This window comes from Caldinitratiruptor microaerophilus (assembly GCF_025999835.1).
GTDB classification, from domain to species: domain Bacteria; phylum Bacillota; class Sulfobacillia; order Symbiobacteriales; family ZC4RG38; genus Caldinitratiruptor; species Caldinitratiruptor microaerophilus.
On sequence record NZ_AP025628.1, the window covers coordinates 2,460,775 to 2,517,661 of the forward strand.

57 protein-coding genes and 1 tRNA gene (2 of these 58 running past the window's edge) are annotated in these 56,887 nt (G+C 70.1%); 12 read left to right on the top strand and 46 right to left on the bottom strand.

The window, feature by feature from the left end; genetic code table 11:
* The 7 genes from groL to caldi_RS11985 form a co-directional block, all read right to left on the bottom strand.
* Positions 1-1,347 carry the 5' portion of a chaperonin GroEL gene (groL, locus tag caldi_RS11955; protein WP_264841983.1) on the bottom strand. Its footprint begins 276 nt before the window's first position, so only the first 1,347 of its 1,623 coding nucleotides appear in the window; it begins with the start codon at positions 1,345-1,347; its stop codon lies beyond the left edge, outside the window.
* 24 nt (positions 1,348-1,371) lie between these two features.
* Complete coding sequence (gene groES, locus caldi_RS11960) at positions 1,372-1,662, bottom strand: co-chaperone GroES (protein ID WP_264841984.1); 291 nt, start codon at positions 1,660-1,662, stop codon at positions 1,372-1,374.
* A 208-nt stretch (positions 1,663-1,870) separates the two neighbouring features.
* Positions 1,871-2,347, bottom strand: a complete 477-nt coding sequence (gene moaC, locus caldi_RS11965; RefSeq protein WP_264841985.1) for a cyclic pyranopterin monophosphate synthase MoaC — start codon at positions 2,345-2,347, stop codon at positions 1,871-1,873.
* Between the two features lie 76 nt (positions 2,348-2,423).
* Entirely contained in the window at positions 2,424-2,756 is a 333-nt protein-coding gene (locus caldi_RS11970; RefSeq protein ID WP_264841986.1) for an alpha/beta-type small acid-soluble spore protein, read from the bottom strand.
* 71 nt (positions 2,757-2,827) lie between these two features.
* Positions 2,828-3,817 carry a GTP 3',8-cyclase MoaA gene (gene moaA / locus caldi_RS11975; protein ID WP_264841987.1) on the bottom strand — a complete coding sequence of 330 codons (990 nt, stop codon included), beginning with the start codon at positions 3,815-3,817 and terminating at the stop codon, positions 2,828-2,830.
* Positions 3,818-4,115: 298 nt separating this feature from the next.
* Positions 4,116-6,023, bottom strand: a complete 1,908-nt coding sequence (locus caldi_RS11980; RefSeq protein WP_264841988.1) for a molybdopterin biosynthesis protein — start codon at positions 6,021-6,023, stop codon at positions 4,116-4,118.
* Positions 6,024-6,100: 77 nt separating this feature from the next.
* Positions 6,101-7,363 carry a molybdopterin molybdotransferase MoeA gene (locus caldi_RS11985; protein ID WP_264841989.1) on the bottom strand — a complete coding sequence of 421 codons (1,263 nt, stop codon included), beginning with the start codon at positions 7,361-7,363 and terminating at the stop codon, positions 6,101-6,103.
* Positions 7,364-7,482: 119 nt separating this feature from the next.
* Between caldi_RS11985 and caldi_RS11990 the strand changes: the two genes are divergently transcribed.
* Complete coding sequence (locus caldi_RS11990) at positions 7,483-8,631, top strand: YkvI family membrane protein (RefSeq protein WP_264841990.1); 1,149 nt, start codon at positions 7,483-7,485, stop codon at positions 8,629-8,631.
* A 10-nt stretch (positions 8,632-8,641) separates the two neighbouring features.
* On the opposite strand, the gene caldi_RS11995 is transcribed toward caldi_RS11990, so the two are convergent.
* The 12 genes from caldi_RS11995 to caldi_RS12050 form a co-directional block, all read right to left on the bottom strand.
* Entirely contained in the window at positions 8,642-9,532 is an 891-nt protein-coding gene (locus caldi_RS11995; RefSeq protein ID WP_264841991.1) for a 3-hydroxybutyryl-CoA dehydrogenase, read from the bottom strand.
* A 58-nt stretch (positions 9,533-9,590) separates the two neighbouring features.
* A complete protein-coding gene (locus caldi_RS12000) occupies positions 9,591-9,911 on the bottom strand; it encodes a cupin domain-containing protein (RefSeq protein WP_264841992.1) in 321 nt (106 codons plus the stop codon).
* A gap of 18 nt (positions 9,912-9,929) precedes the next feature.
* Positions 9,930-11,123, bottom strand: a complete 1,194-nt coding sequence (locus caldi_RS12005) for an acetyl-CoA C-acetyltransferase (RefSeq protein WP_264841993.1) — start codon at positions 11,121-11,123, stop codon at positions 9,930-9,932.
* A gap of 128 nt (positions 11,124-11,251) precedes the next feature.
* Positions 11,252-11,818, bottom strand: coding sequence for a GerMN domain-containing protein (locus caldi_RS12010; RefSeq protein WP_264841994.1), 567 nt, complete (start codon positions 11,816-11,818; stop codon positions 11,252-11,254).
* Positions 11,819-11,829: 11 nt separating this feature from the next.
* On the bottom strand, positions 11,830-13,089 hold the full coding sequence (gene murA / locus caldi_RS12015; RefSeq protein WP_264841995.1) for a UDP-N-acetylglucosamine 1-carboxyvinyltransferase: 1,260 nt from the start codon (positions 13,087-13,089) through the stop codon (positions 11,830-11,832).
* A gap of 165 nt (positions 13,090-13,254) precedes the next feature.
* The gene (guaB, locus tag caldi_RS12020; protein WP_319951754.1) at positions 13,255-14,733 is read right to left on the bottom strand and encodes an IMP dehydrogenase; all 1,479 of its coding nucleotides are present in this window, start codon (positions 14,731-14,733) and stop codon (positions 13,255-13,257) included.
* A 33-nt stretch (positions 14,734-14,766) separates the two neighbouring features.
* Positions 14,767-16,170, bottom strand: coding sequence for a UDP-N-acetylmuramate--L-alanine ligase (gene murC, locus caldi_RS12025; protein WP_264841996.1), 1,404 nt, complete (start codon positions 16,168-16,170; stop codon positions 14,767-14,769).
* Between the two features lie 64 nt (positions 16,171-16,234).
* A complete protein-coding gene (locus tag caldi_RS12030) occupies positions 16,235-16,750 on the bottom strand; it encodes a gamma carbonic anhydrase family protein (RefSeq protein ID WP_264841997.1) in 516 nt (171 codons plus the stop codon).
* A gap of 25 nt (positions 16,751-16,775) precedes the next feature.
* A complete protein-coding gene (locus caldi_RS12035) occupies positions 16,776-17,309 on the bottom strand; it encodes an acyltransferase (RefSeq protein ID WP_264841998.1) in 534 nt (177 codons plus the stop codon).
* A gap of 6 nt (positions 17,310-17,315) precedes the next feature.
* Positions 17,316-18,320, bottom strand: a complete 1,005-nt coding sequence (tsaD, locus tag caldi_RS12040; RefSeq protein ID WP_264841999.1) for a tRNA (adenosine(37)-N6)-threonylcarbamoyltransferase complex transferase subunit TsaD — start codon at positions 18,318-18,320, stop codon at positions 17,316-17,318.
* Positions 18,286-18,774 (bottom strand): ribonuclease HI, encoded by a 489-nt coding sequence (gene rnhA, locus caldi_RS12045; RefSeq protein WP_264842000.1) that lies wholly within the window; start codon positions 18,772-18,774, stop codon positions 18,286-18,288. The genes tsaD and rnhA overlap by 35 nt, the downstream gene beginning before the upstream one ends.
* Positions 18,775-18,784: 10 nt before the next feature.
* On the bottom strand, positions 18,785-19,102 hold the full coding sequence (locus tag caldi_RS12050; protein ID WP_264842001.1) for a hypothetical protein: 318 nt from the start codon (positions 19,100-19,102) through the stop codon (positions 18,785-18,787).
* Positions 19,103-19,222: 120 nt separating this feature from the next.
* Here caldi_RS12050 and caldi_RS12055 point away from each other — a divergent pair, with 120 nt between their 5' ends.
* Positions 19,223-20,413 carry an aminotransferase class I/II-fold pyridoxal phosphate-dependent enzyme gene (locus caldi_RS12055; protein WP_264842002.1) on the top strand — a complete coding sequence of 397 codons (1,191 nt, stop codon included), beginning with the start codon at positions 19,223-19,225 and terminating at the stop codon, positions 20,411-20,413.
* Positions 20,414-20,425: 12 nt separating this feature from the next.
* Here caldi_RS12055 and caldi_RS12060 read toward each other — a convergent pair whose 3' ends face one another.
* Complete coding sequence (locus caldi_RS12060; RefSeq protein WP_264842003.1) at positions 20,426-20,998, bottom strand: TetR/AcrR family transcriptional regulator; 573 nt, start codon at positions 20,996-20,998, stop codon at positions 20,426-20,428.
* A 197-nt stretch (positions 20,999-21,195) separates the two neighbouring features.
* On the opposite strand from caldi_RS12060, the gene caldi_RS12065 reads away from it, so the two are divergent.
* Complete coding sequence (locus caldi_RS12065) at positions 21,196-21,471, top strand: acyl carrier protein (protein WP_264842005.1); 276 nt, start codon at positions 21,196-21,198, stop codon at positions 21,469-21,471.
* 76 nt (positions 21,472-21,547) lie between these two features.
* Here the strand turns inward: caldi_RS12065 and gabT are convergent, their stop codons facing one another.
* Complete coding sequence (gabT, locus tag caldi_RS12070) at positions 21,548-22,888, bottom strand: 4-aminobutyrate--2-oxoglutarate transaminase (RefSeq protein WP_264842006.1); 1,341 nt, start codon at positions 22,886-22,888, stop codon at positions 21,548-21,550.
* Between the two features lie 143 nt (positions 22,889-23,031).
* Complete coding sequence (locus caldi_RS12075) at positions 23,032-23,637, bottom strand: HD domain-containing protein (RefSeq protein ID WP_264842007.1); 606 nt, start codon at positions 23,635-23,637, stop codon at positions 23,032-23,034.
* Positions 23,638-23,824: 187 nt separating this feature from the next.
* Here caldi_RS12075 and caldi_RS12080 point away from each other — a divergent pair, with 187 nt between their 5' ends.
* Positions 23,825-24,454 carry a cob(I)yrinic acid a,c-diamide adenosyltransferase gene (locus tag caldi_RS12080; RefSeq protein WP_264842008.1) on the top strand — a complete coding sequence of 210 codons (630 nt, stop codon included), beginning with the start codon at positions 23,825-23,827 and terminating at the stop codon, positions 24,452-24,454.
* Here the strand turns inward: caldi_RS12080 and caldi_RS12085 are convergent.
* Positions 24,451-24,951 carry an NUDIX hydrolase gene (locus caldi_RS12085; RefSeq protein ID WP_264842009.1) on the bottom strand — a complete coding sequence of 167 codons (501 nt, stop codon included), beginning with the start codon at positions 24,949-24,951 and terminating at the stop codon, positions 24,451-24,453. The two genes, caldi_RS12080 and caldi_RS12085, sit on opposite strands and share 4 nt — an antisense overlap.
* Positions 24,948-25,655, bottom strand: a complete 708-nt coding sequence (locus caldi_RS12090) for a tRNA (adenine(22)-N(1))-methyltransferase (protein ID WP_264844795.1) — start codon at positions 25,653-25,655, stop codon at positions 24,948-24,950. The genes caldi_RS12085 and caldi_RS12090 overlap by 4 nt, the downstream gene beginning before the upstream one ends.
* Positions 25,656-25,788: 133 nt before the next feature.
* Between caldi_RS12090 and caldi_RS12095 the strand changes: the two genes are divergently transcribed.
* The 4 genes from caldi_RS12095 to caldi_RS12110 all read left to right on the top strand — a co-directional run bounded on the left by caldi_RS12095 (position 25,789) and on the right by caldi_RS12110 (position 29,407).
* Entirely contained in the window at positions 25,789-26,037 is a 249-nt protein-coding gene (locus tag caldi_RS12095) for a glutaredoxin family protein (RefSeq protein ID WP_264842010.1), read from the top strand.
* 18 nt (positions 26,038-26,055) lie between these two features.
* Entirely contained in the window at positions 26,056-26,334 is a 279-nt protein-coding gene (locus caldi_RS12100; RefSeq protein ID WP_264842011.1) for a co-chaperone GroES, read from the top strand.
* 381 nt (positions 26,335-26,715) lie between these two features.
* Positions 26,716-27,090, top strand: coding sequence for a response regulator (locus tag caldi_RS12105; RefSeq protein ID WP_264842012.1), 375 nt, complete (start codon positions 26,716-26,718; stop codon positions 27,088-27,090).
* Positions 27,091-27,097: 7 nt separating this feature from the next.
* Positions 27,098-29,407 carry a response regulator gene (locus tag caldi_RS12110; protein WP_264842013.1) on the top strand — a complete coding sequence of 770 codons (2,310 nt, stop codon included), beginning with the start codon at positions 27,098-27,100 and terminating at the stop codon, positions 29,405-29,407.
* On the opposite strand, the gene caldi_RS12115 is transcribed toward caldi_RS12110, so the two are convergent.
* Positions 29,310-29,747, bottom strand: coding sequence for an Hpt domain-containing protein (locus tag caldi_RS12115; protein WP_264842014.1), 438 nt, complete (start codon positions 29,745-29,747; stop codon positions 29,310-29,312). The genes caldi_RS12110 and caldi_RS12115 overlap by 98 nt on opposite strands.
* A 211-nt stretch (positions 29,748-29,958) precedes the next feature.
* Here caldi_RS12115 and caldi_RS12120 point away from each other — a divergent pair, with 211 nt between their 5' ends.
* Positions 29,959-31,866 carry a methyl-accepting chemotaxis protein gene (locus caldi_RS12120; RefSeq protein WP_264842015.1) on the top strand — a complete coding sequence of 636 codons (1,908 nt, stop codon included), beginning with the start codon at positions 29,959-29,961 and terminating at the stop codon, positions 31,864-31,866.
* A gap of 18 nt (positions 31,867-31,884) precedes the next feature.
* Here the strand turns inward: caldi_RS12120 and caldi_RS12125 are convergent, their stop codons facing one another.
* From caldi_RS12125 to caldi_RS12135, 3 genes are all read right to left on the bottom strand, one after another.
* A complete protein-coding gene (locus caldi_RS12125) occupies positions 31,885-32,556 on the bottom strand; it encodes an urease accessory protein UreH domain-containing protein (protein WP_264842016.1) in 672 nt (223 codons plus the stop codon).
* 145 nt (positions 32,557-32,701) lie between these two features.
* Positions 32,702-33,319 (bottom strand): peroxiredoxin, encoded by a 618-nt coding sequence (locus caldi_RS12130; protein WP_264842017.1) that lies wholly within the window; start codon positions 33,317-33,319, stop codon positions 32,702-32,704.
* Positions 33,320-33,613: 294 nt separating this feature from the next.
* Complete coding sequence (locus caldi_RS12135) at positions 33,614-34,669, bottom strand: HD domain-containing phosphohydrolase (protein WP_264842018.1); 1,056 nt, start codon at positions 34,667-34,669, stop codon at positions 33,614-33,616.
* Positions 34,670-34,882: 213 nt separating this feature from the next.
* On the opposite strand from caldi_RS12135, the gene caldi_RS12140 reads away from it, so the two are divergent.
* The 3 genes from caldi_RS12140 to caldi_RS12150 all read left to right on the top strand — a co-directional run bounded on the left by caldi_RS12140 (position 34,883) and on the right by caldi_RS12150 (position 38,248).
* On the top strand, positions 34,883-35,929 hold the full coding sequence (locus tag caldi_RS12140; RefSeq protein WP_264842019.1) for an HD domain-containing phosphohydrolase: 1,047 nt from the start codon (positions 34,883-34,885) through the stop codon (positions 35,927-35,929).
* Between the two features lie 442 nt (positions 35,930-36,371).
* Positions 36,372-37,286 (top strand): GGDEF domain-containing protein, encoded by a 915-nt coding sequence (locus caldi_RS12145; protein ID WP_264842020.1) that lies wholly within the window; start codon positions 36,372-36,374, stop codon positions 37,284-37,286.
* A gap of 380 nt (positions 37,287-37,666) precedes the next feature.
* On the top strand, positions 37,667-38,248 hold the full coding sequence (locus caldi_RS12150) for an NAD(P)/FAD-dependent oxidoreductase (RefSeq protein WP_264844796.1): 582 nt from the start codon (positions 37,667-37,669) through the stop codon (positions 38,246-38,248).
* A 524-nt stretch (positions 38,249-38,772) separates the two neighbouring features.
* On the opposite strand, the gene caldi_RS12155 is transcribed toward caldi_RS12150, so the two are convergent.
* From caldi_RS12155 to caldi_RS12240, 18 genes are all read right to left on the bottom strand, one after another.
* Positions 38,773-38,847: transfer RNA gene (locus caldi_RS12155), tRNA-Ile, on the bottom strand.
* A 438-nt stretch (positions 38,848-39,285) separates the two neighbouring features.
* Positions 39,286-40,416, bottom strand: a complete 1,131-nt coding sequence (gene rpoD / locus caldi_RS12160) for an RNA polymerase sigma factor RpoD (protein WP_264842021.1) — start codon at positions 40,414-40,416, stop codon at positions 39,286-39,288.
* A complete protein-coding gene (gene dnaG, locus caldi_RS12165) occupies positions 40,379-42,250 on the bottom strand; it encodes a DNA primase (protein WP_264842022.1) in 1,872 nt (623 codons plus the stop codon). Before dnaG ends, rpoD begins: the two co-directional genes overlap by 38 nt.
* Positions 42,251-42,497: 247 nt before the next feature.
* Positions 42,498-45,155 (bottom strand): pyruvate, phosphate dikinase, encoded by a 2,658-nt coding sequence (ppdK, locus tag caldi_RS12170; protein ID WP_264842023.1) that lies wholly within the window; start codon positions 45,153-45,155, stop codon positions 42,498-42,500.
* Entirely contained in the window at positions 45,148-45,969 is an 822-nt protein-coding gene (locus caldi_RS12175) for a pyruvate, water dikinase regulatory protein (protein ID WP_264842024.1), read from the bottom strand. The genes ppdK and caldi_RS12175 overlap by 8 nt, the downstream gene beginning before the upstream one ends.
* Positions 45,970-46,143: 174 nt before the next feature.
* The gene (locus caldi_RS12180) at positions 46,144-46,401 is read right to left on the bottom strand and encodes a hypothetical protein (RefSeq protein WP_264842025.1); all 258 of its coding nucleotides are present in this window, start codon (positions 46,399-46,401) and stop codon (positions 46,144-46,146) included.
* A gap of 49 nt (positions 46,402-46,450) precedes the next feature.
* Positions 46,451-46,993: a helix-turn-helix domain-containing protein gene (locus caldi_RS12185; protein ID WP_406568085.1), complete on the bottom strand. Its 543-nt coding sequence runs from the start codon at positions 46,991-46,993 to the stop codon at positions 46,451-46,453.
* A gap of 619 nt (positions 46,994-47,612) precedes the next feature.
* Positions 47,613-48,632, bottom strand: coding sequence for a flagellar motor switch protein FliG (fliG, locus tag caldi_RS12190; protein ID WP_264842027.1), 1,020 nt, complete (start codon positions 48,630-48,632; stop codon positions 47,613-47,615).
* 7 nt (positions 48,633-48,639) lie between these two features.
* Positions 48,640-48,873 carry a hypothetical protein gene (locus caldi_RS12195; protein ID WP_264842028.1) on the bottom strand — a complete coding sequence of 78 codons (234 nt, stop codon included), beginning with the start codon at positions 48,871-48,873 and terminating at the stop codon, positions 48,640-48,642.
* A gap of 104 nt (positions 48,874-48,977) precedes the next feature.
* A complete protein-coding gene (locus tag caldi_RS12200; protein WP_264842029.1) occupies positions 48,978-49,448 on the bottom strand; it encodes a chemotaxis protein CheX in 471 nt (156 codons plus the stop codon).
* A 182-nt stretch (positions 49,449-49,630) separates the two neighbouring features.
* On the bottom strand, positions 49,631-50,071 hold the full coding sequence (locus caldi_RS12205; RefSeq protein WP_264842030.1) for a response regulator: 441 nt from the start codon (positions 50,069-50,071) through the stop codon (positions 49,631-49,633).
* Positions 50,072-50,434: 363 nt separating this feature from the next.
* Positions 50,435-51,496: a methyl-accepting chemotaxis protein gene (locus caldi_RS12210; protein WP_264842031.1), complete on the bottom strand. Its 1,062-nt coding sequence runs from the start codon at positions 51,494-51,496 to the stop codon at positions 50,435-50,437.
* Between the two features lie 160 nt (positions 51,497-51,656).
* Positions 51,657-52,478, bottom strand: a complete 822-nt coding sequence (locus caldi_RS12215; protein ID WP_264842032.1) for a chemotaxis protein CheW — start codon at positions 52,476-52,478, stop codon at positions 51,657-51,659.
* 3 nt (positions 52,479-52,481) lie between these two features.
* The gene (locus caldi_RS12220; RefSeq protein WP_264842033.1) at positions 52,482-52,850 is read right to left on the bottom strand and encodes a response regulator; all 369 of its coding nucleotides are present in this window, start codon (positions 52,848-52,850) and stop codon (positions 52,482-52,484) included.
* 12 nt (positions 52,851-52,862) lie between these two features.
* Complete coding sequence (locus tag caldi_RS12225; RefSeq protein ID WP_264842034.1) at positions 52,863-53,711, bottom strand: CheR family methyltransferase; 849 nt, start codon at positions 53,709-53,711, stop codon at positions 52,863-52,865.
* Positions 53,708-54,379: a HEAT repeat domain-containing protein gene (locus caldi_RS12230; RefSeq protein ID WP_264842035.1), complete on the bottom strand. Its 672-nt coding sequence runs from the start codon at positions 54,377-54,379 to the stop codon at positions 53,708-53,710. Before caldi_RS12230 ends, caldi_RS12225 begins: the two co-directional genes overlap by 4 nt.
* On the bottom strand, positions 54,357-55,925 hold the full coding sequence (locus tag caldi_RS12235; RefSeq protein WP_264842036.1) for a chemotaxis protein CheA: 1,569 nt from the start codon (positions 55,923-55,925) through the stop codon (positions 54,357-54,359). Before caldi_RS12235 ends, caldi_RS12230 begins: the two co-directional genes overlap by 23 nt.
* 179 nt (positions 55,926-56,104) lie before the next feature.
* A protein-coding gene (locus caldi_RS12240) for a protein-glutamate methylesterase/protein-glutamine glutaminase (protein WP_264842037.1) crosses the window boundary here: on the bottom strand, positions 56,105-56,887 show its 3' portion. Its footprint extends 294 nt past the window's final position; only the last 783 of its 1,077 coding nucleotides appear in the window; its start codon lies beyond the right edge, outside the window; it ends in the stop codon at positions 56,105-56,107.

Genomic DNA, 56,887 nt, shown 5'->3' on the forward strand with positions numbered 1-56,887 from the left:
CTCCTCCAGGGCCCGGCGGACGATCTGGGCGCCCACCTTCTCGTCGCCGTCGAGGGTCTTGATGAGGTCGTCGATGGCCGGCTGGATGTTGATGTAGGCGGTGCCGCCACCGGCCACGATGCCCTCCTCGACCGCCGCCCGGGTGGCGTTCAGGGCGTCCTCGATGCGGAGCTTCTTCTCCTTCATCTCCACCTCGGTCGCCGCGCCGACCTTGATGACGGCCACGCCGCCGGCCAGCTTGGCGAGCCGCTCCTGCAGCTTCTCCTTGTCGAAGTCCGAGGTGGTCTCCTCGATCTGCTTCTTGATGGCGGCGATGCGGGCCTTGATGTCCGCCTCGTTGCCGCGCCCGTCGACGATGGTGGTCTCTTCCTTGGCGACCCGCACCAGCCGGGCCTGGCCGAGGTCCTCGATGCCGGTGGAGTCGAGCTTGCGGCCCAGCTCCTCGGAGATCACGCGGCCGCCGGTGAGGATGGCGATGTCCTCGAGCATGGCCTTGCGCCGGTCACCGAAGCCCGGGGCCTTGACGGCCGCCACCTGCAGGGTGCCGCGCAGCTTGTTCACCACGAGCGTCGCCAGGGCCTCGCCCTCGACGTCCTCGGCGATCACCAGGAGCGGCTTGCCGCGCTGCACGATCTTCTCCAGGACCGGCAGCAGATCCTGGACGGAGGAGATCTTCTTGTCCGTGATCAGGATGTAGGGCTCGTTCAGGACGGCCTCCATCTTCTCCGCGTCGGTCACGAAGTACGGAGAGATGTAGCCGCGGTCGAACTGCATGCCCTCGACGGTCTCGAGCTCGGTCTGGAGGGTCTTGGCCTCCTCCACGGTGATGACGCCGTCCTTGCCAACCTTCTCCATCGCCTCGGCGACCAGCTCGCCGATCTCCCGGTCGTGCGCGGAGATGGAGGCGACCTCGGCGATGTCCTTGCGGCCCTCGACCGGACGGGCCAGCTTGCGCAGCTCCTCCACCGCCCGGTTCACGGCCTTCTCGATGCCGCGCTTCAGGATCATCGGGTTGGCGCCCGCGGTGACGTTCTTCAGGCCCTCCTTCACGATGGCCTGGGCCAGCACGGTGGCCGTGGTGGTGCCGTCACCGGCGACGTCGTTCGTCTTCGTGGCGACTTCCTTGACGAGCTGCGCCCCCATGTTCTCGAAGGGGTCCTCGAGCTCGATCTCCCGGGCGATCGAGACACCGTCGTTGGAGACCGCCGGCGCGCCGAACTTCTTGTCCAGGACCACGTTGCGGCCCCGGGGCCCGAGGGTCACCTTCACCGTGTTGGCAAGCTTGTCGACGCCCCGCTCCAGGGCCCGACGGGCCTCCTCGTCAAACAGCACGATCTTGGCAGGCATGATCCCGTCTCCCTCCCGTGCCGACTACTGTACGATCGCGAGGATGTCCCGCTCGGCATCCAGGATGAGGTAGTCCTCACCGTCGATCTTGATCTCGGTGCCGGCGTACTTGGAGAAGATCACGGTGTCACCCTCGCTCACCTCGACCGGCACCTTCTGGCCGTTCTCCAGGGTGCGGCCGCTTCCGACCGCGATGACCTTGCCCTGCTGCGGCTTCTCCTTGGCGGTGTCCGGCAGGACGATCCCGCTCTTCGTACGCTCCTCCCGCTCGAGGGGCTTCACCAGGACCCGGCCGCCAAGCGGCTTGACGTTCATGGAGCAGCGTCCCTCCTTGCCCTGCAGGTCACGTGTTGTTAGCACTCGGCCAGACCGAGTGCTAAGGCCACCTAAAATAATAAGTGGCTGCCCTGGGACCGTCAACCCCCTGGAGGTCCGGAATTTGGGGGCCCTGGTCCTCCCCCGCCTTCCGGCCGCTCCCAGTTTTCCCGCGCGGCTGAGCCGCCATGCGTGGCGGACCGGCCCCTCACTCGCGTTCCCAGGTGCCGCTCTTGCCGCCCGTCTTGCGGACCAGGCGCACGTTCTCGATGGTCATCCCCTTCTCCAGCGCCTTGGCCATGTCGTAGATGGTGAGCGCCGCCACGCTGACGGCCGTGAGCGCCTCCATCTCGACCCCGGTCCGGGCCACCGTCGCCACCCGGGCCTCGATCTCGATCGCGCTGCGCTCCCGGTCGAGCCGGAAGTCCACCTCGGCCCGGGTGATGGGAAGGGGATGGCACAGGGGGATGAGCTCCCCCGTCCGCTTGGCGGCCAGGATACCGGCGATGCGGGCGGCGGCCAGCACGTCGCCCTTGGGCACGTCGCCGGCCGCGATCCGCTCCAGGGTCTGCGAGGACATCCGCACCTCGCCCCGCGCCACCGCCTCGCGGGCGGTCTCGGGCTTGTGCCCGACGTCCACCATCCGGGCCCGGCCCTGTTCGTCGATGTGGGTGAGCTCGCCCAAATGCGCCGCCTCCCGTCACCTGCGGCCGATCGCGACAGGACCCCGGCGGGGCCGGGGTCCAGTGCTCGACGAGGGGTCACACCAGCCGGCCAGGCGTCACGCCGCGGCGGAGGTCCTCCTCCGCCAGGGCGATCATCCGGCGGACCATCTGGCCGCCCAGCCGCCCGCCCAGCCGGCCCCCGATGGCCCCGGCGTACCGGCTGGGCAGGTCTCCGTTGTACCCGGCCCGAAGCGGGATGCCGAGCTCGCGGGCCACGTCCCAGCGGGCCTCGGCGATCCTGTTCCGGAGGTCCGTGAGGTCGGCCGGGTTCCAGCCGATCTCGCGGGCCACCTCGAGCTTGAGGGCGTCAAGCGCCGGCGCGGCGCCGGGCACGAGGAGGTCGAACTCGCTGCGGCGGCTTCGGGGCATGTGCCATCCCCCCTGTCGGCGGAAGGATGCGCGCCCCGCCGCGCCGCCATGCCCGGCAACAACCGGTACGGCTAGCCGCCGATGCCGTGCATGATCCGCAGCCGGTACTCGCCCTCGACCTGGTCGAAGTTGTGCTCCAGCGGCTTCTTGTGGATGGCCGCCGCCATCGCCGCGATGAGGTCGTCCTCCGTATGGGTCGGGTCGCGCAGGACCGGCTTCAGGTCGTGCTCGGTGACGTGACCCAGGCAGGGGTTGATCTTGCCGTCGGCCGAGAGGCGGACCCGGTTGCAGCCGCCGCAGAAGCACTCCGTCATCGCCGAGATGAAGCCGACGGTGCCCAGCGCCCCGGGGATCCGCCAGTAGCGGGCCGGCCCGTTGCCTGGGACCCCCTCCCGCACCGGCTCGAGGTCGCCGAAGGCGTCCATCAGGCGCTCCCGGATCTCCGCCGACGGCACCAGGACGTCCGGGGCGAACTCGTACGCCTCCGAGAAGGGCATGACCTCGATGTAGCGGACGTGCAGGGGCCGCTCCAGCGTGAGGCGCGCCATGTCGACGACCTCGTCGTCGTTCCAGCCCCGCATGACGACCATGTTGATCTTCACGGGGTGCATCTCCAGTTCCAGCGCGGCGTCGATAGCATCGAGGATCGGCTGGGGGTCCGTGACGATGCGGGCGATCTGCTTCAGGCGCTCGGGGCGGAACGTGTCCAGGCTGATGTTCACGCGGTCGAGGCCCGCTCGCTTCAGGTCGGGGGCCATCTTCGCGAACATGAGGCCGTTGGTGGAGAGGGACAGGTCCGTGACCCCTGCCGCCTTGATGTCCCGGCACAGGTCGACGATCCCGGCCCGGACCAGCGGCTCGCCGCCGGTCAGGCGGATCCGGTCGATCCCGAGCTTCACGCCCGCGCGCACGACCTCCACGATCTCGTCATGCGTCAGGTATTCCTCCCGGGGCCGGAGCTGCACGCCCTCCAGGGGCATGCAGTAGACGCACCGGAAGTTGCAGCGGTCCGTGACCGAGATCCGCATGTAGGTGATCTTCCGCCCGTACTGGTCGATCATGCGGGATCGCCCCCGTGAGACGGAAAGTGGCGCTCCGGAAAGGAAGCGCCACGTCAGCCCGCCGGCATCCCGGCACGGCCGCGTGACCCCTTTCCGATGCCCCGCGCGGGCGGGGCGGGAGGCGCAGCCGTTTCCGGCCACACCCTCGGCAGGGCCACGCCGGCCCTGCCTCGGCCTGACGCCCCACCGGGGCGGCGCCGCCACGGCGCCACCGGGAGGAAGCGGCAGGCTCGGAGTCGCGCAGACGATCTGCTCTTGGCAGGGTTCTTCGTCACCGGCCCGGGAAATTCCTCCCGGCTCAGACCTCGCGCACCCGGCCGGCATCCCGGAGGTCGTACCCGCCGAGCGCTTCGGCCTCGGCCCGGAAGGCCGGGTCGGTCAGGAGCTCCCGGATCGCCTGCACCCCGGGGTGGTCCCAGTGCTCCAGCGGGATGCAGAGCTCGTACTCCTCCTGGGTCACCGGCACGAAGTCAAGGCCCAGGGCGCGGGCCGCCGCCCGGATCCCGAGCCCGCAGTCGGCGGTCCCCGACGCCACCGCCGCGGCGACGGCGAGGTGGGTGAACTCCTCTCGCCGGTAGCCATCGACCTGGGCCGGGTCGACCCCTTCCTGCTTCAGGTGGTAGTCCAGCAGGATCCGGGTTCCCGCCCCCCGCTGGCGGTTGACGAAGCGCACGTCCGGCCGGGCCAGGTCCCCGAACCCCCGGATGCCCTTGGGGTTGCCCGGCTGCACCATGAACCCCTGGTCCCGGCGGCCGAGGAGCACCAGCCGGGCCGGCCGGCCCAGGTACCGTCGCACGTAGGCGACGTTGTACTCGCCGCTCGCCTCGTCAAGCATGTGGACGCCGGCCACGTGGGCCTCGCCCCGCCGCAGGGCCACCAGGCCCCCCAGGCTACCGGCGTGAGCGGACGAGAGGCCCAGACCTCGCCGCCGGAGGTGGCTTTCCACCAGGTCCAGGATGATGTCGTGGCTGCCCACGGCCACCAGGCTGCGGAGGACCTCCTCCCGGGGGCGCAGGAGCTCCACCTCCACGGGAGCGCCCTCCTCCAGCCCCTCCCGGTCGGGAGGGATGAAGAAGACCCCGTCGGCCCGCACCAGGGACGAGATCACTCCGGCCCCCCGCCCCATGGGGGTCGCCACCACCCGGTCGCCCACCTGGCCCACCTTCACCCGCACGAACTCCAGCACGCCCATGGGCGAGGTGAGCCGGCGGGTGAGCTGCGCCTGGAGGCGGGGCCGGGAGGGCACCGGCAGGCCGAGGAAGCGGTACACGAGGGGCTTCAGGAACAGGTCGGCCGTGAGCCAGGTGGAGACGGGGTACCCGGGCAGACCCAGGACCGGCTTCCCGCCGACGACCGCCGCCATGAAGGGCTTGCCGGGGCGGATCGCCACGCCGTGGACGAGCACCTGCCCCAGCTCGCCCAGGACGTGCACCGAGTAGTCCTGGCTGCCCGCGCTGGAGCCGGCGTTCACCACGACGATGTCGCTCGTCTCCACCGCGGCGGCGACCGCCGCCTTCAGCGCCTCGTAGTCGTCCCGGACGATCTCGTGCCGGCGTGGCTCGCCGCCCCATTCCTGCACGAGGCTCAGCACCACGCGGGAGTTGAACTCGATGATCTCGCCGGGACCCGGGTCGGGCCGGGGCTGGACGAGCTCGTCGCCGGTCGGGATGAAGGTGACCACGGGGCGGCGGCGCACCGGCACCGCCACGTTCCCGGTCGCCAGGAGCGCCCCGATCTCCTGGGGCCGCAGGACGGTCCCCGCCGGCACCACGAGCTCGGTGGCGACCACGTCCTCCCCGATCGGCCGCACGTTCTGCCACGGCGCGGCGGCAGCGTAGATCTCGACCTGCCCGTCCGGCAGGCGGTTCAGGTCCTCCACCATGATGCAGGCGTCCCGGCCCGGCGGCAGCGGGTCGCCGGTGTCGACCCAGACGTACTGACCAGGCCCCAGGCGCACGGGGCTCGTCTCGCTGGCGCCGTACGTGTCGGCGGCCCGCACGGCGATGCCGTCCACCGCCGCCGCCGGGTAGTGGGGCGACGAGATGCGGGCCGTCACGCCCTCGGCCGTCACCCGCCCGAGGGCCTCGGCGACCGGGATCACCTCGGCGGCAGTGCCCCAGCCAGCCGCCTCCAGCGCCGCGGTCAGGCGGGCCACCGCCTCTTCGGCCGTGATCGTCTCCAGGTAGATCTTCCGCCGCTCCGCCACCGCATCCCACGCTCCCGGGCTCGGACTGGCCGCCGGCGCCGCCGGCAGCCCGGACGCGCCAACGGTCATCGTACCGCTCAGATCGGGTGGACGTCCACCCACTCGCCCGCCAGGAGGCCTTCCTTCTCCTCCCGGATGATGACCGCCCCGTCCGCCCGCGTGAGCGTGGTGATGAGGCCGCTCTTGCCCTGGACGGGCTCCGCCCACAGCTCGCCGTCCCTGGCCTCGAGCGCCACGCGCAGCACGTCCACCCGCCCGGCGGCCGAGGCCACGTTCTTCGCCATCCGGGCCCGGACGGCCGGGCGGTGCCCCGGGAAGGGCGGAAGGCCGAGCAGGCGGCGCAGCAGAGGGGAGACGAACAGGGCGAACACCACCTGGGCGCTGACGGGATGGCCGGGCAGGCCCACGACCGGGCGGCCGTCCACCACGGCCAGGATGGTGGGCTTGCCGGGCTTCAGGTTCACCCCGTGCACGAGGATGCCCAGCCGGCCCAGGCCGCCGATGATCTCCGCCGTCATGTCCCGCGCGCCGACCGATGACCCCCCGGACACCAGCACGACGTCGTACTTCAGCGCCTCGCGCAGCTTCGCCTCAACGGCGTCCCGCACGTCCGGAGCCCGGCCCAGGAACACGGGCTGGCCTCCCTCCTCCGCCACCAGGGCCCGCAGGGCGAAGCTGTTCGACTCCCGGATCTGGCCGGGCCCCGGCTCCTCGCCGGGGTCCACCAGCTCGTCGCCGGTGGCCACGATGGCCACGCGGGGCCGCCGGGCGACCCGCACCCGCAGGACGCCGGCATGAGCCAGGAGGGACAGCTCCTGGGCGCGCAGCGGGCGGCCCGCCGGGACGAGCACCCCTCCGGCAGGGCAGTCCTCACCGCGCCGCATCACGTTCTCGCCCGGGGACACCGCCCGCAGGACCCCCACCTCGTCTGCCGCCAGGTGCTCCGTGTGTTCGATCATGACCACGGCGTCCGCCCCGTCCGGCAGCATCCCGCCGGTGGCGATGCGGGCGCATTCGCCGGGGCCGAGCCGCCGGGCGGGCGCCCGTCCCATCGGGATCTCTTCTACCACCCTCAGGTAGGCCGGCAGCCCCTCCGACGCGCCGAACGTGTCCCCGGCCCGCACGGCGTAACCGTCCACCGAGGAGCGGTCGAAGGCCGGAAGGTCGCCGGCGCTCCGCACGTCCTCGGCCAGGCACCGGCCATGCGCCTCGAGGAGGTCCAGCTCCTCGACCCCGAGCGGCCCCTTCGGACAGGCCTCCAGGAAGAGGCTCTGGGCTTCGTCCACTCGCCGGAGCTGGAAGAACTCCACTCCGCCAACCCCCTTCCGCTCCGGTGTCAAGGAGCCGTTTCCTCCTATTCTAGCGTTGTTTTCCGCCGGCGGCACGCTGTGCCGCGGCATGTCCGGGGCTGCGCCACGGCTATACTAACCGCGCAAGGGAACGGCCAGGGGGGCCGGGCATGGGGCGGACGGCCCGGGTTCTGCAGGTGGCGGCCACCTACATGGGCACGGTGGTGGGCGCCGGCTTCGCGAGCGGCCAGGAGGCGCTGCGCTTCTTCGCGTCCTTCGGGCGGGCGGGCCTGTGGGGCATCGCCGTCACCACCGTGCTCCTGTGCGCCTTCGGCGCCCTCGTGATGGACCTCGGGCGCCGGCTCGGCGCGCGCTCGCACCGCGAGCTGCTCCACCACGTCCTCGGCCCCCGCCTGGGCGCGGCCGCCGACACCGTGGTGTCCGCCTTCCTGTTCGCCGCCCTCGCCGTGATGCTGGCGGCCAGCGGGGCGATCGCCGCCGAGCAGCTGCGGCTCCCCGCCTGGGTGGGGGCGGGCCTGGGGGCGGCCCTGACCCTGGCCACCATCTGGAGCGGGCTGACCGGCCTCCTGACCGCCAACGGGGTCGTCGTGCCCCTCCTCGTGGCCTCCGTCCTGGGGCTCACCGGGGCCACGATCTACCGGGCGAGCCTCGGGGGCCCCCTCGCGCCCGGCGCCGGCGCGCCCGCCCTGGCCGCGGCGCCGGACTGGTTCACGTCGGCGTGGGTCTACGCCGGTTACAACATCGTCCTCGCCCTCGCGGTGCTGGCCCCCCTCGGAGCGGAGATCCCGGACCGGGCGGTCCTCGTCGCCGGCGGGGTCCTGGGCGGACTGGGCCTCGGGGTGCTCGGGGTCGGGCTCCACCTCGCCATCAGCGCGCACCTCCCCGAGGCCGCGAACTGGGAGGTGCCGATGCTCTACCTGGCCCGGCTCTACCGGCCTCCCGTCCCGTCCCTGTACACGGCCGTCCTGTGGGCCGAGGTGTACACGACGGCCGTCTCGAGCGCCTTCGGCCTGGCCCGGCGCCTGGCGCCCCACGTCCCCGTACACGTGCCGGCCCCGGCGCGCCGCGGGGGCCTCCCCGGAGGCGGGGCCCGGTCGCCCGGCGCGGCCGGGGGGCCGGAGCCGGACGCCCCCCGCTTCGCGGACCCCGCCTACCGGACGGCGGCGCTCGCCACCGTGGCGCTGGCCCTGGCCCTCAGCCCCTTCGGGTTCGCCCGCCTGGTGGCGACGCTCTACCCGCTCTTCGGATACGCCAGCGTGGCCATTCTCCTCGTCTTGCTGCTCCGGACGTGGTCCTGACCCCCGACCCCTAGGCCCGGAGCCGGACGGCCGGCACCCGGGAGCCGTCCGCCTCGTAACGGTAGAACCCCTGCCCCGTCTTGCGTCCGTGGTGGCCCGCCTGCACGAGCTGCACCAGGAGCGGGCACGGCCGGTACTTGGGGTCCTTGAACCCCTCGTACAGGACGTTCAGGATGTACAGGCACGTGTCCAGGCCGATGAAGTCCGCCAGCTCCAGCGGCCCCATCGGGTGGTTCATCCCGAGCTTCATCACGGTGTCGACGTCCTCGACCGAGGCGATCCCCTCGTACACCGCGAACATCGCCTCGTTGAGCATGGGGAGGAGCACGCGGTTGGAGACGAAGCCCGGGAAGTCGTGCACCTCCACCGGCGTCTTGCCCATCCGCCCGGCCAGGTCCCGGATCGCCGCGTAGGTCTCCTCCGACGTGTCCAGCCCGCGGATGATCTCCACGAGCTTCATCACCGGCACGGGGTTCATGAAGTGCATCCCGATGAACCGGTCGGGCCGGCGGGTGGCCGTCGCCAGGTCGGTGATCGGCAGGGACGAGGTGTTGGAGGCGAAGATGGCCCCCGGCGGCGCCAGCCGGTCGAGTTCGGCGAAGAGGGACCGCTTGGCCTCCCGGTTCTCCACGATCGCCTCGATCACGAGGTCGACCCCGGCGGCCGGCCCGAGATCGAGGGTCGGGTGGATCCGGCCGAGGATCGCCTCCCGCTCCTCCGCCGTCTTGCGCCCCTTCTCCACGTCGCGGTCGAGGTGCTTGCGGATCGTGGCAAGCCCTCGCTCGACGAAGCGTTCCTCCACGTCCCGGAGCCAGACCTCGAGCCCCGCCTGCGCCGCCACCTGGGCGATGCCGGAACCCATCTGCCCCGCGCCCGCGACCATGACCTTCCGGAACTCCACGGTTTCCCACCCCACGCCATGACAGGACTGCTTGCCGCTGCCTGTGCCCCCGCTCCGCCTACCGGTAGTCCTCCCGCTGCGGGTGGAACACCTCGACCAGGACCGTGTCGGCCTCGGCCCAGGCCTCGTGTTCGACCCCGCCCGGGATGCCGTACGCGTCGCCCGGATCAAGGCGCCGCTCCTCGCTGCCGATCCGCAGGCGCAGCGATCCGGAGACCACGTACCCGATCTGCTCGTGCGGATGACTGTGGGCAGGCACGTGTGTCCCCGACCGCAAGGTCATCTCGCACAGCATCATGCCGGCGGTCGTGCTCATGGTCTTGCGGAAGATTCCCGGGATCATCTCCACCGGCGTGGGTTCGCCCTTGCCGACGAACACCTTCCCACCCCCCTCGCCTCAGTCGACACGGACGACCGTGGCCTCGCCCTGTCCGCCGCCGGAGCAGATCGCGGCCAGCCCGTACCCGCCGCCGCGGCGGCGGAGCTCGTAGACGAGGGTCATGAGGATGCGACCGCCGCTGGCGCCGATCGGGTGGCCGATGGCCACGGCGCCGCCGTTCACGTTCACCCGCTCCGGGTCGAAGCCGCCGATCTTGATCGAGGTGAGGGTGACCGCCGCGAACGCCTCGTTGATCTCGACCAGCGCCAGGTCCCGCGGGCTCAGGCCGGCCTTCTGCAGCGCCTTCAGGCCGGCCCGCGCCGGGACGGTGTGGAGGTAGCGCGGCTCCTCGGACACCTGCCCCTGGCTGACGATGGTGGCGAGCACCTCGAGCCCGAGCTCGCGCGCCTTCTCCCGCGACATGATCACCAGGGCCGAGGCGCCGTCGTTCACCGGCGGCGCGTTGCCGGCCGTGACCGTGCCGTCCGGGGTGAAGACCGGCTTCAGGGCGGCGAGCTTCTCCAGGGAGGTGTCAGGGCGGATGGACTCGTCCCGCTCCACGCGCCGCACCTCGCCCTTGCGACCGGGCACCTCGACGGGCACGACCTCCTCCTGCATGCGGCCCTCCTCCCAGGCCGCCAGGGCGCGCTGGTGGCTCCGGAGCGCCCACTCGTCCTGGGCGCGGCGGTCGATGCCGAACTCGGCCGCCACCTCGGACCCGTACACGCCCATGTGGACGTTGCCCCAGGCGCACCAGAGGCCGTCGTGGATCATGGCGTCGACCAGCTCGCCGTGCCCCATGCGCATCCCCCAGCGGGCGCCGCGCACGAGGTACGGGGCGTTCGACATGCTCTCCATGCCGCCCGCCACGGCGATGTCGATGTCGCCGGCCCGGATGAGGGCGTCGGCGATGTTCACCGCCCTCAGGCTGGAGGCGCACACCTTGTTGATCGTGTCGGAGGGCACCGAGAAGGGGATCCCGGCCCGGTGGGCGGCCTGGCGCGACGGGATCTGGCCGGCCCCGGCCTGCAGCACCATGCCCATCGCCACGTAGTCGACCCGGTGCTCCTGACCGGTGAGCCGGGCGCGGCGGAGCGCCTCCCGGATCGCGATGCCCCCCAGCTCGACCGCCGGGAGGTCCCGGAGACCCCCGCCGAAGCTCCCGAAGGGCGTGCGCACCGCGCTGACGATCACGGCCTCCCGCTGTGCCATGGCGCCACTCACTCCTCCTGCGTGCGGGTATCCGACTGGACGCAAACGAACGGTTGGTAGGGGGACGGGCCACGAGGGCTCCTGCGTGGGTGGCCGCTTGGGGGCCGGGCCGGCTGCTCCCGGGGGGCTTACCGCCGCACCAGGTCGGGCCGCGGGGCCACGGGCTCGGTCAGGTCCATGTGGCCCAGGGTCTCGAGGGGCCTGCCCTCCACGGTCAGGCGCACCGCGGTGATGCCCGGAAGCTCCGCCAGCGAGTTGGCCAGCGAGTACACCAGCATGAGCTCGCCGGCCGAGCCACCGCCGAAGTTCTTCTGCAGGTCCGCCGAGAAGTCGACCGTGGCCACCCCGCCCGCGAGGGTGACGCCCCGGAGCTGCGTGCCGGGCGGGAAGGTCGGGCGCAGGTCCTTCTCCTCCGCCGTGGGCCCGGCGAGGAGCGCCAGCACGATGCCGGCCGCCGGCCGGTCCGCCGGCACCTCCCGCCGGGCGGGGCGAAGGTACATCGCCTGGGCGTCCGCGAAGTACACGGTGACCGTTCGGTTCTTCTGCGCCGGCGCCTGCGGTTCCTCCCGGACCTCTCCGGCCCCGGGAGCGGGCGGGGCCGTGGGGCCGGGCGCGCGGGAGCCGCCGGCCCGGCAGCCGGCCGCCAGGGCCAGCCCGACAAGCAGGAGCGCCGCCACGGCGAAGCGGAGACGCATGACGGCTCACCTCACGCCCGCACGCGCTCGATGTCGGCCCCCAGGGAGCGCAGCTTCTCCTCGATGCGGTGGTAGCCCCGGTCGATGAAGCGCACCCCGTGCACCTCCGTGGTCCCCTCGGCGACCAGCCCGGCCAGGCAGAGGGCGACCCCCCCGCGCAGCTCCCGGGCCTCCACCGGCGCGCCGGTCAGCCGGCCGACGCCGCGGATGATCGCCGAGTTGCGGTCGACCTTGATCTGGGCCCCGAGCCGGATCAGCTCGTTGGTGAAGCCGAACCGGTTCTCGAAGATCGTCTCCGTGACCACGGACACCCCGTCGGCCACGGACATCAGGGTAACCCAGGGGGACTGCAGGTCGGTCGGGAAGCCGGGGTAGACCTGGGTTTCGACGTCGGCCGGCTGGATCGGCCGCCGGCCGCGGCAGCGCAGGGTGTCGAGCCCCACCTCCACGTCCATCCCGGCCTCCCGCAGCTTCGCGATCACGGTGCCCAGGTGCTCCGGGATGCAGCCCTCCACCGTGACGTCCCCTCCGGTCAGCGCGCCGGCGATGAGGAACGTGCCGGTCTCCAGCCGGTCGGGGATGATCTCGTGGCGGGCCCCCCGGAGGCGCTTCACGCCCTCGATCCGGATCGTCTCGGTGCCGGCGCCCCGGACCCGGGCGCCCATCGAGTTGAGGAAGTTGGCCAGGTCGACCACCTCCGGCTCCCGGGCGGCGTTCTCCAGCACCGTGGTGCCGGGGGCCAGGGAGGCGGTGATCATCATGTTGATCGTCGTGCCGAAGCTGGCGCGGTCGACGTAGAAGCGGTTGCCGCGCAGCTGCACCTTGCGGGCGATCATCGAGCCACGCTCGATCTCCACCTCGGCCCCGAGGGCCTTGAAGCCTTTCAGGTGGAAGTCGACGGGCCGGGCGCCGATGTCGCACCCGCCAGGGCATGCCACCTCGCCGCGGCCGAGCCGGGCCAGGAGCAGGCCCATCACGTACGTCGAACCCCGCAGCTTGCGGGCGAGCTCGTAGGGCGCGACGTGGCCGCTGAGCTCGGCCGCCCGCACCCGGAGCGTGCCCGGCTCGACCTCCTCGATCTCCGCCCCGAGGGCGCGGAGGATGTCGCACAGGTCCCGGATGTCCGTGTAGTCCGGAACGTTCTCGAGGATGCTCTCGCCCTGGCTGGCGAGCGCCGCGGCGGTGATGATGGGAAGCGCGCTGTTCTTGGCCCCGTTGGCGTGCGTACGTCCGCTCAGACGGCGGCCTCCGCGGATCACGAACTTCTCCACGGGGGGATCTCCCTGTCCCGACTGGGCCGCGCCGGCAGTCCTGGTAGAGGCTGTGGGCTTTACAGGGAACGGCAGGACGGACATCTTCCGCTGTTCTCCTCCATCCCTGGCGCGACGGGGCCCGCCGTGCGGGAGCGCAGGGAACCGGCGGGCCCGGGTGCCCGTCTACTGGGCGCTGTAGTTCGGCGCCTCTTTCGTAATCTGCACATCGTGCGGGTGGCTCTCGCGGATGCCGGCGCTGGTGATCCGGATGAACCGCCCCCGCTCCTGCAGCTCCGGAATCGTCCGGCAGCCGCAGTAGCCCATGCCCGAGCGCACGCCGCCCACGAGCTGGAAGACCGTTTCGGCGAGGGGCCCGCGGTAGGGGACCCGGCCCTCGATGCCCTCCGGCACCAGCTTGGCCCCCTGCTCCTGGAAATAGCGGTCGGGGCTGCCCTCCTTCATGGCCCCGATCGAGCCCATGCCGCGGTACACCTTGAAGGAGCGTCCCTGGAAGATCTCCATCTCGCCCGGCGACTCGTCGGTGCCGGCGAAGAGCGAGCCGATCATGACCGTGTCGGCGCCTGCCGCCAGCGCCTTGACGATGTCGCCGCTGTACCGGATGCCCCCGTCGGCGATGACGGGCACCCCCCGGGGGCGCGCCGCCCGGGCGCACTCCATGATGGCGGTCAGCTGCGGGACGCCGATGCCGGCCACGACCCGGGTGGTGCAGATCGACCCCGGGCCGATGCCGACCCGGATGGCGTCGGCCCCGGCCTCGATGAGGTCCAGGGTGCCCTCGTAGGTGGCCACGTTCCCGCCGATGATGGCCAGGTTCGGGTGGCGCCGCCGGATGGCCGCCACCGTCTCCAGCACGCCCACCGAGTGGCCGTGCGAGCTGTCCACCACGACGACGTCGACCCCGGCCTCCACGAGGGCGTCGACCCGCTCGATCGTCTGGGGGGTCACGCCCACGGCCGCCCCCACGAGGAGCCGGCCCCTCGCGTCCTTGGCAGAGTTGGGGTACTGCTTCGCCTTCTGGATGTCCTTGATCGTGATGAGGCCCCGGAGGCGGCCGTCCCGGTCGACCAGGGGAAGCTTCTCCACCTTGTGGCGGCGGAGGATCTCCTTGGCCTGGTCGAGCGTGGTGCCCACCGGGGCCGTGATGAGGTTCTCGCGGGTCATGACCTCGTGGACGGGCCGGTCCCAGTTCTCCTCGAACCGGAGGTCGCGGTTGGTGAGGATCCCCACGAGCCGGTGGCCGTGGTCCACCACCGGCACGCCGGAGATGTGGTAGCGGGCCATGATCTCCTCGGCCCGCCGGATGGTGTCCTCCGGGTGCACGAAGACGGGGTCGGTGATGATGCCGTGCTCGGAGCGCTTGACCCGGTCGACCTCCGCGGCCTGCTCCTGGATGGGCATCGACTTGTGGATGATGCCGATGCCGCCCTCCCGGGCCATCGCGATGGCCATGCGGGACTCGGTCACCGTGTCCATCGGCGCGGAGACCAGCGGGACGTTGAGGCGGATCTGCCGCGTGAGCCGGGTGGAGACGTCCACGTCGCGCGGCAGGACCTCGGAACGGGCGGGAAGGAGCAACACGTCGTCGAAGGTCAGCGCCTCCGGCCCGATCTTGTCCCGAAAGTCCACGGGAACGTGGTCCACGTGTACATTCCTCCGGTTCCGGGTTTCAGCGTATTATACCACACTCCGGAGCCGCTGGCCGTAGTCGCGCGCGACCCGCCAGATGTCGCCGGCGCCGAGGGTGATCACCAGGTCGCCGGGGCGCGCCTCGCGGAGAAGGAAGCGCACGATCTCCTCCGGGTCGCTCAGGAGGTGCACCGCCGCGCCCCGGGCCTGGCGCACCCGTTCTGCCAGCACCTGCCCGGAGACGCCGGGGATCGGACGCTCGCCCGGAGGCGAGTAGATCTCGGTCAGCACGACCACGTCGGCGTCGCCGAAGGCGTGGCCGAACTCGTCGAGGAGACTGGCCGTGCGGGTGTAGCGATGGGGCTGGAACACGGCGATCACCCGCCCCGGCGGCCCGACCACCTCCCGGGCAGCCCGCAGGGTCGCGCGGATCTCCGTGGGGTGGTGGGCGTAGTCGTCCACCACCCGGATGCCCCCTGCCTCGGCCAGGACCTGGAACCGGCGCCTTGCCCCGCGGTACCGCGCCAGGGCCGCCGCCATGCGGGGGAAGGGTACGCCGAGCAGGTGGCCGACGGCCAGCGCCGCCAGGGCGTTCTGCACGTTGTGCCGGCCGGGGACGCCGAGCCTCACCTCCCCGGCGGGCCGGCCCTGGTGCACGGCCGTGAAGACCGGGCCGGCCGGCTCGACCCGCACCCCGGACGCGGTCCAGTCGGGGGCGGGCTCAGGCCCCGCGCCCAGCCCGTAGAGGACGACCCGGACCCGCCCCGCCTCGGCGCGGGCGAGCTCCAGGGCCCGGGGGTCGTCGGCGCACGCCACGATGGCGCCGCCGGGGCGGACCTGGCCCAGGAAGCGGCGGTAAGCGTCGACCACGTTGGCGAAGTCGCCGCCGTAGTGCTCCAGGTGCTCCGGCTCGATGTTCGTGACCACCGCGATCCGGGGCGTGTAGCGGAGGAAGCTGCCGTCGCTCTCGTCCGCCTCCGCCACCACGTAGGGCCCGCGGCCCACCTTCGCGGTACCCCCGAAGTGGTCCACCTCGCCCCCCACCAGCACGGTGGGGTCGAGGCCGCCCTCTTCCAGGATCGTCGCGGTCATCGCCGTGGTGGTCGTCTTTCCGTGGGTCCCCGTGACGGCGATGCCCTCGCGGTCGTTGACGAACCGAGCCAGCAGCTCCGACCGGTGAAGCAGGGGGATCCCCGCCTCCCGGGCGGCGACCCGCTCGGGGTTGTCCGCGGGGACGTCGGTCGAGTACACCACGACGTCGGCGCCCTGCACGTGCGCCGGGTCGTGCCCGATGTACACGGTCGCCCCCAGGCGCTCGAGCGCCTCGGTGCGGTCGCTCCGGCGGGCGTCGCTGCCGGTGACCACGTGCCCCGTCTCCAGGAGCACGCGCGCCAGCCCGCTCATCCCGTACCCGCCGATGCCGATGAAGTGCACCCGCTGCCCCACGCTCACCACTGCCCAGCACCTCTAAGGAAGGAGTCTTGCCCGGCGTCCGGATCGCAAACCGGCGGCCGCCTCAGCGCTCCTCCCGGTACGCCCTCGCCAGTTCTTCATATGCCCGGGCGCCCTCGTGGACCAGGCGGCGCACCTCCTCCTCCGACAGGACCCGCACGGCCCGGGCCGGCACGCCGACGACGAGCGATCGGGCCGGGAATTCCTTCCCTTCCGGGACGACCGCCCCGGCGGCGACGACGCAGCCCTCGCCCAGTCGCACCCCGTTCATCACCACGGCGCCCATGCCGATCAGGCAGTGGTCGCCCACCGTGCAGCCGTGCACGATCGCCCGGTGGCCGACCACGCACCCCTCGCCGATCGTGCACGGAAAACCCGGGTCCGCGTGCAGCACCGCCCCGTCCTGGATGTTGGTGCGGGCCCCGATGCGGATGCGGTCCTCGTCCCCCCGCACCACGGCGCCGAACCAGATGCTCGCCTCCGGCCCCACCTCGACCTTTCCAATGACGTATGCCCCGTCCGCGACGAAGGCCGAGGGGTGGATCACCGGAGCCTCTCCCCGAAACGCCCTGACCGGCATGTGCCGCCTCCTCCGTTTCCTGACGTCAAATGTGTTCGACGCCGCCCCGGACGCTCGGGGGGTCGTCCGCCCCGTCCGCTCGCCGGATGGGCCGCGCGGGGACGCCGCCCACCACCGCCCCCGGGGGGACGTCGCGGTTCACCAGGCTCATGGCCGAGACCGTCGCCCCCTTGCCGATGACCACCCCGGGCAACACCGTGCAGTTCGCGCCGATCATCGCCCCTTCGCCGATGACCACCGGCCCGGTGCGCCAGCCGTCGACCAGGAACTCGTGGCAGAGGACGACCGTGTTGTAGCCGATCACCGCGTTGTCCTCGATCGTGATGAGCTGCGGGAAGAAGATGTCGAAGACCGCCGCCAGGCCGACGGACACGTGCCGCCCCACCCTCATCCCCGTCAGCCGGTAGAGGAAGTTCTTGAGCGTCAGGGAAGGGCTGTAGCGGGCGGCGTAGATGCAGAGGAAGTTCCAGACGACCCGCAGCGGATGCACCATCCGGGGCCAGGACTGGAGCGAGTTGTAGGGGCCCCGGTTCTGGTGGTAGGTGAGGCGCCGGGCCACGTCCCCTCATCCCTCCAGGATGCCAAGGTTCGGGTCCACCGCCAGGTCGAGCCCGTCCACCCGGCCGCCGTGGCGCCAGACGTGATAACCCGCCGCGGCGATCATGGCGGCGTTGTCCGTGCACAGGGCCGGCGGCGGGTACAGGACCCGGATGCCGAGCGGCGCCGCCCGCTCCTCCACGGCCTGCCGGAGCGCCTGGTTCGCCGCCACCCCGCCCGCGAGGAGGAGGGTCCGCACCCCGCGTTCCCGGGCCGCCCGGACCGCCTTGGTGGCCAGCACCTCCACGACGGCCGCCTGAAAGGCGGCGGCGATGTCCTCCCGCCGGTGGCGCTCCGGCTCGTCGCGCACCATGTACAGGACGGCCGTCTTGAGCCCGCTGAAGCTGAAGTCGTACGAGCCCTCCAGCCACGGCCGGGGCATGGGCACTGCGCCGGGGTCGCCGTCGCGGGCCAGGCGCTCGAGGTGGGGGCCGCCCGGGTAGGGCAGGCCGAGGAGGCGCGCCACCTTGTCGAACGCCTCGCCGGCGGCGTCGTCCCGGGTGCGGCCCAGAAGTTCCATCTCGCCGTGTCCTGCCATGTAGACCAGGTCCGTGTGGCCACCGGAGACCACGAGGCAGACGAGGGGGAACTCCGGCGGATCGGGGCGGAGGAAGTTCGCGTAGATGTGACCCTGCAGGTGGTTGACCCCGACCAGGGGCACGCCGAGGGCGAAGGCGATGGCCTTGGCGGCCGAGACCCCGACCAGCAGGGTTCCGACCAGTCCGGGCCCCGCGGTCGCCGCCACCAGGTCAATCCCCCCCAGGTCGACGCCGGCCTGTGCCAGGGCTTCGCGCAGGGTGGGGACGATGTTTTCCAGGTGCTGGCGCGACGCGACCTCGGGCACCACCCCCCCGTACTTTCGGTGCAGGTCGGCCTGGGTGGCGATCACACTGGCGAGCACCCGCCGGCCGTCCTCCACGACGGCCGCGGCGGTCTCGTCACAGGAGGTCTCGATCCCGAGGACCCGGGTCACGCTGCCCCCGCACCTCCTCCTCGGCGCGCCGGGCCGCCGCACGGGCCAGCGCGTCGCATCGCTCGTTGTACGCGTGCCCCGCGTGGCCCCGGACCTTTCGCCACTCGACCTGGTGGACCGTCACCAGCTCCAGAAGCCGCTCCCACAGGTCGCGGTTCTCCACCGGCTGCCTGTCCGCGGTCCGCCAGCCCGTGCGCCGCCAGCGCTCCAGCCAGCCCTGGCGGAAGGCGTTGACCACGTAGGCGCTGTCCGAGTACAGCTTGACCCGGCAGGGCTCCTTCAGCGCCTGCAGCCCCTCGATGGCCGCGCGGAGCTCCATGCGGTTGTTGGTCGTGCTCGTCTCGTACCCGCTCAGCTCCTTCTCGTGCGGGCCGTAAACGAGGATCGCTGCCCAGCCCCCGGGGCCGGGGTTTCCGGAGCAGGCGCCGTCCGTGTAGATCTCAACCTCGCGCATTACTCAGATTCTACCACAGCTCCACGCGGACCGTGCCCCCGGCCCCGTACCCGCCCTCCGCGCCGTCGAGCCACGGCAGGCGCGCCATGCGCGCCACCTCCAGGACCGGCGCGGGCTCCCCCTCCACCTGCCCGCGCAGGTCCCCGGCGGCGCGCGCCAGCCTGCCCGCGTACACGTCGAGAGTGACCCGGCGGCTGCGGAGGAGCACGACCGCCTCTCCCTTCCCGTTCACGAGGGCGTGCGTGGCGCCGGAGACGGGCTGCCCGGCGAGGGGCACCACCCGCCCGGTCGCGGCGAACGTTGACCCCAGGCGGTGCGACTTCACCACCCCCCGTCACGTGTCCCCTGCTTCCACCTATGCGCCGCCCGGACCCGGGGTGCCCCCGTCCCCGCGGGGCAGGGGACGCCGGCGACGATGTCCAATTCCAACGGCAGGGAGGTGGGCCCCTTGGAGCGGCCGTCACGTCTGCGGCAGCTCGCCAGCAGCGTCTTCGCCCAGATGGACGAGGCCCGGCGGCGCGCCGTCCGGGCCGGAATGGACGTCATCAACCTCAGCGTCGGATCGCCGGACCTCCCGCCTGCCCCCCACGTGGTGGAAGCGCTCCGGGAGGCGGCCCTCGATCCCCACGCGTACGGGTACCCGCTGCGGGACCTGCCCGAGTTCCGGGAGGCGGTGGCCGCCTGGTACCGGAGCCGGTTCGGGGTCGACCTCGACCCGGACACCGAGGTCCTCGGCCTCATCGGCTCCCAGGAGGGGCTCGGCCACCTCGCCCTGGCGCTGACGGACCCCGGGGACCTGGTCCTCGTGCCCGACCCCGGCTACCCGATCTACACGGCGGGCCCGGTGCTCGCCGGCGCCCGGCTGTACCCGTATCCGCTGCGGCCGGAAAACGGCTTCGTGCTCGACCCGGAGGACATCCCGCCGGACGTCTGGCGGCAGGCGAAGCTCCTCCTCGTGAACTACCCGTCCAACCCGCTCGCCGCCGTGGCGGACCGCGACTTCTTCGCCCGGATCGTCGAGTACGCCCGTCGCTACCGCGTGGTCGTGTGCCACGACAACGCCTACTCCGAGCTCGCCTTCGACGGATACCGCCCGCCCAGCTTCCTCGAGGTGCCGGGAGCCCGGGAGGTCGGGATCGAGATCAACTCCCTGTCGAAGACCTTCAGCATGGCGGGGTGTCGCGTCGCCTACGCGGTGGGCAACCGCGAGGTGATCGCCGCTCTGGCCGAGGTGAAGGGCCACCTCGACTACGGCATCTTCCGCCCGATCCAGCGGGCCGCCATCGCTGCCCTGACCGGTCCGCAGGACAGCGTGCGGCAGGTGGCGGCCACGTACCAGGAGCGGCGGGACGTGCTCGTCCGCGAGCTGCGGGCCGCCGGCTGGGACGTGCCCTCGCCGCGCGCCACGATGTTCCTCTGGGCGCCGCTTCCGCCGGGGCACCGCGACTCGGCGGCCTTCGCCGCCGCCCTGCTGGAGCGCACGGGGGTCGCGGTCACGCCGGGCGCCGGGTTCGGCCCCCGGGGTGAGGGATACGTGCGCATCGCCCTCGTGCAGCCGGCCGAGCGGCTGCGGGAGGCGGCGCGCCGCATCCGGGAATCGGGGGTGCTGGCCGGGGCGGGGGCCGCGGCGGCGGGCTGACCCCGGGCCGCGCTAGCGGACCACGATGCCGTTGAACAGCACGTCCACGAAGAAGTCGGCCATCTCCTCGAGGCTCATCCGGCCGCCGGGACGGTACCACCGGTAGAACCAGTTGCAGGCGCCCAGCACCGTGCGGATCACCAGCGGGGGGTCGAGCGGGCGGAAGACGCCCTGTTCGACCCCTTCCTGGTAGATTCTCTCCACCAGGCGGTTGTACCGCTCCGTCTCCCGCTTCACGATGGCCTGCTGCTCTGGCGTGAGGGCGTAGGCCTCCCGCAGGAAGATCGTCAGGTGGCCCAGGTTCGTGGCGATCCCCATGAGGTGGTGGCGCACGGCCTGGGCGAACTTCTCCCGCGGGGGCAGGTCGCTCGCGGCGATCTCCGCCAGACGGCCGATGTACTGGTCCAGCGCCTCCTGGATGATCATGACCAGGAGGTCTTCCTTGCTGGAGATGTAGTGGTACAGGCTGCCCTTCTGCAGCCCCACCGCGTCGGCGATATCCTGCATCGACGTGGCGTGGTAGCCCTTCTTCATGAACAGCTCGACCGACGCGTTCACGATGTCTGTGAGCTTGTTCGTCGACATCGGTGCCCCCTCCGCGGGCACGGTACGGGACCGGCGTGTCCGGCCGGCCGTTACCGACCGTTTGGTAGGAACCGTTTCGGGAATTCGAGCCCGGCCGCCGATTCCCTGCGCCGGGCGATCGCCGGGCTGCCGTGGGCTGGCGCCGGGATAGCATGGGCGGCGGGCCGGGAAAGATTCGAGCCGGAGGTGAGGAGCGCGTGCACCCCAAGCAGGAAGCGCTCCGCTTCATCCGTGAGCTGGCGGGACGCCGCGTCACCTACGACACGGGCCTGATGGAGGTGGCGGAAGAGATCCCGGGAGGTCTGGAGGTCCTGGTCGAGCGGATCCAGGACGAGTTCGGCGTGGAACTGCCCGAGGAGCTGGTCCTCGAGGCGGACACCGTCGGCGACCTCTGCCGGCTCGTCGCCCACGCCCTGACCACGGCTGCCGAGACGGGCCCCGATGGGCCCGTGTGGGAAGCCCGGGAGCTGTAGCGCCAGAACACGCCCGGGGCACCCCGCGGCTCGGGCCGCAGCGGGGTGCCCCGGCAGTGCGTGTCCGACCTGCGTCTCACACCCGGGCCGTGACCGCCGCGAAGGCCTCCTCCAGGACGCCGAGCGCCTCGTCCAGCTGCTCCTCCGTGATCACCAGGGGCATCAGGAACCGGATCACGTTGCCGTAGATCCCGGCCCGCAGGACGATGACCCCGCGCCGGATCGCCTCCCGGATGATCTCCGTCGTCTCCGCGGTCGCGGGCTCGCGGGTGGAGCGGTCCCGCACCAGCTCCACCGCCACCATGGCCCCGAGACCCCGCACCTCGCCGATGAGCGGGGTGCGCTCCGCCAGAGCCTCGAGCCGCGCCCGCAGCCGCCGGCCGAGCGCCTCCGCCCGCGCCGGCAGATCCTCCCGGTCCATGACGTCCAGCACGGCGAGGGCCGCCGAGCAGGCCACGGGGTTGCCGACGTAGGTGCCGCCGATGTTGCCGTCGGTCGCCGCGTCCATCACGTCGGCCCTGCCGATCACCCCCGACAGCGGCAGCCCGGCGGCGATCGACTTCCCCACCGTGATCAGGTCCGGCTCGATCCCCAGCCGCTCGGAGGCGAAGAACCGGCCGGTCCGGCCGAACCCCGTCTGCACCTCGTCGGCGATGAGCAGGATGCCGTGGCGCCGGCAGATCGCCTGCACCTGCGGCAGGTAGCCCTCCGGCGGGACCACGAAGCCGCCCTCGCCCTGGACCGGCTCCAGGATCACGGCCGCCGTGTCCTCCGGGGCGACCTGGGTGACGAAGGCGCGCTCCAGGGCAGCCACGGCCTGCCGGGCCACCTCTTCCGGCGGCGGGCTGCCGGGCCAGCGGTACACGTACGGGAACGGAACCCGGTAGACGTCCGGCGCGAAGGGCCCCATCCCCTGCTTGTACGGCTTCACCCGGCTCGTCAGGCTCAGCGCCATGAGGGTGCGGCCGTGGAAGGCCCCCTCCATGGCGATGATGCCCCGCCGCCCGGTGTACTTGCGGGCGATCTTCACGGCGTTCTCCACGGCCTCGGCACCCGAGTTGAAGAACGCCGCCTTCTTCGGGAAGTTGCCGGGGGCCCGGCGGCTCAGCTCCTCCGCCAGGCGGATGTACGACTCGTACGGCACGATCGAGAAGTCGGTGTGGGTGAAGCGGGCGCTCGCCTCGTGGATGGCCCGGACGACCTCCGGCACGCTGTGCCCGACGTTCATGCACCCGACCCCGCCGGCCAGGTCGATGAACGTGTTGCCGTCGACGTCCGTGAGGAGCGCGCCTTCCGCCCGCTCCACGATCACGGGGACGTGGACCTGAAACGCCTGTGCGACGGCCCGCTCCTTGCGCTCCAGGAGCGCGCGGGAACGGGGCCCCGGGATGGAGGTGACGAGACGGATGTGGGCCACGGCGCTCCCTCCTCTGGCGCCCGGTCGGTCCGGGCCGCGCGCGGCCGGCCCCGGCAACCGGGCTCCCCGGTCAGGTTATGCAACCTTGTATAGGGATGATTCGCCGCGGCCCGCGCTTCCTCCTACTCCCTGGGCTGCGTCGCTTACTCCGCCGCCTCCGCCGGCACCGCGGAGCCGGTCCCGGCGATGCCGAGCTGCTCCGCCACCGGCTTGAGCGCCTCGATCACGAAGGCGATGTGCTCGTCGAGGTCCAGCCCGAGCTCGGCGGCGCCGCCGATCACGTCTTCGCGGTTCACCCCGGCCGCGAACCGCTTGTCCTTCATCTTCTTGCGTACGGCCTGGACGTCCACCTCGTGGATGGAGCGGTTCGGACGGACCAGGGCCACCGCGATCACGAAGTTGGACAGCTCGTCGCAGGCGTAGAGCGCCTTGTCCATGAGGCTCCGGCGGGGGTACTGGTCCTGCAGGTAGTTGGCGTGGGCGAGCACCGCGTAGACCAGCTCGTCCGGGTACCCCTTCTCCCGCAGCACCTCCGCCGCCTTGCGGGGGTGCACCTCGAGGGTCGGGTACCGCTCGTAGTCCAGGTCGTGCAGGAGACCCGTCAGGCCCCAGAGGTCCTCGTCGCCCCCGTACTTGCGGGCGTAGGCCCGCATGCAGGCCTCCACGCCGTACAGGTGCTTGAGCAAGCGGGGATCCTGAACCCACTCGTGCAGGAGTGCCATCGCCTCGTCGCGGCTCGGCAGCGGCATCGCGCACTCTCCCTTGCTCCCATTTGGTCCCCATTATAGCACTGCCGCGGGGCCGCCCCATGAGGCGCATGGGAGACCCCCCCAGGGTCGGCCGGAGGCAACCGGCGACACACCCGGACGGAGGAACACTGCGGGGAGGGAGCGAAGCCCTCCGGGAAGCCGGACCACGAGCGGAGGGGGGCTCGAAGTGCGAATCTACACCCGCACCGGAGACAAGGGGGAGACGAGCCTGCGCTGGGGCCAGCGGGTACCGAAGGACGCCGTCCGGGTCGAAGCGTACGGCGCCGTGGACGAGCTCAACTCGTTCATCGGCCTGGCCCTGGCACTGGTCCCGGCAGAGGGTGGGCCGGCGGGAACCCCGGCCGGTGAGATCCTGCCACGTCTGCGCGAGGTGCTGCCCCGCGTGCAGCACGAGCTCTTCGACGTCGGCGCCGACCTCTCCACCCCGCCCGACCGGACGAAAGGCGAGGAGCCCCGTGTCCGGCCGGAGCAGGTCGAGGCCCTGGAGCGCGACATTGACGCCCTGGACCGCCACCTGCCCGAACTGCGCCAGTTCATCCTCCCCGGGGGGAGTCCGGCGGCCGCTGCCCTGCAGGTGGCGCGGGCCGTCTGCCGGCGCGCGGAGCGGCGGCTGGTCTCCCTGGCGCGCCAGGAACCGGTGGAACCGGTGCTGATCCAGTACCTGAACCGGCTTTCCGACTACCTCTTCGTCGCCGCCCGGGCCACCAATCTCGCGGCGGGGGTGCCGGAGCCCCGGGTGTCCTGGTCCTGGGGACGCCAGGCGAGGTCATCCCGGGGGGACTCCCACCAGGCCTAATCGCGGCCCCGTGCGGTCCGCCGCCCGAGCAGGTCCTCCAGCGCACGGCGGGTCGACGGGAAAGCCAGCTCCTCCCACGGGATCTCGTCCGGTCGGAACGCCCGGGCGTCCAGGCACTCCGGCATCACGCGCAGCGCACCGCCGAGGACCCGGGCCCGGTACACGATCACGACCACGGGGGAGTCGCGAAAGGAGTACACGCCCAGGAGACCGGTCAGCGCCACGTCCAGGCCGGTCTCCTCCTGCGTTTCGCGCAGCGCCGCGTCCTCCACCGTCTCCCCCTGGTCCATGTAGCCGCCCGGGAAGGTCCACTTCCCGTAGCCGGGCTCGATCGCCCGGCGCACCAGGACGATCCGGCCGTCGTGCTCCGGGACCGTGCACGTGGCCACCTTGGGATCGTAGAAATGGACAAAGCCGCAGGCCGGGCACACCTGGCGCTCCCGCCCGAACGCCGGGCGCACGACCAGGGGCGTGCCGCACCGCGGGCAGTACTTCACGGTACGTCCCTTCTTTCCTCGTCCGCGAGCGCCTCCTCCAGGATCCGGAGCTGCCCGGCCAGGCGCCGCAGGTACCCGGGATCGGGGTCACGGGCCCGGCGGGCCCCGGCGAGCGCCTCCTGCAGCCGGTCCCGGTGCCGCGCCACGTACCTCCGGAACAGCTTCCCGCCACGCCGCCTGAGCACGGGCCCGAGGAGCGCGTCCTCTTCCGACAGGGCGGGGGGCTGCGCGGCCCGCTCCGCTGCGAGCACGACGTAGATGTGGCGGCCGTCGGCGACCAGGGCCTCGTCCACGATCCCCCAGCCCAGGGCGGCGAGGGTGCGCCGCACCACTTCCTCCGCCCCCCGGGGCTGGAGCACGAGCCGCCCGACGCCGTCCAGCGCCTGCCCGGCCCGGGCGACCAGCTCCGCCACGTGGGCGCCGCCCATCCCTGCCACCACCGCGGTGGCGACCTCGCCGGGTCGGAGCGCGGCGAACCCGTCGCCCCGCCGCAGTTCGACCCGGTCCTCCACCCCGGCCGCGCGCAGCGTCCTCCGGGCCGCCTCGAGGGGGCCGGGGCGCAGGTCGGTGGCGATGGCCCGGGGCACGCGGCCGGTCACCACCAGGTAGGCGGGCAGGAGGCCGTGGTCGGTGCCGATGTCGGCCACCGGCCGGCCCGGCAGGACGAAGCCGGCCACGGCGGCAAGCCTGGGGGGAAGCCGAATCGCCGCTCATCTCCTCCGGCCCATTGTAGCACGGCCCGTTGGGCACGCGCCCTGCTCCCCCTTGCGCCCCCCCACCTTCCTGGCTAAAATACGCCTAGGGGTATGGGTATAGGCTCAGCGAGGTGGTTTCACCATGGCTCAGGCGCAACCCCGGGTCGTCATCTTCACGACCCCCACCTGCCCCTGGTGCCGCCGTGCGAAGCAGTACCTCACCCAGCAGGGGGTGCGCTTCCGGGAAGTCGACGTGACGCGCGACCCCTCGGCGGCGCGGGACCTGGTGCGGATGACCGGACAGACCGGGGTGCCCGTCATCCTCGTGGGGAACCGGCCGATCGTCGGGTTCGACAAGCCCCAGCTCGACCGGCTGCTCAACCTGCAGTAGCGTAGGAGGAGAGCTCAGATGCAGATCCTGCCGCTCGACGACCGCCTGCTCGTGGAGCCCATCCAGGACGAGGGCATGCAGCGCACTGCCGGTGGGATCTACCTGCCGGACACCGCCAAGGAGAAGCCGCGCATCGCCCGCGTGGTCGCCGTCGGGACCGACGAGGATCTGAAGGAGAAGGTCAAGGAAGGCGATCGCATCCTCTTCGGCAAGTACAGCGGCGACGAGATCGAGATGGACGGGCACAAGTACCTCATCCTGCAGCGCAACGAGGTGCTGGCCCTCATCAAGGACTGAGACTGGGGCGCACGCCTCACCGGGACGCATCCCCGGTGGCCCGCCACGACAAGAACCCCCGCGCGTTCCGGCGCGGGGGTTCTCGTCATGCCTACCGGCTGAGCAGGTCCCGTACCATCATGGCCCCCAGCACGAGGAGCCAGAACACGACCCCGGGTCAGAGCGGGATCGGAAAGCCCCGCCGCTTCTCCCCGGTGTCACACTCCGCGCCCGCTCAGGTGAAGCGGAGCTTCGGCTTCTGCCGCTCCGGCTCGTCTGCCACTGCCCCTCCCCCCTATGAGGTCAATTATACCACATGGGGTATCCGCTGTCGCCGGTGTCGCTGGCCGGAGGCCCCGAATGCGCGGTACAATCGGACAGGTGTACCAAGGAGGCTTTGCGATGGCGATCCAGCGCATCCTTCTGGTCGAGGACGACCCGGACATTCAGAAGATGGCGAGCCTCGCCCTGCGGCACACGGCCGGGGCGGAGGTGTTCGTCGCCTGCGACGGCGCCTCGGCGCTCCGGCAGGCCCGGGAGAAGGCGCCGGACGTGGTCCTCCTCGACGTCATGCTCCCGGACATGGACGGTTACGAGGTCTGCCGCCGCTTGAAAGCGGACCCCGCGACCCGGGCCATCCCGGTGATCTTCCTGAGCGCCCGGGCCCAGCAGAAGGAGATCGAGCAGGGCCTCGGGCTCGGCGCGGCGGGCTACCTGGTCAAGCCCTTCGACCCGATGACCCTGGCCAGCGAGATCGAGCGGCTCGTGAAAGGATGATCGGCAGGTGGATTACGCGCAGGTGCTCGCCGCCGTCTACCGGGACTCCCTCGACGGCATCGTCATCACCGACGCCGCCACGGTCATCCGCGACTGCAACGCCGCCTACGCCGAGCTCACCGGGTTCAGCCGGGAGGAGCTGATCGGCCGGCGCGTGAACGTGGTGCGCTCCGGCCTCACCCCCCCGGAGACCTTCAGGGAGATGTGGCAGGCGCTGAACACGCAGGGCCGCTGGGTGGGGGAACTGATCAACCGCCGCAAGGACGGGTCCCTCTGGATCTCGTTCCTGTCCATCACCCGCGTCCTGGACGAGAAGGGGAACGTGTCCGCGTACGTGGGCATCTCCCGGGACCTCACGGAGCGGCGCCAGCTCGAGGAGCGCCTGCGGGAGCAGTCCACGCGGCTCGACGCCCTGCTCGAGTCCATCGTCGCCGGCACGCTCATGTTCGACGTGTACGGGCGCTGCGTGGTGGCGAACCGGCGCATCAGCGAGATCCTCGGCGTCGGGCGGGAGGCGCTGCTGGGCCAGCCCCGCTCGCGCATCGAGGAGCGCCTGCGCGGCCTCTTCGCCGACCCGGACGTGCTCCGCCCCGCCACCCCGGCCGGTGAGCGCACGATCGCCACGCGCGAGGCGCGCCCGCGCTACTTCGTCGAGTTCTGGGCCCCGGTGCGGACCGCGTCGGGCGCGGAGCTCGGTCAGCTCTTCACCTACCGGGACGTGACCCGGGAGGTCGAGGTCGACCGGATGAAGAGCGAGTTCATCGCCACCGTCTCACACGAGCTCCGCACCCCGATGACCTCCATCAAGGGCGCCCTGGGGCTTCTGCTCGGCGGGGCGGCGGGGCCCGTCCCCGAGGCGCAGCGCGAGCTCCTCACCATCGCCCGGAACAACACGGACCGGCTCATCCGCCTGATCAACGACATCCTCGACCTCTCGAAGATCGACGCCGGCCGGATGGAGCTGCGCCCTCGCCCGCTGAGCGTGGAGAAGGTGGTCACCGCCACGCTGCAGGAGCTGGAAGGATTCCGCCAGCAGCGACAGATCGAGGTGCGCACCGACCTGCCGCCGGGCCTGCCCCCGATCCAGGCCGACCCGGACCGGATCGAGCAGGTCCTCGTGAACCTCGTCGGGAACGCTCTCAAGTTCACCGACCCCGGCGGCCGCGTGGAGGTCCGGGCGCGGGAAGAGGGCGACCACGTGCGGATCGAGGTCGCCGACACGGGCCCCGGCATCCCGCCGGAGCGGCAGCCGCACATCTTCGAGCGTTTCTCGCCCACCGACGGGGCGACGCGGGCCCGGGGCACCGGCCTGGGCCTGGCGATCGCCAAGGCCCTGGTCGAGCAGCACGGCGGCCGCATCGGGTTCGAGACCGAAGTCGGGCGCGGCACCACGTTCTTCTTCACCATCCCCCGGGCCGGGGCGCCCGCGACTCCCACGGCCGTCTCGCCACCGCCGGAGGCTCCCGCCGCCTCGCCGGCTCCCGGCGCCGCCCCGGGAGAGGCGGAAGCCGCGTCCCCGGCGTACCGGCCCCGCCGCCCGACGGTGGTCGTGTGCGACGACGACCCGGACATCGTCCGCTTCCTCAGCCTGGCGCTCGAGCAGGCCGGGTTCCGGACGCTGCCCACCACGCGAGGCAGCGAGGTGCTGCAGCTCTGCAAGCGGGAGCGGGTCGACTGCGTCACGCTCGACCTGCTCATGCCGGAGATGCACGGCCTGGAGGTGGCGCGCCGGCTGAAGGAGGACCCCGAGACCCGGAACATCCCCATCGTGGTCGTGAGCGCCTACGCCGACCAGCACCAGGCCGAGCTCGCCTGCCTCGGGGTGGCCGGCGTGGTGACCAAGCCGGTGGAACCTGCCCGCCTGCTGGCGCAGGTGGCGGCCACGCTCGGCACCCGGGCGCTGCACGACGGCCCGCCCGACATCCTGGCCGTCGACGACGACCCCGAGATGCGGCGGGTGGTGGAGCTCATCCTCACCGGCGCCGGTTACCGGGTGCGGACGGCCGCGGACGGCCGGGAGGCGCTGGCGGCGATCGCCGAGCGCCTCCCCGACGTGCTCGTCCTCGACCTCCTGATGCCCAACCTGGACGGCTTCCGGCTGGTGCGGATCCTCCAGTCCGACCCGCGCACCGCCCGGATCCCGCTGCTGGTCCTGACCGCGGTCGACCTCACCCGGGGAGAACGATCCCTCCTCGAACTCGGCCCCACCCACCACCTGCTCAAGGGGCCGCGCCTCCAGGAGGAGGTCGTGAAGCGGGTGGTGGACCTCCTGGGCCACCGCGCCGCCCCGGACCCGCCGTCTCCTGCGGCCGGGTGACCTCGTCCCGGGTCGCCTCCTGGAGCGCCTGCACCAGCTCGGACAGGCTCGAGGCGATCCGCGGGCCGTCGGGGGCCGCGCCCTCGCGCAGCACCCGGACGAGGAGCTCGTCGACCTCCCGCGCCTTCTCCCCGACGGCGGCCAGGCCGTAGAGCCCTGCCGAGCCGGCGAGCCGGTGCACGGTCCGGCGGAGCTCCTCCAGGTCCGGACGGGTGCTGGCCGGCCCGCCGAAGCCGGCGAGCCCGCGGGCGGCGGCCGCCAGGTAGTCGATCTTCGCCCGCGCGTCGTGCAGGTACTGCCGCCGGAGCGCCTCCATCTCCTCCCGGAAGTCCCGCGCCATCGGTCGTCCCCTCTTGCCCTCGGCCGTTTCACGGCATGCCCCCATTGTACTCCAACAGGGCACCAGCGCATGCCTGCGGCGCCGGCAAGGGCGCTCGTAATGTCTGACGTTTCCGTCTGCTTGACGACCACATTGTAATGAGATGAAATGAAAAGGGGGCTGGTTTCGTCAGGGAAAGAGTATTGCCAACGACGGGCGGGAGGATGAACCCATGCAACCGGCTGGTGCACACGCGCAACGCCCCGCATTCCCCTGGCTCCGCCTGCCGTCGCTCACGATCGCGACGCAGCTGCAGGCGCTCTTCGCCTTCGTCGTCGCCGTCATGGTGACTCTGAGCAGCCTCGGGTTCGCGCTTTCCGCGAACCTCGTGCGCCTGACGAGCCGGAGCAGCGAGGACATGGCGCACATGACCCGCCTCACCGAGGCCAGCGAGCTGCTGCTGGAGATGGCCCGCGCGGTGAGCCAGGTCACCGAGTTCACCTCGGAAGACCAGAAGGCGGGCATGCTCGCAACCGTGGACAAGGTCGTCGGGCTCATCCGCCAGGAACGGGAGGCGGCAGCGTCCGCAGGGCTGAAGAAAGTGGGCGAAAGCCTCGACGTGGCCACCGAGACCCTGTCCCGGCTCCCCAAGTCCATCGAGCAGCTCTTCGCGCAGCGGGAGCTCGAGGGCGGCCGGACGCTGTACAAGACCCTGATCCTCGATCACGTCACGACGGCCGCGTACGCGATCTCCGCGGCCCAGAAAGGGTATGCCGTGGAGGATGCCGCGCGGGCCACGGCGGCCGTCGCGAGCGTCCGGAAGATCCGCCTGGCGGTGCCGGTGGTGGGGGCCGTGGCCACGGTGTGGACGCTCCTGAGCGCCTGGATCGTCCGGGCCCGGGTCGCCCGGCCGCTGGCCGCCGCCGCCGCCGTCGCCGGCCGGGTCGCCACCGGCGACCTCACCGTCCGCATGGGCCTGCGGCGCAAGGACGAGATCGGCGCCCTGGCCGGCAGCATCGACGAGATGGTCGGCCACCTCCGCCACCTCCTCGGCGCCGTCCGCACCGAGAGCCACACCGTCGAGGAGCAGGCCGGCCTCCTCGGCCGCCACGCCGCCGAGGTCAGCCGCCTCGCCCGCGAGGTCTCCGAGGCCGCCTCCGGCCTCGCCGAGGGCGCCCGGCAGCAGTCCGAGGACGTCGCCCAAGCCTCCGAGCGCCTCGCCGAGGTCGCCCGGGCCGTGGAGCAGATCGCCACCTCCACCCAGGTCCAGTCCCAGGAGGCCGCCCGGGTCATGGAGCAGCTCGACAAGGTCGAGCGCGCCGCCCGGGCCGTGGCCGACACCGCCCACCAGGTCGAGGACGCCTCCGCCCACACGGCCCGGACCTCCGCCGAGGGCGCCGGCGTCGCCGCCGCCACCGCCGGCAGCCTGGAGGCCATGTACTCCCTGGCCACCCAGGCCGCCGAGCGGATGGCCAGCCTCGAGGGCCACGCCCGCCAGGTCGCCGAGTTCCTGCAGGTGATCGACGAGATCGCCGGCCAGGTGAACCTCCTCTCCCTGAACGCCGCCATCGAGGCGGCCCGGGCCGGCGAGCACGGCCGGGGCTTCGCCGTCGTCGCCGACGAGGTCCGGGGGCTGGCCGAGCGCTCCCGGGAGGCCGCCGGCCGCATCCGGGAGGTGCTCGCCGCCATGATGGAGGCGCTGGGGGCCGCCAGCGAGGCGGTCGGCGGCTGCGCCCGGCGCGTCGAGGAGGGCGTGGCGCAGGCGGGCCAGCTCCGGGAGGCGCTGGAGCGCATCCAGAAGGCCGTCGACGGCGCCCGGGAGCAGGCGGCCCGCATCTCCCGCCTGGCCGACGGGATGCTGGAGGCCACCTCGGCGGCCACCCAGGCGACGACGGGGATGGTGGCGCAGGTGGAGGAGCACTCCTCGGCCACCGAGGAGGTCGCCGCCATGATGGAAGAGGTCGAGCAGATGGTGAAGCGGATCGCCCGGGTGGCGGAGACGACGGCGTCCACGGCCCGGGAGGTGTCGGCCGCGAGCCAGGGGTCGGCGGCGGTGGCGGGCGACATCGCCGGGGCGATCGAGTCCCTGACGGCCATGAGCCGGCGGATGACGGAGGCGATCGGCGCCTTCCAGATGTGAGGGGGCAGGGGGCCGACGTCACCAGCGGGCTGCCAGGGCCTGCCCCATTTCTGCCACGATAGCCGCCCCCAGGGCCACGCTGAGCACCCCCGCCACCAGGCGCAGCGCGGCCTGCGCGCGGCGGAACGAGCGGAGGCCGAGCGCGAAGGGCAGGCCGATGAGCGTGCTGGTGAGGGTCATGCCCACCACGGTGCCGAGCCCGAAGCATACCACGTACAGCACGCCGGCAGCCACCGACGGGGCCGCGCCGGCCACCAGGAGCGTCACCGCCCCGCTCCCCGCCAGGCCGTGGAGGGACCCCACGAGAAACGGGCGCAGGCCGCCGGCCGGCCTGCCGTGGCCGTGGCGGTGGTGGGAGCCCTCGGCGTGGGTGTGGAAGTGGACGTGGGGAACCCCGTCGTGGACGTGCACGTGCGCGTGCGGCTGCCGGCGGCGCCACCCCGCCAGCGTGTGGAGCCCGAGGGCGATCAGCATGACCCCCACCCCGGCCTCCAGGCTCAGGCCAAGGGAGGCCGGGAGGGCGACGCGGAAGAGAAGGAGGGGCAGGCCGGCGGCCAGGAGCGCCGCCGTGTGGCCAGCCCCCCACAGCGCACCGACGCCGGCCCCGCGGCGGATGCCGCCTCCCTCGGCGACGATGGTGGAGACGGCCACCACGTGGTCGGCGTCGAGCGCGTGCTCCAGCCCGAGCACGAAGCCGAGCCCGAGAGTGGAAAGAAGCCCTGGGCTGATCTGCGGTGCCCCCCTCCGTTCCGGCCTTCTGCGACCCGGACGGACTACCTGTGGGGATTCGGCAACCGCCTGCACGTTCCTCCGAGGCCGCTGCCTCGCCGGGGCATCAGTCGCCCCCCAGCGTCCGGCCGACGTTGCCCACCAGGTCCAGGCCCGGCTTGAGCACCTTCTCGCCCGGACGCCAGCTCGCCGGGCAGGCCACCCCGGGGTTGTTGCGCACGAACTGCAGTCCCTCGATCAGGCGGTAGGTCTCCTCCGCGCTCCGCCCGACGTTCTCTGCCGTGATCTGCAGCGCCTGCAGCACCCCTTCCGGCGAGATGACGAACGTGCCGCGCATGGCAACGCCGCTCTGTTCGTCGTACACGCCGAACATCCGGCTGACGGCGCCGGTGTGGTCCGCCGCCAGCGGGTACCGCACCGACCGCAGCATGGTCTCCGCCTCCAGCCACGCCTTGTGCGTGAAGACGGTGTCCGTGCTGACGCCGATGATCTCGACCCCTCGTTCCCGCAGGGCGCTGTGGTACCGGGCGTAGTCCGCCAGTTCCGTGGGGCAGACGAAGGTGAAGTCGGCGGGGTAGAACACCAGCACGACCCACTTGCCCTGCTGCTTGTACTCCTGCAAGCGCACCTCGCCCTGCTCGCCCGTCTCCGGAAAGTACGCGGGCAAGACGAAGTCCGGCACCTGGGCGCCAACGCGAACGCAGCTCTGTGGTTGCACGTCCACTGCAGCTTCCCTCCCTCGCGATGGAGGCGGGAAATCCGTCCCGCCCCCTGATACCGATAGCATACAACCATAGCGGTAAGGTGACAACCTCATGTGACAACCGTCGTGAAACCTCGATCCACTCGGAGCGGCGGTTGTAAGAAGAAGATGCCCCGCGCCGGCCGGTCCACGGTCCACTTCGCCGCGGCGTGTGGGGCGGACCTCGATCCCCGGCGTGAGGCTGCCCGGCGTCCGCCGCCAAGCTCGCGCGGGTCTGGCCGGGTCGCTTGTTCCAGAAATATAAACAGACAAACTCTACGTCGTCTGTGCCTGTTTCGATTCGTACAACTTCTGTATCAGACCCTGAACTTTGAAGAAGGCATCCACCAGGGCCGGGTCGAACTGGCGACCGGACTGTTCGCGAACGTACTCCACCACCCGCGACCAGGACCAGGGAAGCTTGTACGCTCGCTGCGACAGGAGCGCGTCAACCACGTCGGCGAGGCCGACTGCGCGTGCGTGGAGCGGGATGGCGGCGCCGGCAAGGCGGTCGGGGTAGCCGGTGCCGTCCCAGCGTTCGTGGTGCCAGCGCGCGATCTCGGCGGCATGCTGGCGCCATCGTTCGAAACCCGGGATATCGAGGAACTGCCGCAAGAGCTGCTCGCCGGAAGTCGTGTGAAGCTGGACCAACTGGCGCTCTTCCGGCAGGAGAGGCCCGGGCTTGAAAAGGATCCCCTCGGGAATGGTCACCTTGCCCACGTCGTGGAGGATGCTGAGGAGGGCGGTCCATTCCCGCTCTTCCTGGGAGCAGGAAGGGGGGTCGACGGTAGCCAGGAGCCAGCGGGTCAAGGCCTGGACACGCTCGAGGTGTCCCTGGATGTCAGGATCACGCACCTCGGCCATCCGCGCGAGGGACATGATGAGGTGACGGAAGATGTCGATGTTGGCCTCGTGGGGGCGGACGAAGGCCGGCTCGATCGGGGTGCCGGGGACGGCGCCACTGAGTTCCTGGGCGAAGGCGGTGACGTCATGGACGATGTCGACAAAACCAAGGCGACTGGAGCCGTCGTCGATGGGGGATACGCTCAGGTGCGCGATCCAGTCGGCACCGTCGGGGCGAGCGTTGAGGAGGTAGCCTTCCCAGCGCCCGGAGGTGGCGAGGGCCAGGCGGAGGCTCTCGTTGGGTCCGGGCCAGGCCCTGGGGCTGCGGAGGATGCGGATGGGCTGGCCCAGCAACTGGTCCCGGGCGTATCCCGTGACCTCGCAGTAGGCATCGTTGCACGCCACGATCCGGCGGTCCGTGTCGGTGACGGCCACGGGCGTTGCGAGTTGCAGGTAGGGTGCTGCGGCGGCGAGCAACTTTTGGTCCACGAGAGCACCTCCTACGGATCTTACGGAGGCATGAACGCCACTCCGAGAATAGCCTCTCCCCTGACGCCAAGCAATAGAAGAAGCCAATGGCATCATCACGCGGCATTGAAAACATCTATCACCTATAGAAAAGATCAATGCCAAAGGACAGGGGCATTGACGAATTGAATAACTCAAGCACGCGGAGTTCGAGGAGAAGGGGAGGCAGCAGGCATGGCGGCCCCGTCGGCCGAGGTGTTGTGGCAATGCTTCTTCGAACGCTCAACTCAGGGAGTGGTCGTGCTGGACCGGAACGGCTACATCCTCGCAGCAAATACAGCGATGGAACAGATACTGATGGCCAGACGAGGCGAACTGCTGGGCCGTGAGATGGCCGCAGCCTTGCAAGACGCCACGGGAAGCCTCGGGGACCTGATTGCGGAGGTCCTGAAGTCGGGCCAGCCCGGTCAGGCCGAGGCCTCCTGGAAGGGGCAGGAAGGTGAGGAGCGAACCTCCCGGGTGGCGGTCATCCCCGTGGCGAATGACGCCGGGGATGTGGCCGGGCTGGTTGCGCTGGTACAGGATGTGACGGTGGAAGCGGGGCAGCGGGGGCAACTGGAGAGGCAGGTGGGCGAGATTCACGCGTTGCAGGACGTCCTGATCGAGACGCTCGCGGCGCTGGCGGAGTGGCGGGACCCGGGCATCACGGGACACCTGCGGCGGATCCGGACATATACCCGGATACTGACGGAGGAACTGGCAGCCCGGGGTGCGGAGGACCTGGGAAGCAAGGAGCACCGGCAGCACGTGGCGCGGTCGGCGGTGTTGCACGACGTGGGGAAGATCGCAGTGCCGGAGGGGATTCTGCTGAAGCCCGCGCCGCTCTCACCGGAGGAGTACAGCGTAGTGCAGATGCACACGGTAGTGGGGGCGCGGATCCTCGAGGATGCGGACAGGGCACTCTCGGAGCGAACAGGTCAGGCGCGCACGTTTCTCCGACTCGGGGCAGAGATCGCGCGTTGGCACCACGAGCGGTGGGACGGGCGGGGCTATCCGGACGGGCTGCGCGGGGAGATGATCCCGCTGCACGCCCGAGTCGTGGCCCTGGTGGACGTGTACGATGCCCTGACAACACGACGCGTGTACAAGGAGGCGTGGGGGCACGAGCAGGCGGTAGAAGAGATCCGTGCCTCCCGGGGGACCCACTTCGACCCGGAGGTCGTGCAGGCGTTCCTGGCGGTGGAGAAGGAATTTGCCCGGGTGCACCAGGCGAGAACATGACAGGACGCACGCATTCGTACGGGATGTCTCTCAGGCCCTGAACGAGAGCAGGAAATAAATATTGATCGCCGTTCCGGGACGGGTGATAATGTGTCATGGTGCGACCCCGGGAAAGCCGGGAAGGGCTACCGGGAGATATGCAGGACGCAAGATGCGCCGTGGCCAGCCCATGTTCAAGAGCCTATGCTGGCTTTGCGCAGGGAACGTGGGTGAGGCGACGGGAAGAGGCGCCTCGGGCTCGGACTCGCCGGTACAGGGTGCCGGGGCCACGTGACGTGTTCGTGGCCGACGAACCCCCGTCCTGGCGAGGTGATGTGTTCGGAGGGCCGGCGGGGCGCCATACCGGAGTTGCACGGACTTCCTGTACATGGACACAGCCGGGGCAAGGAGCTCCGTTGAGGCAAGGGCTGCCGCGGACCAGGTACGGGAGACGAGCACCATCATGGAAGCGCTACCTGCAACGCACGCTCACGACGTCGCCCTGGTTTTGGTGGTCACGCTGTTCCTGATGGCGGCATGGCTACTGTGGGGGGCGCTCAGGTGGAGCGGCGAGGCGCCGATTCGCCGGGTGCGCCTGTCTGCAGTGGTGTTCCTGCTCGCGATCGGTCTCGTCGTTCTGACCCTCCACCTCGAGTACGGCAACATGCGCCGACAGGCGACGGGCCTGTTCCGGAACGAGGCCGAGCCGCCGCTCGCCGGGTGGCTCTCCCCGGCGGTCCTCGTGGTGGCCCTGGCGAGTGGCGCCTACCTGCTCCTCGCGGAATTCCAGGCGGTACGTAGGGTTCAAGAGGAGATCGACACCTCGCGCCGCATCGCCTATTATGACTCCCTGACAGGGTTGCTGCGCCAGGGGGCGCTGTTCCAGCGCGGGGAGGCTGCCCGGGCGTCGGCAGGGAGCGGCGAGCTGGCGGTACTGCTTCTAGACCTTGATAACTTCAAAGATTTGAATGATACGCTGGGCCATCTGGCCGGTGACGAGGCGCTGGCCCAGGTGGGAACGTTCTTACGTAGTACGATCCGGGAAAGCGACCTGGTGGCGCGCTATGGTGGCGATGAGTTCTGCATCGTGCTGGCCGGAGCTTCCAAGGATGGGGCCCTGGCGGTCGCGGAACGTTTGGTGGCCGGATTGAGAGGGGTTGACGCACGCTGGCGGCTTTCGGGGTCCGTCGGGGTCGCCTGGGGGCCGGCAGCCGGGCACTCGTTCCGTGATTTCGTGTCGGCAGCCGATCGGGCGCTGTACCGGGCGAAGGCGGCCGGAGGCAGCCGCGTCGAGGTCGAATGCCTCGGGGACGAACCCCAAAGGGCGGTTGAGGGCGGAATCGTGTGGGGTGAATACAGCGTCAAGCTGCGAGCCTAGACGGTGCCCGGCAAGGCAGCACGCCCGGGGCACCTAACAATTTCTGTCTTGCCTCTACTGCGTCATCTCTTGGATTCACACGGCGGTGTGCATCCGGGCTGAGTTCCCTCCGGATGGGCGTATCGGATCGGGACTGCTGGCATGCCGCCTCCATCTCCCGCGCGGGCCCCGGCCATCACCGACCCCGTCTGGAGAAGTGGCGGGTCGGTCAGAACCGGGAGCGCTTGGTCGCGGGGTCCCGGTGGCAGGACCTGGGCCGGGTGTTCACGGGCCGCAGCGGCACAAATGTACCCCCCCCCCCCGAGAGCGGACGCGGTCGTGTACTATGGCAACACCTATGGTATCATACGGGTGCCGAAGGAGGTGTTGCCTTGTACGACGTGGCCATCATCGGGGGCGGCCCGGCTGGTGCGAGCGCCGCGACATTCACGGCCAGGGCCGGCCTGAACACCGTGCTCGTGGACGCGGACCAGAGCATCACCCGGCGCGCGTGGATCCCCAACCACCTCGGTTTCCCGGACGGGATCTCCGGACCCGACCTAGTCGATCGGGGCAAGCAACAGGCTCAGCGCGCCGGGGCGCGTCTCGTCACGGGCAAGGTGGTAGACCTCGAAGGTACGGGTACAGCCGGCTTCCACCTGCGGCTGGAAGACGGAACGACCCTAGAGGCCCGTCACGTGATCCTGTGCCTCGGCGTGAACGTGGAACTCGCCCGGAAGGCGGGCGCGGCGATCCGACCCGGCGGCGAACCGCGGATCAAGGAAGTCGTGGACGTCGACGCCCTCGGACGGACCTCGATCCCCGGCGTGTGGGCGGCCGGCACGTGCGCGGGCACCAGCGTGCATACCATCGTCACCGCCGGTGACGGCGCCAGGGTCGCCATTAACCTGATCAGCGAGATTCGCGGCACGCGGCACGTGGATCACGAGGTGCTCGCCCCCGCAGGGCAGCCCAGGCCGTGAGGTCCTCCCCTGGCACTGCGAACATCCCACGCGGCTCGCACGTTCCCAACGAAACCACAGACCCCGGAGCCCCAGGCGGAGGTTCCGGGGTTTCGCATGGCAAGAGGCGGCATACGAGGTGGACGGCCTCATCGCGAGCGGGGCTTGGACCTTTGGGTCGGATCCACAATATCGCCAGTTTGCTTCATCCTTGAAGACGTCAAAACCAACCCGGCGGGTCTCGTAACGGAAGAATTGATTCGGATGCTCCACGAAATAAGCACCGAAGGTTGTGACTACCCCATGAACATTCCAGGGGAGTATCGCCGCCACAACATGCAAGTCAGCCCAACCTCGACCTAATGACTCAGTTTTCTTAACTGTTAGTTGACGTAACCCAACAAACACCACGGAACATCCAACTTAGGAGCACTCTCCCTGTTGCCCAAAGGGGTGACGACAACCTTTCGTTTAGTCCCGGCGCCAAGGGGACACGGAGCGCCCCAGAAGCCTGGAAGGAAGTGGCTTCCGGGGCGCCGTCCGCTTGGTGGGCCCAGAGGGATTCGAACCCCCAACCAAGTGATTATGAGTCACCCGCTCTGCCGTTGAGCTATGGGCCCGAAAGCACCCTCATTATACATCACGGCGATCACCCGCTGCCACGCCGGGGTCCCACCCGGGTGTGTACCGACGTGGACGGGATGTCGCGCGGCACCCCGCCGGCGTCGTCTCGTGCCGCGGCCGCGCGGGACGTTGCCATGCCGACAAGGTCGGCGCTCAGGCGCCTCGCGGTCCCGCTCCTCCTATCGGACCCGGGTGCTCGGACAGGTCCCCCTCAGGGTGCTCCCCCTCATGGGCACGGGGGCCGCCGCCACGTCCGGGTACCCGCGCCTCCAGGAGGCGTGGGCCGCCTGGCGCCGCCGGCGGCGTCCGACGGGGAACCCGGCGTGACGACGAGCTTTGGCCCGGTTCCCCACGACAGGGGCAGAAGGAGTAGGGGGCGCCTCCGGGCGCCCCCTGACGGCTCCACTCACCACTCACAACTCACCACTCAGAACTCAATCCAGGTAGTCCTTGAGCTTCTTGCTCCGGCTCGGGTGGCGGAGCTTGCGCAGCGCCTTCGCCTCGATCTGCCGGATGCGCTCGCGGGTTACGCCGAAGACCTGGCCGACCTCCTCCAGCGTGCGGGCGCGCCCGTCGTCGAGGCCGAAGCGCAGCCTCAGGACCTTCTCCTCCCGGGGCGTGAGCGTCTCCAGAACCTCCTCGAGCTGCTCCTTCAGCAGCATGTACGAGGCCGCCTCCGCCGGAGCCGGCGCCTCCTGGTCCTCGATGAAGTCTCCGAGGTGGGAGTCCTCCTCCTCGCCGATCGGGGTCTCGAGCGACACCGGCTCCTGGGCGATCTTCATGATCTCCCGCACCCGCTCGACGGAGATGTCCATCTCGTCGGCGATCTCCTCGGGCGTCGGCTCGCGCCCGAGCTCCTGGACGAGCTGGCGCTGGACCCGGATCAGCTTGTTGATGGTCTCCACCATGTGCACGGGGATGCGGATCGTGCGGGCCTGGTCCGCGATCGCCCGGGTGATGGCCTGGCGGATCCACCACGTGGCGTACGTGCTGAACTTGTAGCCCTTGCGGTAGTCGAACTTCTCCACGGCCTTGATGAGCCCGAGGTTGCCCTCCTGGATCAGGTCGAGGAAGAGCATGCCCCGGCCCACGTACCGCTTCGCGATGCTGACCACCAGCCGCAGGTTCGCCTCGGCGAGGCGCTTCTTGGCCTCCTCGTCACCCTGCTCGATCCGCTTGGCCAGCTCCACCTCCTCCTCGGGCGTGAGGAGGGGCACCCGGCCGATCTCCTTCAGGTACATGCGGACCGGGTCGTCGGTCGCCACGCCCTCCGGGACGGAGAGGTCCATGTCCGCCTCCACGTCGCCGGTGGCCTCGGGCTCCGGCTCGGCCACCACCCCGTCCTCGGCCCCGTCGGGGCCGCCTTCGGCTGGAGGCGGGGGGTCCGTCACGACCTCGATGTTGTGTTCCGCCAGCTGGTCGTAGACCTCCTCCATCTGCTCGGGCGTCAGCTCCTGACCCTGGAAGTGCTCGAGGATCTCGGACTCCGTGAGCGACCCCCGCCGCTTGCCGCGGGCGATCAGGTCGTCAAGGCCGGCCGGTTTCGCCTCCCTGGAGGCGTCCATGGCGCATCTCCCCCCTTTCCCGGATCTGTGGCCGGCGGATCCGGCGCCTCAGTTCGGTCAGCTCGAGCAGGATCGCCGGCTCCACCGTCTGGCCGGCAGCCTCCCGCTCCCGGACGATTCGCTCCAACTCCTGGCGTCTCCTCTGATCCCGAAGCTCCCGGATCGACTCCAGGACCCCCTCGAGCACCCGGGCGGGCTGCCCCACCATGGCCTCCTCCCGCTCCAGCTGGGCGATCAGGGCCCTGGCCTCCGGGTCGTCGGTCTGCGCCAGCGCCCGGGCGACGATCCCGCCCGCCGCCGGCTCCTCGCCGGCGGCGGCGATGGCGGCGTACACGGCCGCGTGGAGAGGCGAGCTCCACTCGTGCGCCCGGAGGTCGCCCGCCTGCCCCAGCAGGTCCGGGCGGTGCAGGAGCACCCGGAGCGCTTCCCGCTCGATCCGGACCAGTGGCTCCTCCAGGACTTTAATATTATTCCAGTTTCTTCTTTGTTTATCCCTTTCGCCCGGCTGGCGGCGGACGTGCCGCTGAAGGGCCTGGCGCAACGCTTCCTCCGTCATGATATTGACTTCCTGCCAGTCCGCCATCCAGTGCGCCGCTTGCCGGATGTACTGGTCCTGCAGGACCGGGTCGGCGACCGAGGCGAGGATCGGGATCACGTCGCGGATGACGGCTGCCCGCACCTCCGCCGGGTTCCCCGCCCCCCGGTGCCGCTCGAGCGCCGACCGGATCTTGAACTCGATCAGCGGCAGCGCCTCCTCCAGGGCCTGGCGCACCGCCTCGGGGCCCGCCGACCGCACCAGTTCGTCCGGGTCCTTGCCCTGCGGGAGCCGCAGGACCCGCACCTCCAGACCGGCCTGGACCAGCAGGTCGAGCCCCCGGAGCGTGGCGGCCTGCCCGGCGAGGTCGGCGTCGTAGGCGATGATCGCCCGCCCGCACTGGCGGCGCAGGAGCTCGGCCTGCTCCCGCGTGAGCGAGGTGCCGAGCGAGGCGACCGCCGCCGGGAAGCCCGCCTGGTGAAGGGCGATCGTGTCCATGTACCCCTCGACCACGATGGCCAGGTCGCCGGCACGCATCGCCTCCCGGGCCAGGTGCAGCCCGTACAGGTGCGACCGCTTGCTGAAGAGCGGCCCCTCGGGCGAGTTGTAGTACTTGGGCACCTGATCGGGCTCCAGCGCCCGGCCGCCGAAGGCGACCACCCGGCCGCGCACGTCGGCGATCGGAAACATCACCCGGTGGCGGAAACGGTCATAGTATCCGCCGCCGTCCTTCGGCTGCACGAGTCCGGCGCGGGCGAGCACCTCCGGGGAGAACCGGTGGCCCGCCGCGCGCAGAAGGGCGTCCCACCGGTCGGGCGCGTAGCCGAGCCGGAACCGGCGGATCGTGGTCTCGTCCAGCCCTCGGCCGTGCAGGTACTCGAGGGCACGGCGGCCGGCGGGCGAGTGCAGGAGCTGGTGCTCGAAGAAGCGGGCGGCGAACTCCAGCGCGTCCAGAAGCTCCTGGCGCTCCCGTGCCCGGCGCTCCTCCTCCGGCGAACGCTCGGCCCGCGGCGGGCTGAGCCCCGCGCGGGCGGCCAGCTGCACCACCGCCTCGTAGAACGTGAGGTGCTCCCGCTCCATGACGAAGCGGAACACGTCCCCCGCCGCCTTGCAGCCGAAGCAGTAGTACATCTGGCGTTCGGGGTTCACGCTGAAGGAGGGCGTCTTCTCGCTGTGGAACGGGCAGAGGCCCCAGTAGCGGTTTCCACGGCGCGTCAGATGAACGTATTCCCCGATCAGCGCAACGATATCAGTACGTTCACGGACCTCCTGCACGAACGCCTCGTCGAACCGCGGCACGCATCACCACCACGGCCCACCCGGGCCTGTCCCCGCGAACGCTTCAGGCTTTCGCTACGCCCGGTGGCTTTTCCTGCTGGCAAGTTCTCGTCGTAACGAATCGTCCGCACCGCCACGTCTCGAGCGTCCGGACAGGCACGGGCTAGTACCTTTCGACAGCCCTCACCGTTTTCCTTCAGAAATTCCTCCCGAAAGGCGCCGGGATCGCCGCGCCCCCTGCGGCGATCCCGGCGCCCATGCGACAGGCTCAGCGCCTGCCGTGCCGGATCGCCGCCTGGGCGGCGGCCAACCGGGCGATGGGCACACGCAGCGGCGAGGCGGAGACGTACGTCAGGCCGGCGCGGTGGCAGAAGTCGACGGAGGAGGGCTCGCCACCGTGCTCGCCGCAGATCCCGAGCTTGATGTCCGGCCGGGTCTTGCGGCCCAGCTCGACGGCGATCTCCATGAGCCTGCCCACGCCGGGCTGGTCGAGCGCCACGAACGGATTCTCACGGAGCACCTTCTGCTGCAGGTAGGCGGCCAGGAACTTGCCCTCGGCGTCGTCGCGGCTGAAGCCGAAGGCGGTCTGGGTGAGGTCGTTGGTGCCGAAGGAGAAGAACTCGGCCTCCGCGGCGATCTCGTCGGCCGTGACGCACGCCCGCGGCACCTCGATCATGGTGCCGACGGTGTACCGCACCCGGACCCCGGTCTCGGCGAACACGGCCTCGGCGGTCTTCTCGACCAGCTGCCGCATCCGCCGCAGCTCCTCCACGTGGCTGACGAGCGGGATCATCACCTCCGGCTCCACCCTGAGCCCCTCGCGGACGAGCTGCACCGCGGCCTCGAAGATCGCCCGGGCCTGCATCTCGTAGATCTCCGGGAAGATCATGCCGAGGCGGCAGCCGCGGAAGCCGAGCATCGGGTTCATCTCCGCCAGCGCCCGCACCTTGCGCAGGAGCCGCTCCTTCTGCTCCAGCTGGGCGGGGTCGCCTCCCGTGGCCCGCAGGACCGCGACTTCGACGGCGAGCTGCTCCTGGTGCGGGAGGAACTCGTGCAGCGGCGGGTCCAGGAGGCGGATGGTGACCGGGAGCCCCTCCATCGCCTTGAAGATGCCGTAGAAGTCCTCCCGCTGCATCGGCAGGAGCTTGTCCAGGGCCGCCCGGCGCTCCTCCGCGGTCTCCGCCAGCACCATCTCCTGCACGACCGGCATGCGTTCGGGGTGGTACCCGCCCTGGCCGAACATGTGCTCCGTGCGGCAGAGCCCGATGCCCTCGGCGCCGAACTCCCGGGCCTTCTGGGCGTCTACCGGGGTGTCGGCGTTGGCCCGGACCCCCAGCGTCCGGACCTCGTCGGCCCAGGCGAGGAGCTCCCGGAACTCGGGGGAAAGCTCGGGGTCCACGAGCGGCACCGCGCCCCACATCACGTTCCCGGTGCCGCCGTCCAATGAGATCACATCCCCCTCGCGGACCGTTCGACCGTTGACCGAGAAGGACCGGCCGGCGAGGTCGATCCGGATCGCCTCGCACCCGACCACGGCGGGCTTGCCCATGCCCCGGGCGACGATCGCCGCGTGGCTCGTCATGCCCCCGCGGCTGGTGAGGACGCCCTGGGCGGCGACGATGCCGTGGATGTCGTCTGGCGTGGTCTCGGGGCGCACGAGGATCACCCGGCGGCCCTCCCGGGCGAGCTGCTCGGCCCGGTCGGGGTCGAAGACGGCCTCGCCGACCGCCGCGCCCGGCGAGGCGGGCAGGCCCGTGGCCAGGACGTCGAGCTGGGCGTTCGGGTCGACCGACCGGTACAGGATCTTCTCGACCTGCGCCGGCTCCACCCGCAGGAGCGCCTCCTCCCGGGTGATGAGCCCCTCGTGCACCATGTCCACGGCGATCTTGATGGCCGCCTGGGCCGTTCGCTTGCCGGTCCGGCACTGGAGCATGTACAGCTTGCCGCGCTCGATGGTGAACTCGATGTCCTGCATCTCCTTGAAGTGCTGCTCGAGGAGATGGCAGACCCGGTAGAGCTGGTCGTAGGCCGCGGGCAGCTCGCGCTCGAGCACGGCGACGGGCTGCGGGGTCCGGATGCCGGCCACGACGTCCTCACCCTGGGCGTTCAGCAGGTACTCGCCGTAGAACTCCTTGGCCCCGGTCGACGGGTTACGGGTGAAGACGACGCCGGTGCCGCTGTCCATGCCCATGTTGCCGAAGACCATCGACTGGACGTTGACGGCGGTGCCGAGGTCGTCGGGGATCTTGTTCACCTGGCGGTACACGATGGCCCGCGGGTTGTTCCAGGACTCGAACACGGCCTGGATGGCCAGCCGCAGCTGCTCCCGCGGCTCCTGCGGGAACTCGCGGCCGGCCTCCTGCCGGACGAGGGCCTTGTAGTCCTCCACGACGCGGCGCAGCGCCTCGGCCGGCACCTGGTAGTCCGCCTCGACGCCCGCCCGGCGCTTGTGCTCGAAGAAGATCTCCTCGAACCGGTGGTGCGCGATCCCCAGGACCACGTTGCCGAACATCTGGATGAACCGGCGGTAGCAGTCCCAGGCGAAGCGCGGGTCGCCGGTGGCCTCCGCGTGGTACTCGACGGTTGTATCGTTCAGACCCAGATTCAGAATCGTATCCATCATGCCGGGCATCGAGACGGGCGCACCGGAACGGACGGACACGAGGAGAGGCGGCCGGCCGCCGAAGCGCTTGCCCACCTGGCGCTCGAGCTCGGCGAGCTTCTCCTCGACCTGCTCCCACAGCCCGGCGGGGAACTGCTTGCCCGACGCCAGGTACTCGTTGCACGCCTCGGTGGTGATGGTGAAGCCCGGCGGCACCGGCAGCCCGATGCGCGTCATCTCCGCCAGGTTGGCGCCCTTGCCCCCCAGGAGCTGGCGCTGGCTGGCGTCCCCCTCTTGGAACAGGTAGACGTACTTCTTACTCACGTGCCTGGGCCCTCCTGTGGTGGATGATCTCGAGCACCCGGACGGCGGTCTCCTCCACCGCCTTGTTGGTGACGTCGATGACCGGGCACCCCAGCCGGCGGTAGACCTCCTCGGCGTACTGCAGCTCCTGCATGATCCGGTCGAGGTTCGCGTAGTTCGCGTCGGCGCGGAGCCCGATGGTCCGCAGCCGCTCCTCCCGGATCTGCAGCAGCTTGTGGGGATCCACCCACAGCCCCACCACCTTGTGAGGGACCTGGTAGACCTCCTCCGGCAGGGGTACCTCGGGGACCAGCGGGATGTTCGCCACCTTCACCTTGCGGTGGGCCAGATACATGCTCACCGGCGTCTTCGAGCTGCGCGACACGCCGAGGATCACGGCATCGGCCTTCAGGCAGCCGCGTGGGTCCTTGCCGTCGTCGTACTTCACCGCGAACTCCACGGCCTCGACGCGCAGGAAGTAGTCCTCGTCCAGACGGTGGACGAGGCCGGGCCGCAGGTGCGGCTCGACGCCGGTGACCTGCCGCAGCCCGTCGAGCATCGGCCCCATGATGTCCACCGCCGGGATGCCCAGCTCCGCGGCCCGGCGCCGCATGTGCTCCCGGATCTCCGGGACGATGAGCGTGTACACGATGAGGGTCGGTTGGTGCCGGGCCTGCTCCACCACCTCATCGATGTCCGCCGGGTTGTCAACCATCGGAAAGCGGCGGATCTCCACCCGCCCGCCGTCGAACTGCGCCGCGGCTGCGCGCGTCACCAGCTCGGCCGTTTCCCCCACCGAATCGGACACGATGAAGACGAGCGGCCTGCCGGCCATCGGACCCCTCCTCCGCCGCGGCCCGCCACGCACGCGCCGGTATTGTGAAGGCAGTCACAATCCAGCCACGGACCCGCTCTTAGCGTATACGATGGGCGGTCCGCTCGCACCTCCCCGGCGGCCAGCAGCGTGAGGCCGGCGGCAAATGGTTTCTCTCTATTCTGGTTCAAGGTTCTATCTATAGGCCGTGCAGCCAGCGATAGGCTTCACCTGAGTAGGGCGACGGGAGGCGTGGCGTACGAAACCGGTCCGGTGCTCCTTGGGATGCGCCCGGCCTCGGATTCCCTCGCCTTCCCCGTCCTCCTCCACGATCTCGAAGTGGGTCGAGGTGGTGTCCAGGAAGAGGGCGTCGACATCAAGCTTGGCGAGGTTCGCCGTGGAGAAGGACACCCCGCCCTCCAGCCGGTCCGCCACGGCCAGCCGGGCGTCCATGGCCCGGACTTCGGACCGGGTTGGGTCGGCATGCACACCTGCGCACTGCTCAGCGGCGGATCCTCCCGGCCAGTCGCCGCAGTTCACCCCATCTCCTCTTGTGGCTCTCCGAGGAGATTGCTGCCGGCGCCCGGGTGTCTCCGGGAATTCGCACCACCACCCGGCCACCTGGCCCGACGATCGGCGCCTTTTCGACCTTGCCTTCCCCCTCGAGAGCGGTCACCACCTTGTGTACTGTCGTGTAGGAAACGCCGGCCGCATCGGCCAGCTCCCGTAACGTCAGCGGGCCCCGATCGGTCAAAATATCGAGCAGACAATCTGGAATGCGATGAGTCTCCGTCCCGGATCGGCACCAAACGCGCAGCAGTCCTGCGATGTGGCTCGCTTGCCCCGGCGGAATCCACACCCGACCCCCGCCGAACTCGACCAGGTTCCGCTCCACCAGTGCACCGATCAGCTGCAGCACCTCTGTTCGCGTCAATCCGCTGCGCGCCGCCACGTCGGCAACCTCAGCCGAACCTCCGATCGTCATGAGCGCTTGCAGGAACCGACACTGACGCCGCCCGATCGACCGCTTCCCGCCTGCCTGCACGCCGCCCTCGGCACCTCTTTCTCCATGTGTTATGTTATCCCATCCTCGTCGTGTGGCCCGTGTCTTGACCGGTGACCCGGGGGGTGTCTTTCGGATCAAACCCTTTCACCCGCCACCAGGTCCCACCGACACTGCCCTCCTCGCCCCCGCTCACGCTGATTTGAGCTAGGGTTGACTAGTATCACGCGAGCGAATCGCCTCACCCCAGCGAGGGCCTCCTCGTTCGCCCGCGTCCGTCTGTCAGCTGCCATGCCCGGTGTCCGTGAGATTCCGAACTTTCTTCGTCCTGTTCGGCAGTTCGACCAGCAGCTTGTCATCCTCTCGCACCCAGCGCGTCTCTCCCTCCTCGGTGCGCACAATCGCGCGCCTTTCTCCCGACTCCCGCAGGTGCACCACACGTTCGGACCGGCCTCGTGCACAGGATCACGGCCTGGGGACCAAGCTCAGCGTGAACCCGGGAGACCACCTCCGGGAACGTCCGACCCACAAAGCGCTTCACCCGCATCCTGTCGTCACCATTCCCGCAGCTCAGCTTTCGGTTCGTCCTCTACGCTTTTGTTACAAAAATAACCAGAAAAGAGCACCGATCCTGTCCGTCCCCTGAACGACGCCCACACGTTCACACGAGGACCTCGTCCTTGCCCCCACGGCTGATGACGATCTCCTCCTGCTCCTCCAGCCGCCGGATGATGTTCACGATCTTCGCCTGCGCTTCTTCCACGTCCCGCAGCCGCACCGGCCCCAGCAGTTCGATGTTCTCTCGCAGGTTCTCGCCCGCCCGCTTCGAGATGTTCCTGAAGATCTTTTGCTTCACCTCGTCGCTCGCGGTCTTCAACGCCAGCGGGAGGTCGCGGTTCATGTCCACTTCCCGCAGCACCCGTTGCAGCGACCGGTCGTCCAGGTGCACGATGTCCTCGAACAGGAACAGCCGCTTCTTGACCTCCTCCGCCAGGTCCGGGCTCAGCACCAAGAGCGACTCCACAATCGTTCGCTCGGTCGTCCGGTCCACCCGATTGAGCACTTCGACCAGCGCGTCCACCCCGCCAGCAACCGCCAGATTTGCCCCGGTCAAGGACACCACCTGGCGTTCGAGCACCCGTTCTATTTCCTGCAGCACGTCTGGGCTCGTCCGGTCCATGATCGCAATCCGCCGCACCACGTCCACCTGCCGTTCGGGTGGCAACGCTGACAGGATCGTCGCTGCCTGCTCGGGCCGGAGATAGGCCAGGACCAGGGCAATCGTCTGCGGGTGTTCTCCCTGCAGAAATGAGAGAAGCTGGGAAGGATCGGTCTTGCGGGCGAAATCGAAGGGGCGCACCTGCAAGGAAGCCACCAGGCGTTCGACGATCTCACCTGCCTTCGCCGGCCCCAGGGCCCTCTCCAGCAACGCCCGGGCGTACTCCAGACCGCCCGTGCTGATGTACTCCTGCGCCACGGCCAGCTGATAGAACTCGTGCAGCACCGCGTCCCGGTGCGCCGGCAGCACCTGCCGCTGCCGGGCGATCTCCAGACTTAGTAGCTCCACCTCGTCCTGCTCCATGTGCCGGAACACCCGCGCCGCCAGTTCCGGTCCGATGGCGATCAGGAACACGGCCGCCTTCTGCAGGCCGCGCGGGGAAGCGCTTTTGCCCTGGCGCACCCGCCGCTCACCAACCGCCCTCAACTCTGACCAGGTTCCGGATCTTACGCGCCCCGTTGGGTAACTCGACCAGCAGCGCAGTCTCCGTCAGCACCAGCCGTAGCTCCCCTTCCGGCGTACGCACCACCGCGCGCCTCTCTCCCGACTCCAGCAGGTGCAGGACCCGCTCGGTTTCGTTCACTAACTCTGCAGCCGGCACCCACGGCCCAAGTTCGTTTGCGATCACTTCCCGCAGGTCCATGACCGGCCCTCCCCCACCCCTTGCGCTATCTGAGGCCCTGCTTCCGGGGAGCCAAGAGCGTCCACTTGGTAGCACCACCCGGTTACCCTACGGCAAACGGGATGTTAGCCGTCCTGCACGTCACTGAGCGCCACGTGCACCACGATGTCCCCGTACTGGGTCACGAGCGGAATCACCAGCCGCCGGATCTGCAGTGTCGAGATCACCGTGTTCTTCCCCACCACCACGGACGGCGGGGCGATGGTCACTGGGCACTCGAGCTTCTCCAGTTCCATGCTCGCCCGGCCCGTGATCACGTTCCCCAGTTCGCCGACCGCGCTCTCCACCATGCTGTCCAGCACCCGTACCGGCTCGTTGATGATTGCCCCGACGATCTCCTTTGCCGTTTTCTCCGACATGCTGTAAAGTACGATACCCTTGACCCGGCCAACCACTCCGATGAGAACCGTCACGTCGTCGGACATGAGCGGTGAGTTCTGAATCGTCACCGTGCCCTTGCGTACGGTTGCTGATGCTTCCGCCTGCAAGACTTCCTGTGCTGCCACGAGGAAGGGATTGATGAATTCCGCCTTCATCCGCCGTCCTCCACTCGTCGGCGATCCGATCCCGTTTCCCTGTTTCGCCCCGTTGCCCTTCGCGCGCTGCGCCGGGTCATCCCCGCAAGTGCCTGTTCAGTCTCTCGTTGGATCTTCTCCGGCGAAAACAGCCTCACCACGACATCCCGCGTCCCGGCCTTGTAGTGGCGCCGCGATGTCCCTCAGCACCGGGTCGGACTGCCAGTCGACGTATCTCTTCTCTCCACTGCTTGTTGCCCGTTGTCCGCAGGCTCAAATCCCGGACCCGTTGTGGAGAGAGACCGGACCAGCTGCAGCAGGAGCGAGGGCTCGACGGGTTTGCTCAGGAAAGCCATCGCGCCGGCGCGAATCGCATCCCGCAGAACGTGCTCCCCCTTGAGCGCACTCATAACGATGATCCTGGCGTTAGGGTCGCTGCTGCGAATCACCCGGGTCGCCGTGAGCCCATCCATCCCTGGCATCACGACGTTCATGATCACCAGCGCAGGCCGGAGCCTGCCGTACTTGGCGCAAGCCTCTTCGCCACCGCTTGCTTCCTCCGGTTGATATCCGTTTCTTGCGAGCAGGGACGAGATCTTCTTCCTCATGAAGATCGAGTCATCGGCCACCAGAATCGTTGCCATGCCGAGGGCCACCCTTCGACGCGGCTGCTGAGCCCAGCGAGTGCCCGGACTTGGCGGCGCCCACCGTGAAATCGGAGTCCGGGAGAGACGATCAGAGTATTACAGAGAAAAACAGATAGCAAAGTAATAGAGTGTTCGCGTACCATTGGCAGCTCAATTTCCATCAGACGAGGCCAACAAGGAACCGGATCACAACCCTCCACTGGAAGGGAACGCCACTAGAAAGAAACGACAGTACGGTGGGCCAGTCCGAACCAACGCGGTCTCAGCCTCCGTAACCAATTGCTTGGCACACGGCCGACCGGACTTCCCCAGACACGGCTGCCGACAACCATCCCTGACTCGCTGGCCTTGGGTGCGGGATCATCCCCGTACGCCCTTCTCGTTCCCATCTTCTCCAGGTGCAGACCCAGCTGCGAGGTGCTCGAAGAGCTCCACCGACTGGGCAAGGTCACCCGCCAGGCCCTGCACGGAGCGGGTGACGGCTGCAGAAACCTCCCGCCCTGCCGCGGCGGTACGCGCCACCTGTTCAGCAAGTGCCCGAAGGCGCACGCCGTCTTCCGCTGCTCTGGCTGCGCTCTCTGCCTGGCGCGCCGCGACGTTCGCCAAAGACTCGAGTTCCTGCCGCAATCGAGAGACAGAATCCGACAGGCTCTGGGTGGCTTCGACGATGGTACGCATGCGCGCGGCACTCGTTCCGGCGGCCTCGCCGGCTCCCGACAGAGCAGCGGAGGCGGCACGTGCACCCTGTACCAGCTCTCCCAGTACTTGGGTTGCCTCATGCATGTCCGACATGCTGCGTCCGATGCCGGTCACGATTTCGCGCACCAGCGTGGCGACGTCCTTGGCTGCCGCGGAGGTCTGGTCCGACAGGCGCCTCACTTCTTCTGCCACCACGGCGAAGCCGCGCCCGTGCTCTCCGGCCTGGGCTGCCTGGATGGCGGCGTTGAACGCCAGCAGGTTGGTCTGGCGCGCGATGCGACCGACCGTGTCGATGAACCCCGCAATCCGTTCTGTTTGTGCCCCCAGGTGTTCCATGTGCCGGGCCCATGCCATGACGACCTCTTGGAGCCGCTGCAATTGCGCCGACACCTGGTCGAACCGCTGCATGGCACCCCGCAAGGCCTGAGCGGCACCGGAGGAGGACGCCGCACTTTCCTGAGCAACGCTTGCCGCGGCGCCGGCAGCCTCCGCGATGCGCTCGAACTCCGCCAGGGCAATCTGGGTCAAGCGCGCCTGCTCCTGCATGCCGGAACGCAGCACCCCGGAGCGGTTCTCCAGTTCCCCGACGACGGATGCCAGAAGCTCAATCTGTTGCTGCTGGGCCGACTGGTGCTCCTCCATCTGGCGAAGAGTCGGGTAGAGCGATGTGTGAAGCACTCGCTGCACGGTCTCTTTCAGCTCGGCTGCCGCATCTGCGAGCATGTGTGTGGCCTCTTGCTCCAGGGACGTGGAGTGGTCTCGTCCGGACCGGTACGGTGAAGATGCGTCTGCCGGCTGAGACTGCCCGTGAGCCTCCTCTGGAGCCACTGCGGCAAAGCCGGGCGGGACCGGATCGGCCGACCGGCGCATCAAACGCCAGAACTCAAACAGATCGAAGACGCCCCCCTTCTCCGGCCGTATCGCCGAGCACGCGCTCCAGCTCCAAGAGCGCAACCGGTGTGCCGCGGTGCAAGATCACCCGCGTGCCGTACCAATCACGTCCGCTGCTCTCGTACGCCTCCTGTTCGTCCAGTTCCGTCACCGCTACCACCTGCTGCACCCCGAGTGCGAGCCGCCCCCGTCCCCACGACACCACCACAAGGTGCTGAATAGAGCCCTCGCCCGAGGTGCCCCATAGACGTCGCTCGAGGTCCACCAGCGGCACCACGAGACCCCGCAGGTTCACCACGCCCGCGACGTGTGGCGGCACGTACGGCAGGCGGGTCACGGGTACCGGGCGGGTCACCTCCACGACCTGCTTCAGTGGCAGGGCCATCTCCAGAGAACCGACCCGGAAAATGAGGTAGCGGTTCTCGGCTCCGTCAACCACTTCACGAGCTGCTGTCTCGGCCTCTCCGTCGGTCGCCTGCCCTGCGGCTGCAGCGCGCTGCACCAGGGCTCGCAGGCGGTCCACCCCGGACAGGAGTTCGTTGATCACGCCTTCGTCGAGGGACCCGGTTCTCTGCTGCACGGGTTCCAGCAACGTCTCGAGGCGGTGGGCCAGGTCGGAGATCTCCCGCAAGCCCAGGTACGCACTGTTCCCCTTGATGGTGTGAAACGAGCGCATCAGCCCTCGGATCAGGTCCACCCGCTCGGGCTGCTCTTCGAGTTGAAGCAGGCTGTCTTCGGCCGCCGACAGTTGCTCCAGGGATTCGACCACGAAATCCGCCAGCAGGCTGGACTGGTCGTCCGGAAGCATGGACATCGTTCATCCCGCCTTGAGTAGAGCGCGCACGCTTTCCAGGAGCTTTTCGGGCGGGGCCGGCTTGATCAGGTACAAGCTGGCCCCTGCGCGCATGGTGCGCTGGACCTCCTCCGGACTGCTGTTGGAGGAGAGCACCAGGACCGGCAAGCGGCCGTACTGGCTCTCCTGCCTCACCTGCCGCAGGAACTCCAGGCCGTCCATCTGCGGCATGTTGATGTCGGTGATCACGAGGTCGTATGCCGTCTGGTAGAGACGCTCCAGCGCCTCCAGTCCGTTGCCGGCGCTGTCCACCTGGTAGCCCTCCCGGCTTAGGATGGAGATCACCATCTTCCGCGTCATGTTCGAATCATCCACAACCAAAATGCGCTTCATCCGCGCGCCCCCCTACGGCCGGATGTACACGAACCCCGACCCTACCCGCCGGAGCTGGAACGCCCGGGAAATCCGGCTCATCGACTCTGAGGCTCCCAAGAAGAGGTAACCGCCAGGTACCATGAGATCGAACAGGGTCTCCGCTACCTGCCGCCGGGAGGCATCATCAAAGTAGATTAGGACATTCCGACAGAACACGATGTCGAAGGCTCCCTGGACCTCTCGGCCAGGACGGAGAAGGTTGGAATACCGGAATTGCACCCGGTTCTTGCAGGGATGGGAGAACTCCCACCAGGTGTCGCGGCGCCGGAAGTACTTCTTCAGAAGGTCCGGCGGAACGTCCCGGACCTCTCGGTCGCTGTAGAGGGCAGACTCTGCGACCTCGAGGCTCGAGGGGCTGATGTCCGTGCCGAGCACGTGCCACTCCAAGGACACCCGCTGTCGATCCAGCTCTTCTTGGATGCACATCGCCAGGGTGTATGGCTCGCACCCGATGGAGCATCCGGCACTCCACACCCGAAGCCGCCCGAGCGGCACCTGCCGCCTCTCCGCGACCATCTCCTCCAGCACCTGTCGAAACACGGTCATCTGGGGCAGGTCCCGGAAGAAGTAGGTCTCGTTGACCGTGAGCAGGTCGAGGAACTCTCGGGCCTCGCGTTCGTCTACCGCCAGGCGCCGCAAGTACTGCTGCACGGACAGGCCAGAGTGCTGTTGCATCCTCGCTCCGAGACGGTTCTCGACAACGTCACGCCGCCTGTCATCGAATACCATCCCGGTTTGCAGGTATACCCACTCGCACAGGCTGCGGTACTCGGCATCGCTCAGCACCGGGCCCACGGTAGACTGCCCCGGGCCGCTCATCCCCATGCCTCCTCTTCCACCGCCGCCCCTTCCAGGCGATGCCGAAGTTCGGTCCGCACCAGGTCCGCCAGAGCGCCGTCGGGCATCTCCTCCAGGAGGGCCTGCACCTCATTCGGCGATGCAAGCCGGGCCACGGCGCCGGCCAGGGCGAAGCGCACCCAGTCCTCCCGCTCTTCGGCCAGGCGTTGGACGAGGTGCTGCGCCGCGCCCCTGCATCCGAGGGCCGCCACGGCGGCAGCGGCCGCTGCACGCACCACCGGATCGGGATCGTCAAGAACGGCCTCCAGCGCAGGGCAAGCTTCCACGTAGGTCCCCTGAGCGAGTACCTCGGCTGCCATTTTCCTCAGCTCCCGGTCGGGATGCCCCAGCAGTTCCACCAGTACGGGGCCGGCCGTACGACCGAGACCGATCAGGACATCCAGAGCGACGCTGCGGGGTCGGACTTCTTCGTGAGCAAGCAGAGGCACCACGGCTCGGGCCGCTGCCTCGCCGCCGATGCGGAGGAGGCTGTGCGCAGCGGCGTCGGCCACGGCGGGCTCATCGCAGAGACCGGCGACCAGTGCCGTCAGGGCCTCCGGGACAGGGTACCGGGCCAGCTGCCGCATCGCACTGCGCCGGACCTGCACATCGCCGTTACGAGCCTGCTCAAGCAGAGACCGGAGTTCCAACTTCGACGGCTCCCCTCGTTTGCGTCCGCTGAGGTAGGAGGGTAGAGGGATCGAGCACCAGCGCCACCCTGCCGTCGGCCAGGATGGCTGCACCGGCAACCCCCGGCAACCGGCCCACGTAGTCTCCCAGGGGCTTCACCACCACATCGCCCAGCCCCAGGGGCTGGTCCACCAGGAGGGCAAGCTCCTGCCCGTCGGCTCGCACCAACAGGGCGCTGGCGCCGGTGCCTTCTTCCTGCCACCACAGGCGCGCCAGTTCGACCAGCGGCACCAGGCGGTCTTGGTAGCGCAGGGCGGCCCCCCACAGCACGCGGTTTTCTGCGGTGATGCGCACCAGGCCGGTCAGACTGGACATGGGCACCGCCACGGTCTGGTCGCCCACCTGGGCCAGCATGACCTGGAGGATGGATACGGTCAGCGGCAGGCGAATCGTGACGCGCGTCCCCCGGCCGGCAACGCTGTGCAGGTGCACGCTCCCCCGCAGCTGCTCCACGCTGGCCTTCACGACGTCCATGCCGACGCCGCGGCCGGAGATGTCGGTCACCTCGGAGGTCGTGGAGAACCCTGGCTGAAACACGAGTTGGAGGACTTCCTGGTCGGTCAAGGCCGTCAGAGCTTCCGGAGCGATGAGCCCCTTCTCCACTGCCTTGGCACGGATGCGTGTCACGTCCATCCCCCGGCCGTCGTCCTCCACCTCGATGAGCACCTCGTCGCCCTGGTCGAACGCCCGGAGCGTGATGGTGCCCGTTTCTGGTTTGCCAGCCCGGCGGCGTTCGTCTGGAGGTTCGATGCCGTGATCGGCCGCGTTGCGGACGAGGTGGAGGAGCGGTGCAACCATCTCCTCGACGATCGCCTTGTCCAGCATGGTGTCCTCACCCTCACGACGGAGGGTGAGCGGCTTGCCGGTTGCAGCTGCGAGCTCACGCACCAACCGGGTGAACCGCCGGAACATCGTGCCCACGGGCACCATGCGCAGTTCGGTGGACAACTCTTGGAGCTGGCCGGATACGGCCGACAGCTTGCCAACCGAACGGCGGAGCTCCTGAGTCAGCCGGCGGCCCTCCCCTTCCGTACAGATCGCTTCCAGGCGAGTCGCCAGGTTGACTAGGTGTGCCTTTTCTACCGCCAGTTCACCCACGAGGTTGCTCAGCGCCTCCAGTCGCTCCAGGTCCACCCGAATGGTGCGCTGGTCGGCAGCAAGGTCAGCGGCCTGTTCCGTAGCGTCACGGCCCCTCTCCCCGCCTTGCGGAGTCGGCCCGGGCAAAGCTGCCGACTTCGACGGGCTGAGCACCGCCTCCGGCGGCACCTCCCGCACGGCGTCCAGTTCCCCTGGCGCCACCGCTTGCCGAACCGCCGCCTCTATGCGTTCCCACGGCGCATTCGTACGCACCGCCAGCCAGAAGCGAGTCAACTCCCCGTCATCCGCGATCACGAAATTGGGCCGGAACGCGGTGATCTCGCCCAGTTCCAGAACCACGGAGTAGATCTGGTTGGCGCGGATACCGCGGAATGACACGCCGCTCGCGAAGGTCACTTCGATCCCCACGTCCCGGGGGGCGACCTCCCCTGCATCGGGTAACGAGCGCGCGGGTTCTCGCTCCGACCCCGACGACGGGGTTCCCCCGCCCCCCGCGTTGGCCCGTAGCAGGGATTCCGCCGGCCGGCCGCTCCACCACAGCGTCGCTAGCGAAAGAAACCCGTGATAAAGAAATGCCTGGAGCCACTTCATCGGCGACTGGTTACCCCTTCGACTATGGCCTCGGCGATCTGGTAATGAGGCAGGACGACCTCGGCAGCCGCTTCTTCGATGGCCGCCGCCGGCATACCGAAGATGACGGCTGTCTCCTCTGACTCGGCGATGGTGTGCCCGCCTGCCAGACGAATGGCCTTCATGCCAGCCGCTCCGTCACGCCCCATGCCCGTCATCAGCACCCCCACCGCGCCGGTGCCGTACACGCGGGCTACGGACGTCATCATCACATCCACGGAGGGGCGGAACAGCGCGTTGGCCGGCTCCGCGGTGAGTTTGACCCGCGGCCACCCCCCGGCCCGCAGCGGTGGAATGACCACGAGGTGCACGTCACCGGGGGCCAGGTAAATGGTACCGGGCAGCAGTTCTTCCCCGTCTTCCGCCACCTTGCAGCGCAGGGGACAAACCTGATCGATGCGGGCCGCATAGCTCCGAATGAACTGCGCGGGCATGTGCTGCACATACACCACCGGGGCTGGCAAGTCGGCCGGAAGCCGGGCCAGCATCTCCACCACGTTGCGCGGGCCACCGGTCGAGGCTCCCAGCGCCACACACCGCCGTACCCCCGGCAGGGCGGCCGGGTCGGCAGGGCGACGCGGGGGGCGCCCCGCCGACCCCGGCACGGAAGTCCCTCCTCGCCGCAGGCGGGCGCGGGCCGCCGCGATGACCCGGGCGGCCAGGTCTCGCTCCTGATCCCGCAGGTCCAACCCTTGGCTCCCGCTTAACTTGGGAATGCAGTCCACCGCACCGGCCTCCAG

Excerpts from the sequence above, each read along its gene's own strand:
- groES (WP_264841984.1), bottom strand. The coding sequence starts at position 1,662 with ATGAACGTCAAGCCGCTTGGCGGCCGGGTCCTGGTGAAGCCCCTCGAG.
- caldi_RS11970 (WP_264841986.1), bottom strand. The coding sequence starts at position 2,756 with ATGCCCCGAAGCCGCCGCAGCGAGTTCGACCTCCTCGTGCCCGGCGCC.
- moaA (WP_264841987.1), bottom strand. The coding sequence starts at position 3,817 with ATGATCGACCAGTACGGGCGGAAGATCACCTACATGCGGATCTCGGTC.
- caldi_RS11990 (WP_264841990.1), top strand. The coding sequence starts at position 7,483 with ATGGGGCGGACGGCCCGGGTTCTGCAGGTGGCGGCCACCTACATGGGC.
- caldi_RS12005 (WP_264841993.1), bottom strand. The coding sequence starts at position 11,123 with ATGGCACAGCGGGAGGCCGTGATCGTCAGCGCGGTGCGCACGCCCTTC.
- caldi_RS12010 (WP_264841994.1), bottom strand. The coding sequence starts at position 11,818 with ATGCGTCTCCGCTTCGCCGTGGCGGCGCTCCTGCTTGTCGGGCTGGCC.
- caldi_RS12030 (WP_264841997.1), bottom strand. The coding sequence starts at position 16,750 with ATGCCGGTCAGGGCGTTTCGGGGAGAGGCTCCGGTGATCCACCCCTCG.
- rnhA (WP_264842000.1), bottom strand. The coding sequence starts at position 18,774 with ATGCGCGAGGTTGAGATCTACACGGACGGCGCCTGCTCCGGAAACCCC.
- caldi_RS12060 (WP_264842003.1), bottom strand. The coding sequence starts at position 20,998 with ATGTCGACGAACAAGCTCACAGACATCGTGAACGCGTCGGTCGAGCTG.
- caldi_RS12075 (WP_264842007.1), bottom strand. The coding sequence starts at position 23,637 with ATGCCGCTGCCGAGCCGCGACGAGGCGATGGCACTCCTGCACGAGTGG.
- caldi_RS12095 (WP_264842010.1), top strand. The coding sequence starts at position 25,789 with ATGGCTCAGGCGCAACCCCGGGTCGTCATCTTCACGACCCCCACCTGC.
- caldi_RS12100 (WP_264842011.1), top strand. The coding sequence starts at position 26,056 with ATGCAGATCCTGCCGCTCGACGACCGCCTGCTCGTGGAGCCCATCCAG.
- caldi_RS12105 (WP_264842012.1), top strand. The coding sequence starts at position 26,716 with ATGGCGATCCAGCGCATCCTTCTGGTCGAGGACGACCCGGACATTCAG.
- caldi_RS12115 (WP_264842014.1), bottom strand. The coding sequence starts at position 29,747 with ATGGCGCGGGACTTCCGGGAGGAGATGGAGGCGCTCCGGCGGCAGTAC.
- caldi_RS12120 (WP_264842015.1), top strand. The coding sequence starts at position 29,959 with ATGCAACCGGCTGGTGCACACGCGCAACGCCCCGCATTCCCCTGGCTC.
- caldi_RS12140 (WP_264842019.1), top strand. The coding sequence starts at position 34,883 with ATGGCGGCCCCGTCGGCCGAGGTGTTGTGGCAATGCTTCTTCGAACGC.
- caldi_RS12145 (WP_264842020.1), top strand. The coding sequence starts at position 36,372 with ATGGAAGCGCTACCTGCAACGCACGCTCACGACGTCGCCCTGGTTTTG.
- rpoD (WP_264842021.1), bottom strand. The coding sequence starts at position 40,416 with ATGGACGCCTCCAGGGAGGCGAAACCGGCCGGCCTTGACGACCTGATC.
- caldi_RS12175 (WP_264842024.1), bottom strand. The coding sequence starts at position 45,969 with ATGGCCGGCAGGCCGCTCGTCTTCATCGTGTCCGATTCGGTGGGGGAA.
- caldi_RS12180 (WP_264842025.1), bottom strand. The coding sequence starts at position 46,401 with ATGGACGCCCGGCTGGCCGTGGCGGACCGGCTGGAGGGCGGGGTGTCC.
- caldi_RS12195 (WP_264842028.1), bottom strand. The coding sequence starts at position 48,873 with ATGGACCTGCGGGAAGTGATCGCAAACGAACTTGGGCCGTGGGTGCCG.
- caldi_RS12200 (WP_264842029.1), bottom strand. The coding sequence starts at position 49,448 with ATGAAGGCGGAATTCATCAATCCCTTCCTCGTGGCAGCACAGGAAGTC.
- caldi_RS12205 (WP_264842030.1), bottom strand. The coding sequence starts at position 50,071 with ATGGCAACGATTCTGGTGGCCGATGACTCGATCTTCATGAGGAAGAAG.
- caldi_RS12210 (WP_264842031.1), bottom strand. The coding sequence starts at position 51,496 with ATGCTCGCAGATGCGGCAGCCGAGCTGAAAGAGACCGTGCAGCGAGTG.
- caldi_RS12215 (WP_264842032.1), bottom strand. The coding sequence starts at position 52,478 with ATGTCCATGCTTCCGGACGACCAGTCCAGCCTGCTGGCGGATTTCGTG.
- caldi_RS12220 (WP_264842033.1), bottom strand. The coding sequence starts at position 52,850 with ATGAAGCGCATTTTGGTTGTGGATGATTCGAACATGACGCGGAAGATG.
- caldi_RS12225 (WP_264842034.1), bottom strand. The coding sequence starts at position 53,711 with ATGAGCGGCCCGGGGCAGTCTACCGTGGGCCCGGTGCTGAGCGATGCC.